Origin of the sequence: Sinosporangium album, assembly GCF_900100605.1 — a bacterium.
In the GTDB taxonomy this organism is placed as follows: Bacteria; Actinomycetota; Actinomycetes; order Streptosporangiales; family Streptosporangiaceae; genus Sinosporangium; species Sinosporangium album.
Genome location: NZ_FNCN01000033.1, coordinates 1 through 57,671, shown reverse-complemented (window position 1 = coordinate 57,671; position 57,671 = coordinate 1). Strand labels below are relative to the sequence as shown.

At 70.5% G+C, this 57,671-nt stretch carries 45 protein-coding genes (1 of these 45 running past the window's edge); 25 read left to right on the top strand and 20 right to left on the bottom strand.

Going from position 1 to position 57,671, the window contains the following annotated elements; genetic code table 11:
- Positions 1–1,572 carry the 5' portion of a phosphoketolase family protein gene (locus tag BLQ73_RS25240; RefSeq protein ID WP_093174073.1) on the bottom strand. Its footprint begins 741 nt before the window's first position, so only the first 1,572 of its 2,313 coding nucleotides appear in the window; it begins with the start codon at positions 1,570–1,572; its stop codon lies off the left edge, out of view.
- 87 nt (positions 1,573–1,659) lie between these two features.
- Here BLQ73_RS25240 and BLQ73_RS25235 point away from each other — a divergent pair, with 87 nt between their 5' ends.
- Positions 1,660–2,301 (top strand): response regulator, encoded by a 642-nt coding sequence (locus tag BLQ73_RS25235; RefSeq protein ID WP_093174071.1) that lies wholly within the window; start codon positions 1,660–1,662, stop codon positions 2,299–2,301.
- A 51-nt stretch (positions 2,302–2,352) separates the two neighbouring features.
- Positions 2,353–2,775: a pyridoxamine 5'-phosphate oxidase family protein gene (locus BLQ73_RS25230; protein WP_093174069.1), complete on the top strand. Its 423-nt coding sequence runs from the start codon at positions 2,353–2,355 to the stop codon at positions 2,773–2,775.
- Here BLQ73_RS25230 and BLQ73_RS25225 read toward each other — a convergent pair.
- The 3 genes from BLQ73_RS25225 to BLQ73_RS25215 all read right to left on the bottom strand — a co-directional run bounded on the left by BLQ73_RS25225 (position 2,762) and on the right by BLQ73_RS25215 (position 6,279).
- Positions 2,762–4,459, bottom strand: coding sequence for a sensor histidine kinase (locus BLQ73_RS25225; RefSeq protein WP_093174067.1), 1,698 nt, complete (start codon positions 4,457–4,459; stop codon positions 2,762–2,764). The genes BLQ73_RS25230 and BLQ73_RS25225 overlap by 14 nt on opposite strands.
- A 124-nt stretch (positions 4,460–4,583) precedes the next feature.
- Positions 4,584–5,141, bottom strand: a complete 558-nt coding sequence (locus BLQ73_RS25220) for a hypothetical protein (protein ID WP_093174065.1) — start codon at positions 5,139–5,141, stop codon at positions 4,584–4,586.
- Between the two features lie 157 nt (positions 5,142–5,298).
- Positions 5,299–6,279 carry an Acg family FMN-binding oxidoreductase gene (locus BLQ73_RS25215; RefSeq protein WP_093174063.1) on the bottom strand — a complete coding sequence of 327 codons (981 nt, stop codon included), beginning with the start codon at positions 6,277–6,279 and terminating at the stop codon, positions 5,299–5,301.
- A 271-nt stretch (positions 6,280–6,550) separates the two neighbouring features.
- Between BLQ73_RS25215 and BLQ73_RS25210 the strand changes: the two genes are divergently transcribed.
- Both BLQ73_RS25210 and BLQ73_RS25200 read left to right on the top strand, forming a co-directional pair.
- On the top strand, positions 6,551–6,886 hold the full coding sequence (locus tag BLQ73_RS25210; RefSeq protein ID WP_093174061.1) for a histone-like nucleoid-structuring protein Lsr2: 336 nt from the start codon (positions 6,551–6,553) through the stop codon (positions 6,884–6,886).
- Between the two features lie 608 nt (positions 6,887–7,494).
- Positions 7,495–7,959 (top strand): hypothetical protein, encoded by a 465-nt coding sequence (locus tag BLQ73_RS25200; protein ID WP_093174057.1) that lies wholly within the window; start codon positions 7,495–7,497, stop codon positions 7,957–7,959.
- Positions 7,960–8,070: 111 nt separating this feature from the next.
- On the opposite strand, the gene BLQ73_RS25195 is transcribed toward BLQ73_RS25200, so the two are convergent.
- Together BLQ73_RS25195 and BLQ73_RS25190 are read right to left on the bottom strand one after the other, a co-directional pair.
- Entirely contained in the window at positions 8,071–8,535 is a 465-nt protein-coding gene (locus BLQ73_RS25195) for an SAM-dependent methyltransferase (RefSeq protein ID WP_093174055.1), read from the bottom strand.
- A 31-nt stretch (positions 8,536–8,566) separates the two neighbouring features.
- A complete protein-coding gene (locus BLQ73_RS25190; RefSeq protein WP_218126011.1) occupies positions 8,567–9,622 on the bottom strand; it encodes an NsdA family TPR-like regulatory protein in 1,056 nt (351 codons plus the stop codon).
- A 320-nt stretch (positions 9,623–9,942) separates the two neighbouring features.
- Here BLQ73_RS25190 and BLQ73_RS31715 point away from each other — a divergent pair, with 320 nt between their 5' ends.
- From BLQ73_RS31715 to BLQ73_RS25180, 3 genes are all read left to right on the top strand, one after another.
- Positions 9,943–10,122, top strand: coding sequence for a hypothetical protein (locus BLQ73_RS31715; RefSeq protein ID WP_143020433.1), 180 nt, complete (start codon positions 9,943–9,945; stop codon positions 10,120–10,122).
- 24 nt (positions 10,123–10,146) lie between these two features.
- Positions 10,147–11,178, top strand: a complete 1,032-nt coding sequence (locus BLQ73_RS25185) for a thiopeptide-type bacteriocin biosynthesis protein (protein ID WP_093174053.1) — start codon at positions 10,147–10,149, stop codon at positions 11,176–11,178.
- Between the two features lie 73 nt (positions 11,179–11,251).
- Entirely contained in the window at positions 11,252–12,085 is an 834-nt protein-coding gene (locus BLQ73_RS25180; RefSeq protein WP_218126010.1) for an aminoglycoside phosphotransferase, read from the top strand.
- Positions 12,086–12,337: 252 nt separating this feature from the next.
- Here BLQ73_RS25180 and BLQ73_RS25175 read toward each other — a convergent pair whose 3' ends face one another.
- The 7 genes from BLQ73_RS25175 to BLQ73_RS25145 all read right to left on the bottom strand — a co-directional run bounded on the left by BLQ73_RS25175 (position 12,338) and on the right by BLQ73_RS25145 (position 19,759).
- On the bottom strand, positions 12,338–12,826 hold the full coding sequence (locus BLQ73_RS25175) for a glutathione peroxidase (RefSeq protein WP_093174051.1): 489 nt from the start codon (positions 12,824–12,826) through the stop codon (positions 12,338–12,340).
- A gap of 268 nt (positions 12,827–13,094) precedes the next feature.
- Positions 13,095–13,793 (bottom strand): response regulator transcription factor, encoded by a 699-nt coding sequence (locus BLQ73_RS25170; RefSeq protein WP_245691384.1) that lies wholly within the window; start codon positions 13,791–13,793, stop codon positions 13,095–13,097.
- Complete coding sequence (locus BLQ73_RS25165; RefSeq protein WP_176955670.1) at positions 13,790–15,181, bottom strand: sensor histidine kinase; 1,392 nt, start codon at positions 15,179–15,181, stop codon at positions 13,790–13,792. The genes BLQ73_RS25170 and BLQ73_RS25165 overlap by 4 nt, the downstream gene beginning before the upstream one ends.
- A 158-nt stretch (positions 15,182–15,339) precedes the next feature.
- A complete protein-coding gene (locus BLQ73_RS25160; RefSeq protein WP_093174046.1) occupies positions 15,340–16,761 on the bottom strand; it encodes an ABC transporter permease in 1,422 nt (473 codons plus the stop codon).
- Positions 16,762–16,763: 2 nt separating this feature from the next.
- Positions 16,764–17,528 (bottom strand): ABC transporter ATP-binding protein, encoded by a 765-nt coding sequence (locus tag BLQ73_RS25155; RefSeq protein ID WP_093174044.1) that lies wholly within the window; start codon positions 17,526–17,528, stop codon positions 16,764–16,766.
- A 245-nt stretch (positions 17,529–17,773) separates the two neighbouring features.
- A complete protein-coding gene (locus BLQ73_RS25150; protein ID WP_143020432.1) occupies positions 17,774–18,646 on the bottom strand; it encodes a hypothetical protein in 873 nt (290 codons plus the stop codon).
- Positions 18,647–18,814: 168 nt separating this feature from the next.
- Positions 18,815–19,759 carry a GbsR/MarR family transcriptional regulator gene (locus BLQ73_RS25145; protein WP_093174041.1) on the bottom strand — a complete coding sequence of 315 codons (945 nt, stop codon included), beginning with the start codon at positions 19,757–19,759 and terminating at the stop codon, positions 18,815–18,817.
- Positions 19,760–19,939: 180 nt separating this feature from the next.
- Between BLQ73_RS25145 and BLQ73_RS25140 the strand changes: the two genes are divergently transcribed.
- The 3 genes from BLQ73_RS25140 (at position 19,940) to BLQ73_RS25130 (ending at position 22,189) form a co-directional block, all read left to right on the top strand.
- A complete protein-coding gene (locus tag BLQ73_RS25140; RefSeq protein WP_093174039.1) occupies positions 19,940–20,197 on the top strand; it encodes a hypothetical protein in 258 nt (85 codons plus the stop codon).
- A complete protein-coding gene (locus BLQ73_RS25135; protein WP_176955669.1) occupies positions 20,194–21,579 on the top strand; it encodes a serine hydrolase in 1,386 nt (461 codons plus the stop codon). The genes BLQ73_RS25140 and BLQ73_RS25135 overlap by 4 nt, the downstream gene beginning before the upstream one ends.
- 91 nt (positions 21,580–21,670) lie before the next feature.
- Positions 21,671–22,189: a hypothetical protein gene (locus BLQ73_RS25130; RefSeq protein ID WP_093174037.1), complete on the top strand. Its 519-nt coding sequence runs from the start codon at positions 21,671–21,673 to the stop codon at positions 22,187–22,189.
- A 7-nt stretch (positions 22,190–22,196) separates the two neighbouring features.
- Here the strand turns inward: BLQ73_RS25130 and BLQ73_RS33575 are convergent, their stop codons facing one another.
- The 5 genes from BLQ73_RS33575 to BLQ73_RS25110 all read right to left on the bottom strand — a co-directional run bounded on the left by BLQ73_RS33575 (position 22,197) and on the right by BLQ73_RS25110 (position 26,766).
- Positions 22,197–22,373, bottom strand: coding sequence for a hypothetical protein (locus BLQ73_RS33575; protein ID WP_218126009.1), 177 nt, complete (start codon positions 22,371–22,373; stop codon positions 22,197–22,199).
- A gap of 63 nt (positions 22,374–22,436) precedes the next feature.
- Positions 22,437–23,090, bottom strand: coding sequence for an isochorismatase family protein (locus tag BLQ73_RS25125; protein ID WP_093174089.1), 654 nt, complete (start codon positions 23,088–23,090; stop codon positions 22,437–22,439).
- A gap of 8 nt (positions 23,091–23,098) precedes the next feature.
- Positions 23,099–24,718, bottom strand: coding sequence for a (2,3-dihydroxybenzoyl)adenylate synthase (locus BLQ73_RS25120; RefSeq protein ID WP_245691382.1), 1,620 nt, complete (start codon positions 24,716–24,718; stop codon positions 23,099–23,101).
- A gap of 24 nt (positions 24,719–24,742) precedes the next feature.
- Positions 24,743–25,903 carry an isochorismate synthase DhbC gene (dhbC, locus tag BLQ73_RS25115; protein WP_093174033.1) on the bottom strand — a complete coding sequence of 387 codons (1,161 nt, stop codon included), beginning with the start codon at positions 25,901–25,903 and terminating at the stop codon, positions 24,743–24,745.
- A gap of 107 nt (positions 25,904–26,010) precedes the next feature.
- Positions 26,011–26,766 carry a 2,3-dihydro-2,3-dihydroxybenzoate dehydrogenase gene (locus BLQ73_RS25110; RefSeq protein WP_093174031.1) on the bottom strand — a complete coding sequence of 252 codons (756 nt, stop codon included), beginning with the start codon at positions 26,764–26,766 and terminating at the stop codon, positions 26,011–26,013.
- A gap of 250 nt (positions 26,767–27,016) precedes the next feature.
- Between BLQ73_RS25110 and BLQ73_RS25105 the strand changes: the two genes are divergently transcribed.
- From BLQ73_RS25105 to BLQ73_RS25060, 10 genes are all read left to right on the top strand, one after another.
- The gene (locus tag BLQ73_RS25105) at positions 27,017–28,372 is read left to right on the top strand and encodes a lysine N(6)-hydroxylase/L-ornithine N(5)-oxygenase family protein (protein ID WP_245691380.1); all 1,356 of its coding nucleotides are present in this window, start codon (positions 27,017–27,019) and stop codon (positions 28,370–28,372) included.
- An 88-nt stretch (positions 28,373–28,460) separates the two neighbouring features.
- Positions 28,461–28,706 (top strand): phosphopantetheine-binding protein, encoded by a 246-nt coding sequence (locus BLQ73_RS25100; RefSeq protein WP_093174028.1) that lies wholly within the window; start codon positions 28,461–28,463, stop codon positions 28,704–28,706.
- 95 nt (positions 28,707–28,801) lie between these two features.
- Positions 28,802–44,461 carry an amino acid adenylation domain-containing protein gene (locus tag BLQ73_RS25095; RefSeq protein ID WP_176955668.1) on the top strand — a complete coding sequence of 5,220 codons (15,660 nt, stop codon included), beginning with the start codon at positions 28,802–28,804 and terminating at the stop codon, positions 44,459–44,461.
- Between the two features lie 2 nt (positions 44,462–44,463).
- Entirely contained in the window at positions 44,464–44,673 is a 210-nt protein-coding gene (locus BLQ73_RS25090; RefSeq protein WP_093174024.1) for an MbtH family protein, read from the top strand.
- Positions 44,670–46,298 carry an ABC transporter ATP-binding protein gene (locus BLQ73_RS25085; RefSeq protein WP_218126008.1) on the top strand — a complete coding sequence of 543 codons (1,629 nt, stop codon included), beginning with the start codon at positions 44,670–44,672 and terminating at the stop codon, positions 46,296–46,298. The genes BLQ73_RS25090 and BLQ73_RS25085 overlap by 4 nt, the downstream gene beginning before the upstream one ends.
- Positions 46,291–47,949, top strand: a complete 1,659-nt coding sequence (locus BLQ73_RS25080; protein ID WP_093174022.1) for an ABC transporter ATP-binding protein — start codon at positions 46,291–46,293, stop codon at positions 47,947–47,949. Before BLQ73_RS25085 ends, BLQ73_RS25080 begins: the two co-directional genes overlap by 8 nt.
- A 26-nt stretch (positions 47,950–47,975) precedes the next feature.
- The gene (locus tag BLQ73_RS25075; RefSeq protein WP_093174020.1) at positions 47,976–48,965 is read left to right on the top strand and encodes an ABC transporter substrate-binding protein; all 990 of its coding nucleotides are present in this window, start codon (positions 47,976–47,978) and stop codon (positions 48,963–48,965) included.
- A gap of 20 nt (positions 48,966–48,985) precedes the next feature.
- Entirely contained in the window at positions 48,986–49,906 is a 921-nt protein-coding gene (locus BLQ73_RS25070) for a siderophore-interacting protein (RefSeq protein ID WP_093174018.1), read from the top strand.
- Positions 49,907–50,956, top strand: a complete 1,050-nt coding sequence (locus BLQ73_RS25065; RefSeq protein WP_093174016.1) for a FecCD family ABC transporter permease — start codon at positions 49,907–49,909, stop codon at positions 50,954–50,956. It abuts the gene before it with no gap.
- Positions 50,957–51,002: 46 nt separating this feature from the next.
- The gene (locus tag BLQ73_RS25060) at positions 51,003–52,073 is read left to right on the top strand and encodes a FecCD family ABC transporter permease (protein WP_245691379.1); all 1,071 of its coding nucleotides are present in this window, start codon (positions 51,003–51,005) and stop codon (positions 52,071–52,073) included.
- On the opposite strand, the gene BLQ73_RS25055 is transcribed toward BLQ73_RS25060, so the two are convergent.
- Positions 52,025–52,576: a GntR family transcriptional regulator gene (locus BLQ73_RS25055; protein ID WP_176955667.1), complete on the bottom strand. Its 552-nt coding sequence runs from the start codon at positions 52,574–52,576 to the stop codon at positions 52,025–52,027. The two genes, BLQ73_RS25060 and BLQ73_RS25055, sit on opposite strands and share 49 nt — an antisense overlap.
- Before the next feature lie 104 nt (positions 52,577–52,680).
- A complete protein-coding gene (locus BLQ73_RS32760) occupies positions 52,681–52,845 on the bottom strand; it encodes a hypothetical protein (protein ID WP_176955666.1) in 165 nt (54 codons plus the stop codon).
- A gap of 539 nt (positions 52,846–53,384) precedes the next feature.
- Here BLQ73_RS32760 and BLQ73_RS25050 point away from each other — a divergent pair.
- The 5 genes from BLQ73_RS25050 to BLQ73_RS25025 all read left to right on the top strand — a co-directional run.
- Entirely contained in the window at positions 53,385–54,413 is a 1,029-nt protein-coding gene (locus BLQ73_RS25050; protein ID WP_093174012.1) for an NsdA family TPR-like regulatory protein, read from the top strand.
- A gap of 72 nt (positions 54,414–54,485) precedes the next feature.
- Positions 54,486–55,361 carry a radical SAM/SPASM domain-containing protein gene (locus tag BLQ73_RS25045; RefSeq protein WP_093174010.1) on the top strand — a complete coding sequence of 292 codons (876 nt, stop codon included), beginning with the start codon at positions 54,486–54,488 and terminating at the stop codon, positions 55,359–55,361.
- Positions 55,247–56,497: a methyltransferase domain-containing protein gene (locus tag BLQ73_RS25040; protein WP_338056651.1), complete on the top strand. Its 1,251-nt coding sequence runs from the start codon at positions 55,247–55,249 to the stop codon at positions 56,495–56,497. The genes BLQ73_RS25045 and BLQ73_RS25040 overlap by 115 nt, the downstream gene beginning before the upstream one ends.
- Positions 56,498–56,593: 96 nt before the next feature.
- The gene (locus tag BLQ73_RS25030) at positions 56,594–57,160 is read left to right on the top strand and encodes an aromatic-ring hydroxylase C-terminal domain-containing protein (RefSeq protein ID WP_176955665.1); all 567 of its coding nucleotides are present in this window, start codon (positions 56,594–56,596) and stop codon (positions 57,158–57,160) included.
- A 104-nt stretch (positions 57,161–57,264) separates the two neighbouring features.
- A partial coding sequence (locus BLQ73_RS25025; protein ID WP_143020431.1) for a hypothetical protein occupies positions 57,265–57,671 on the top strand: 407 nt, incomplete at its 3' end.

Here is a 57,671-nt window from a genome sequence, read left to right as displayed (position 1 = left end):
GAGGAAGCCGGGGTCTTGGTGGCTGAACCCGTTGTGGTCCTGCCGCCACACGTGGGAGGAGAGCAGGTAGTTCAGCGACGCGATGGGCCGCCGCCACGGAATCCTGCGGGCGGATTCCAGCCACTTGGCATGCTGGTTGAACATCGCATCAACGATGTGGATGAACGCCTCGTAGCAGTTGAACAGGCCGTGCCGCCCGGTGAGCAGGTAGCCTTCCAGCCAGCCTTGGCAGAGGTGCTCGCTCAGCACCTCCATGACCCGGCCGCCCGGCGCGAGGTGCTCGTCGGTGGGGAGGATCCGGCTGTTCCAGGCCCGGTCGGTCGTCTCGAAGACCGCCTGCAACCGGTTCGAGGCGGTCTCGTCGGGCCCCATCAGCCGGAAGTTCACCGGATTGGCCTCGATCACGTCGCGCAAGAACCCTCCCAGCACGCGCGTCGGTTCGCTCCACTCGGTGGCGGGCGCCTTCACGTGTACGGCATAAGCCCGGAAATCCGGCAGCACCAGCGGCTGGAGCAGCTCACCGCCGTTGGCGTGGGGGTTGGCGCTCATGCGCCGCGTCCCTCGGGGAGCGGCCGAGGTGACCGGCGGGGTGGGCCTCCCGTCGGAGTCGAACAGCTCCTCGGGGCGGTAGGACCGCATCCAGTCCTCCAGCATGGCCAGGTGCACGGGGTCCTCCCGCACCCGGGACAGCGGCACCTGGTGGGCGCGCCACGTGCCCTCGACGAGGAGGCCGTCGACCTCGTGCGGCCCGGTCCACCCCTTGGGCGTGCGCAGCACGATCATGGGGAGCCGCCCGCCCGAGCCGCTTTTCACCTCGGCGATCTGGTCGAACACCGTGTCCAGGGTGGCCATCATCGCCCGGTGCACGAGGGCCGGGTCGTCGCCGGACACGAGGTGGGGGCGGTAGCCGTACCCTTCCAGGAGCTTGATCAGCTCCTGCTCGGGGATGCGGGCCAGCACGGTCGGATTCGCGATCTTGTAGCCGTTGAGGTGCAGGATGGGCAGCACGATCCCGTCCCGCGCCGGGTCGAGGAACTTGTTGGAGTGCCAGCTCGCCGCCAGCGGTCCGGTCTCGGCCTCGCCGTCGCCGATCACGCAGGCCACGACGAGATCGGGGTTGTCGAAGGCCGCGCCGTAGGCGTGGGCCAGCGAATACCCGAGTTCACCGCCCTCGTGGATCGACCCGGGCGTCTCCGGCGCGACATGGCTCGGCACCCCGCCGGGGAAGGAGAACTGCCTGAACAGCCTGCGCATCCCCTCCGCGTCGCGCGGGACGTCCGGATACAGCTCGCTGTAGGTGCCCTCCAGCCACGCGTGCGCCACGGCCGCCGGCCCGCCGTGTCCGGGGCCCGCGATATAGATCATGTCCTGGTCGCGCTCGACGATGACCCGGTTGAGGTGGGCGAAGCAGAAGTTCAGCCCCGGCGTCGTGCCCCAATGCCCGAGCAGCCGGGGCTTCACATGCTCGGGCCGCAGCGGCTCGGCCAGAAGCGGGTTGTCCAGCAGGTAGATCTGCCCGACCGACAGGTAGTTCGCCGCACGCCAATAGGCGTCGATTTCGTAGACATGCATATCAACGACGCTTCCCCACAGGTTCCTTGTGAACCCAGGGACCTTGGTCACTTACCCCTATGGACGTCTGATGGATAGTGTCAAAGCATGATTCGGGTGTTTCTCGTGGATGATCACGAGGTGGTGCGGCGGGGCGTCGCGGCGCTGCTCTCCTCGGAAGGCGACATCGAGATCGTCGGTGAGGCCGGTACGGCGGAGCAGGCGATCGCACGCATCCCCGCCGTCAAACCGGACGTCGCCGTCCTGGACGTCCGGCTGCCCGACGGCGACGGCGTGTCCGTCTGCCGTGAGGTGCGTTCCCGCGTGCCGGAGACGGCGTGCCTGATGCTGACCTCCTTCACCGACGACGACGCCCTGTTCGACGCCGTCATGGCCGGAGCCTCGGGCTACGTGCTCAAGCAGATCCACGGCTCCGACCTCGTGGGCGCGGTGCGCACGGTGGCACGCGGCCAGTCGCTGCTCGACCCGCAGACCACCGCCGCCATGCTGGCCCGGCTGCGCGAACAGGAGAGCAGAAAAGACCCGCTGGCCGCGCTGACCGACCAGGAACGGCAGATCCTGGAGCTGATCGGCGAAGGCCTGACCAACCGGCAGATCGGCGAACGGCTGTTCCTCGCCGAGAAGACCGTCAAAAACTACGTCTCCAACCTGCTGGCCAAGCTGGACATGCAGCGCCGCACCCAGGTCGCGGCCCTCGCCGCCAGGTTGAAGGCCGAACGACACGACTGAGGGGACTTTCGCCCCTGACGTTGACACCCGAATCAGCGGGACTCTTATGGCATGAATCTGGATTCGGCCGGTTTGCAGGTCCTCGACAGGGCCGAATGCATGGTGCTGCTCTCCTCGGTCCCCGTCGGCCGCATCGTCTTCACCGACCGGGCGCTCCCCGCGGTGCAGCCGGTCAACTTCCTGGTGGTGGAGAACCACATCGTCATCCGTACCGGCCGGGGCTCCAAACTCGCCGCCGCCGCCCGCGACGCGGTGGTCGCCTTCGAAGCCGACGAGTTCGACGCCGAACGCTGGACCGGCTGGTCGGTGACCGCGATCGGGCAGGCCAGAGCCGTCGTCGCCCCGGGGGAGATCGAAAGGCTGTCCCGGCTGCCGCTCACCGCGTGGGCTCCCGGCGACCGGGACCACTACATCGTGATGCGGATCGAGGAGGTCTCCGGGCGGCGCATCCGCGACCGCGTCACCCGGAGGTGAGCGGAACCACCCACTCCAGTACGGTGCCGCCCGCCTCAGGGCTTTCCACACTGAACCGGCCGCCAAGGCGCTCCGCGCGATCCTGCAGGTTGCGCAGCCCGCTCCGGTGGCCGCCGGCGCGCAGCCCCACCCCGTCGTCCTGCACGCGCAGCAGCAGCTCCCCGGCGGCCTCCACCAGCACGTCGACCCGGCCCGCCCGCGCGTGCCTCACCACATTGGACAGCGCCTCGCGCAGCACGGCGAGAAGCTGGTCGGCGATCTCGTCGGGCACGGTCGTGTCGACCGGGCCCTCCATGCGGACACCCGGCATGAACCCCAGATGCCCCCGCGACGACTCGACCAACTCCATGATCTGAGCCCGCACCCCCGGCGCCGCCCCGTCGCGCGGGGTCTGCAGCGCGAAGATCGTGGAGCGGATCTGCCGTATCGTCTCGTCCAACTCGTCCACCGCGTGCTGCAGGCGCGGCGACGCCGTGGCGTCATCGACCAGCCGCACGGTGCTCATCAAGGTCATGGCCACCGCGAACAGCCGCTGGATCACCACGTCGTGCAGATCCTTGGCGATCCGGTCGCGGTCCTCCAGCAGGTGCAGCCGCTCGGCGTCCTTGCGCGCCTCCGCGAGCTCCAGCGCCACCCCCGCCTGCCCCGCCAGCGTCTCCACCATGCGGATGTCGGCCTCCGTGAACGGCGGACGCCCCGCGTGCTTGGCCAGCCCCAGCACGCCCTGCACCCGCTGCCCGGCGGCGAGCGGTACGGCCAGAGCCGACCCGAGCGGCAGATCCGCCACCAGCGGCGTGTCGGCCGCCCGGCCGCTGATGTCGGCGCAGGTCTGCGACCGGCCCGTGCGCAGCGCCTCCCCCGGCAGCGTGCCCTCGATAGGCGCCTCCCGGCCCCGCAGCGCGCTCTCGCCGAGCCCGTCGGCGATCTCCACCCGCAGCGTCCCCCCATGGGGGAAGCCGATCGTGACGGTGTCGGCGTCGGTCATCTCCCGCGTCCGCAACGCCATCAGCGCCAGCACCCGCCGGACGTCGGTGCCCGACAGCAGGCCCGTGGTCAACTCCGAGGAGATCTGCAGCCAGGTCTCGCGGCGCCGACTCTCCTCGTAAAGGCGGGCGTTCTCGATCGCGATGCCCGCCGCGGTGGCCAAGGCCGAGACGATCGCCTCGTCCTCCTCCTCGAACGCCCCGCCCCCGACCTTCTCGGTCAGGTAGAGATTGCCGAAGACCTCATCCCGCACCCGGATCGGGACACCGAGGAACGCGCGCATGGGCGGGTGGCCGGGCGGGAAGCCGTACGACTCGGGATGGTCGGCGATGTCGGAGAGGCGCAGCGGGCGCGGATCCTTGATCAGCAGGCCGAGCAGGCCCTTTCCGTGCGGCCAGTGCGCGATCCCGGCGATCTCCTCCTCCGTGAGGCCCACCGGGATGAACTCCACCAGGGTGCCGCCGTCGCCGATCACGCCCAGCGCGCCGTAGCGGGCGTCCACGAGCTTGGTCGCCGCCTCCACCATCCGGCGCAGGACGGTCGGGAGGTCCAGGTCGCTGCCGACCAGCACCACCGCCTCCAGCAGCGAATGGATGCGGTCGCGGGTCGCGAGGACGGCGTCCAACCGCGTCTGCAGCTCCGCGAGGAGCTCGTCCAACCGCATGTGCGGCAGGAGCGATCGGAACTCGCCATCCGTCATGGGCTGCGTCCTTCTCAGCGGGGGAGTGTCGGTCAATCCTCCCATTCCCCATGATTGCCCGCCGCGCATGCCGTTGCCCGCCCCGGGGGACGGGAGCGGGCAACGGGTGTCCTCGGCGGCGGGATTACTTCAGGATGGGCATCCGCCGTACGAGCGCGGTGCCTCCCCACCAGCGCCCGATCCCGAGGGTGTCGCCCCCTCTCCCGAGGGCGAGTCCGGCGAGCGTGATCGCGTAGAGGATGTGGTAGTCCATGAACGGGTTGCTGGTCAGGGGGAGCTCGGCCAACCACATCAACAGCATCATCAGTCCGCCCGCGACCGCGGCGACGCGCATGCCCACGCCGAGCATCAGCGCGGCGCCGACGCCGGCGAGCCCGATCATGAAGAGCCAGTCCACCCACACCTGGCCGGCCAGGGCTGTGAACAGGCCGCCGAAGGCGCCTTCCCCGGTGCCTTTGAGGAATCCCGCCGTCGGGCTCGCGCCCGCGACCCACGCCCGCTCGGGCGCCGTTGCGAAACCCAGTCCGAACAACTTGTCGATGAAGGCCCAGAGGAAGATCCAGCCGAGAGCGATCCGGGCGACCGCCCAGATGTAGTCGGCGGCCGTGCGAGGTGCGGGCGCGGCGTGGGTCCGCGCCTGTCCGTTGATCCGTTGACGGGGGTAGTCGGTGTGGATGGCCATGGCGCGGCTCCTTGCAGCGGGTGGTGCACCGGCGAACCGGCGTTGTTGCCGATACAAGGACATCGCTTCACGCGCCGCGCGAGCAGTGCCGTACGGCTCGCGCCTCGTCTGTCCGAAGTCCTCTGCACGTGGGACCTTCGTCCTTCGCCCTCCGTCCTCAACGGTCGGTGTCGAGGACGTCGTCGAGCGCCCTGCGCGGCGGCACCGGGCCCTCCTTCGCGACACCCAGACGCATGATCATCTGGGGGTGCTCGTTCGACAGCAGCTCCTCACGCAGGAACTCCCGCAGATGGTGCATCTCCAGCGCCTGCGTGTGGAACGCCGCGCTCACCCCCGACGCGCTGGCCCGCAGCAGCACCCGCTGCAGCGCCTGACCGGCGGCCAGCCAGTCCTTGCGCCGGTCCTCGACCGTCGTGAGCACCGCCACCGTGCCCGCCGTGGCGCCGGGCTCCGCCTCATAGCCCCAGCCCTTGCCGTGGGCGTAGTCCCGCTGGGCGAACGCCGTCTCCGGCTCCGCCGGATAGCCCCCCGCGGGCACCCCCTCGCCCCTCTCGTCGCCCGGCGGACGCGCCCAGCGCAGCAGCTCCAGCGAGAAGTCCAGATCGTGCTCCTGGATCTCCTCGGCCGCCGCCGTCAGCGCGGCGATCACCCGGACGCCGGACGGGGCCAGCACCGGCGTCAGCCGTACCCCCACCGCCGCCGCCTCGCGGACCAGGGCGTCGATCAGGCCGTCCGGCACTGGCACGTCGGTGAAACCGCCCCGATGGGTGCGCCGCCGCTCCACCTCGCCGAACAGCATCCGGCTGTGCTCGTCCGCCTCCACATCCTCACCGAGGCGTACGGTGGCCAGAAGGTTGGGCCGGTCCGGGTCGGGCAGCACGCGCACCTCCGGCGTGTGGCCGCCGGCCAGCAGTGCCATCTGCACGTTGCACAGCGCCGCGCCGCAGCTCACCAGCATCTCCCGGCCCGACACGTCCCCGGCACGCAGTAGCCGGTCGACATCGGCCCGCAGGCTCAGCTCACCGCCCGAAAGGCCGAACGACCACGGTTGCGTGTTGTGCACCGAAGGGGCCCACAGGGCCGCGCCGATCGCTCCGCGCAACACCGCTGTGGTCTCCTCGCCTGTGGGGCCGCGCATAATCCCCTCCTCGCGGTATGTCCCGTCCAGGTTCGACCGGCGGGCCCGAGAGTGCCAGAGCCGTTCGGTCCCCGGGCCGGGACTTTGTTCATCGATCGCGCGGGACTTACGTCCCGGCCCTCTCCCGGGGTTTCCGGGAAGAGGAAATGGAAAAGTTCATGTACGGAGTGTCCTTGGAAACGGAAGTCGCGGACATGGGACTATCATTTTATTGATGGTGGCAAAACAAGGTGTCATCGAGTCAGGGGCCGACTCTCTAAGGAGCCACACTATGGCTAAGCAGATCCGGGAGCTTCTTATAGACGACCTGGACGGCGGGACCGCGAATGAGACGGTATCTTTCGCAATCGATGGAACCTCCTTTGAGATCGACTTGTCGACATCGAATGCGAAGAAGCTCCGCAAGGCTCTCTCGCCGTATGTCTCCGGAGCTCGCAAGATCCGCCCCGAGCGGGGCCGCGGACGTCGAGGAAGGGCCCCCGCCGGCGGCCTGACCCGCGAGAAGTCCGCCGAAATCCGCGAGTGGGCGAAGAAGCGCGGGCTCGACGTCAGCGCCCGAGGCCGTATCGCCCGCGACATCGTCGAGCAGTACAACGCCGCCCACTGACGCCGCGCATTCGCACGTGAACTCGGTCGGCGATCCTCGGCCGGCGCCCCGGTGCCCACCCGTTCCGGCCTGAGCGGGTGGGCGCCCCCGTCTGCCGCTTCGCCTTCCGCCGTGGGCCTCGGCCGATTCCGTAATTCGGCGTGAGCGGGATTCCCGTCCCGCTTCCTGTGAAAGCGGGCCGCCACCCCGTTCCGACCGACCCTCTTTCGCGCCTTTCGGGCCGGCCGCGCGCCGGCGGTGCTCATCGGTTAAGTCAACGTCTCACTAAAGAACACACCAATCAAGGCCAAGAAGTAGAGCTCCGCCTCCACAGGCGGCTCAGCAGCATCGAGCCGGTCGACAAGGCCCTGCGTGACATCGGACGTCCCCACACTCTTCGCGCTCCCAGGCTTGGCGCGGACGGAAGCAGTCGGCCGTACGCCGTTCCCGCGCGAGACATTCGTCGCGGCCAAAGAGGAGAAGGCCACGCCCAACGGCAGGCCGACCGCCGCGGTGGCACCCCGGACCTTGCCCTCCAAAAGGACGCGAATTCCAAGGTCCGCGACAGATAACATGCCAACACTGCCACACGGTCAGCGTGCGCTGACAATCGCGAAGGGCTGGATGCGGTGACGGATCTGTTCGAACTGCGCCTTGGCATCTACGCCGCCGCCTCGGCTGCGCACGAGCTCGCCGACAAGGCCGGATCGCTCCTTGACGAGCGCTCCCGGAGTGCTTCCGTGGTCAGGACATGGGTGATCTCCTTGATTCCTGGCGACCAGCCCGCCGAGCCGGGCAGCGAAGAAGAGCTGTCGGTCGCTGAGCTCTATGAGGAGCTGCCGGAGCAGTGGCGCCAGGAGCACCCTGGCGCCGACCCCGCCGACCGGCGCGTGACCGAACTGCGCATCGGCGTCTACGGAGACGGCGTCCGGGCACTGCTGGACGAACTCTGCAACCTCGCCTGCCCTGACCGAGAGCACCACGGGGCCTGCCCCGTGCCGTGGTCGTCGAACTACACGGTGCCGTTCGACGATCACTATCGGGCCTATCTGGAAACGCACTACGGGCACCTTCGCCGCGTCCACGGCATGTGATCGCCAGGCAGGGCCGATACGGCCGCGTTTCCGGCCCCGGGCCGCGGGCTGCCCGTCCTGGGTAGGACAGGCGGCTACGGAAGTCCGTCCCCGGGCGAGCCCCGGTGGGAGCTATCCCCAGTAGTCCTTGAGCATCTCACCTGGCCATGCGGGCTCGCTGACGGTCCCCCTGGGGCCCATCAGTCTGAAGTAGGGGGCCAGGTCGTAGATCGGGCTGCCGTCGATAGCGTCCAGATCGGCCACGTGGAGGTCGAGACCCTCCACCTTCAGCAGCCGCGGAAAGGACTGCGCGAGCTGATTGGGGCGGCGGTGGTTTCGATGAACGAAAGTCCCGGTAGGGGGCCAGGCAGGATTGTTGCGTGGGCTGCGGGCATGTAGGGCCACATCGTCGGGGGAGGCTCGGTGGAAGTGCCAGACGACCACTAGGTGAGAGAACTCTTCCAGTCCTTGAACGACCTCGACGGGGTAGTCGGGGTTGAGCCGGAGGATGGCAGGACCGCTCCAATGGTCGTCGGTGACTTCGGTGCGTCCGCCGACGACGAGGCCTATGGGCTGGATCTCCAGCAAATGTGGCATGGGCTTCCCTCGCTCAAGGGGTGTGAAGGCCTCAATCTACGTGAGCAAGGTAAGAGGCGCCACGCGCGTCCAGCTCGGCGAGGGGAGGTATCCGGCGGCGCCGGAAGGGGGACAGCAGGTTGCGCATGTCGACGATCGTCTGCCGCGCCCGGCTGGAGTAGATGCCCTCCTCCATCGCGTCCAGAGCCTTTCCCCAAGTGGAGCACGCCTCCTCGACGTGGCCCGCGGCGATCTGTGCGGCCCCCAGGTATCCGAGCGTTACAGCGTGTGTGCGCCGGAAGGCGCTCCCTCTGGTTCGGGCGCTGTGCCGAAATTGGCGGATGGCGCCTTGGCGGTCGCCGCTGTCACGCAAAGCGCAAGCGGTCTCGTGCGCTAGAGATGCTTCGGTGAAAAAGAACACGCGGGATGGCTCTTCGATGGTGTCGCCGGCCGACGCGAGGTCGTCTTCTGCCCTCAACAGTGCCTTCGCTGCGGCATGTCTCTGGCCGGTGGCCGCGAGCCCGCGGGCATGGACGACCCCAAGCAGGGCGCGCTCTCGGGGGGTGGCAGACCTGTAGCGCTGACCGTCGGTAGAGGCAGTGGAGAGTTCCAGGCTCAGCTCGTAGAAGCCCAGGTCAATCGCTTGATGTGCCATGGCGCGCAGGATGTGCCCGGCCAGCGGCGGGGCTGAGGCAGGGGCAGCAAGGCGAAGGGCAAGGTGAAAGTATTTTTGCGCGAGAACTTGCTCGTTGTTATCGAAGGCCATCCAGCCCGACAGGTAGGCCAACTCGCTAGCGGCGGCGAACATGTCACGCTTCACCTGCTCGTTGGAAAACGTGCCGCATAGTAAAGCGGCGACGTCGGAGTTCAGGTACTGCACCAGCGCCTTTCTGCCGTGGCCGCCGCCTCGCAACTGGTCGATCTTGGAGAAGGCGGTGGTGAGTTGCCGGACGGCGAGCACGTCCTCGCGGCCCACGCATCGCTGCCTGCGTGAACGCGGTGTGGTCGGCTCCTCGGCTTTGGTCTGCCACCACGCCGCGTCGGGCAGGGTGAGCGACACGGCTGAGTAGACCGTACTGGCCAGAAGGTCCCTGCGGTTGGCGTCCAAGTCCGTTCTCCCCAGCTCGGTCAGCGCTGTCACTGGGTCACCGTCCCACGTGGCAGGTCCCTGGTCTGCCGAGTCGGGGACAACGAATCCGAGCTCGTCTGGTGTGATCTCACGCCTGAGGTGCCGGGACAGTGCCTGGCACAAGATGAGGGGAGCTATGCCAGAGGGCTTTGTTCCGCCTACCCACATGCTGACATGAGATCGGCCGATGGTGATGCAGTCGGCCTGATATGTCTCTCTGGCCACACGGTTGTAGGCGGCAGTCGCCTGCGCCCGCGACCAGCCGGCTTCGGCGAGCAGCGCCGCGAGGCGTTCGTTTCGTGTGCGCGTCCGGAGTCGCCCCGCCGTACCTGGCCGACCAGCTCGCCGCGCACGGACGACCCGCGCACGAGCGGGGATGCGGGTTCCTCGACGGCGACGCGGGCCTCGACCTCGCCCTGCACACCGCTGCCCGCACCACACTGCCGGTCTCCGGCTGGGATGCCTGCCTGCTCATCTGACCAGCACCTCGCCAAAGGAGGCCCATGGACGCGTATGTGAGGGTGCCCCTGGAACTGGATCACACCGTGGACGCGGTTCTCGCAGTGCTGGGCGGTGCTCCACTCGATCAGGTCGCTGAACGGGCCGGGCTGGCCTACTCTGAGCTCGCCGCCGCCGTCGCGGTGTATCAGGCCGCTGGAAGTGCTGCACTCCGCGCCCACGCCGACACTGCAGACGCCTGGTACCAGGTGCGGATCCGGTTCACTGACTGGGCGGATGCTGAAACCGTCGCGGCCACGCACTTGCACCCTCTTGTGGAGCAGGCACATATTACCGATCTAATCGCGGCCTGGTGGTTCATTCGCAAGGCCCCCTGCTGGCGGCTGCGATTCAGACTGGGCCCCGCGACGACGATCGCCGAGCTTCGGGCGGTCATAGACACCCATCTGGACGGCCTCATCGTGGCTGGGCATCTCACCAGCAGGGAGACAAGCATCTACGAACCGGAGATCTGCGCGTTCGGTGGGCCGCGCGGAATGGCTATCGCCCACAGTCTCTTTCACGCCGACAGCCACGCCATCCTGGACTACCTGCGCCGATGCCGTCGTCTCGGGCAGGCCGAACCTGCTACCGGCCGTAGAGAGTTGTCGACGCTGCTGTGCAGCGCCTTGTTCCGCGCCGCTGGCCAGGAGTGGCACGAACAAGGCGACATCTGGCACCGCGTGACTGGCCTGAGGCCTCTACCCGCTGACGCTCCGACCGAAAAGATCCCCGGCATGGTCGACGGCATACGACGGCTTATGACTACGCGGACGAGCCCGGCAAGCCCTCTGTTCGGCCCTGGCCAAGCGTTGGCGTTCGCGGCGCCGTGGCATGCCGCCTTCTGCCGTCAAGGCCAGCGTCTTGATGACGCCGCTCGCGGGGGATGCATGCATCGCGGCATACGTGATGTCCTAGCCCACCACGTGATCTTCCACTGGAACCGTCTCGGTCTGCCGTACCGAGCGCAAGCCTTTCTCGCTCACGCCGCACACGAGGCCGTGATGGACCTGCCGCCTGCCCATGCGGCCCGCTGATCCGCACACGTTCAGCTCACGCAGGAGAGGACAGATGTTTCCCGCACCGGAAGACCCCGCTGTCGCAGACCGTATGCGAAACGCGCACCGCCACGCTCGCGCCGCCATGGGCGTACTGCTTGAGGCCGACGGTCACGAGGTATGGGGCTGGCGCGGCAGGACGCTGAGCCAACGCGTCTCCACGCCTGAGGGGTCGGCTTGGCTGCGCCTGGCCTGTGTCTCAGCCGATCAGACGAACATGACGTTCTGGAACGGTACTCTGGAGGCCGATAAAATCCTCCCTGCCTCCGTGCCCCGCCCCCGGCTTCGTACAGTCTACGACTGGGCCCCGGCCTCGTGGCGCTACCGCGCTGAGCTGTATGACCACGTCACCGCGCAGATCGCGTCGGCGACCGCCGTACTGCGCTCGGCACCTCACCTGCCCTCCGCGTGGTGGGAGGCGCTGGAGGTTGTGCTGGCGGATATCGCCCCTATCGAGACCAATCGGGTGACCACAGGCCAGGCTTACCTGGACTCCGCTATGCCCCGTTTCTTGGGCACGCCCATCGACTCCACCGTTAGGTCTTGGGCCACCGCCCACGGCGATCTCCACTTCGCCAATCTCTGTGCCCCTGACCTGTGCGTTCTCGACTGGGAGGGGTGGGGCCTTGCCCCAACCGGCTATGACGCCGCGGTCCTGCACTGCTACAGCCTGCTCGTCCCTGCCGTCGCCGCCCGCATTCGCGACTGGTTGGCCCATCTACTGGACACCCCAGACGGTCGATTCGCGGAACTGGCTGTCATCACTGAGCTCCTGCAGTTCAACGCCAGCGGCGGCAATCTCGATCTGGCTGGTCCTCTCCGCGATCGCGCCGCACACCTGCTGGGGCGGGCGATCCCTCACCTTGACGACCAGGTGGCGGGTTGATCGCCGCGCGGATCAGGGAAGGTTGGGCCTGTTCCGGGGCGAGACGACAGGGGGACGGGGGCGGTTCTCAGAGTCCAACGAGTGCGGGTGGTCGATCGGGGGCGGGCCGGGGCGGAGCCGGACGGTCCCCGGATTCGTCGGATTCCCGGGGTGCCGTCCTGGTTCCGCTATGTCTACCTCGTGCCTCCCCACAGGCGGGCGTGGAACGGAGTGCTGTGGGGCCGCAGGGCGTCCCCCCTGGGGGGAGGTGTGTCAGGGAAGTGTCTTCTCGATGGCCTCCACGATCTCGGGGGCTTCGGGCTCGGTGCGGGGGCGGAAACGGGCGGCGACGGTCCCATCGGGGGTGAGGAGGAACTTTTCGAAGTTCCACTGCACGTCCCCGGCTTCGCCTTCGGCGTCGGGCGTGGCGACCAGCTCGGCATAGAGCGGGTGCCGTCCGTCTCCGTTGACGTCGGTCTTGGTCAGCAGGGGGAAATCGACACCGTAGGTGGTGGAGCAGAAGGTCTGGATTTCCTCGGCGCTGCCCGGCTCCTGGCCCATGAACTGGTTGCAGGGGACCCCCACCACGGTGAAGCCCCGGTCGGCGAACTGCGCCTGCAGATTCACCAACCCTGCATATTGCGGGGTGAGGCCGCACTTGGACGCGACGTTCACCACGAGCACGGCCTTGCCGGGGGCGAGCTCGTCGAGAGTCGTGGAAGTGCCGGAGAGGGTCTGGAGAGGGATACTGCGAAGGGTCATACTCGGGAGCGTACTCAACCGGACCCCGCCCAGAACTCCAGGGACGGTGCCTCATATCCGTGTGCGCGGCGCCTGCTTAGAGGCATGTGCCAGCGGAAAGGCCGACGTATCGAGCGATGTTCGAAGAAGCGGCGGTGGACATGAAGCCAGCGAAGCGACGAAACACGGTCACGTCCGCGGTCGTGCCGTACTTGCCACCTCGCGATGACAAGGACGCCGGTTCAGCCGCTTTCGACGACTGCCGGGTTTGTGATGACGATTGCTCGATCTACATGCCGCTCTTGTGCCACTCGACGGCGATCTGCACGCGGTCTCGGAGGCGTAGCTTGGCGAGGATCCGGCTGACGTTGCGGCGGACGGATGCTTGCTGGATCACGAGGCGATCCGCGATCTCTGCGTTGGAGAGGCCGTCTGCGATTAGTCGGGCAATGTCAGTTTCGCGCGGGCTCAGCGTGCGAAAGAGGGTCTGGAGGCATTCGCGGTGGGCCACCGGGAGTGCGCGCGGTATGCCGCGCTCGATGACCTGCCGGGTGACTCTGGGCGTGAGGATCGCGTCGCCCTGGGCGACTGCCTGGATGGCCGCGATGAGTTGCGGAGTGCGGACGTCTTTGAGGAGGAAGCCAGAGGCGCCGGCAGCGAGAGCGCCGAAGGCGTAGTCGTCTTCGTCGTAGGTGGTGAGCACGAGCACCTTGACCGCGGGGTGTGTTCCGCCGATCTGGCGGGTCGCCTCGATGCCGTCCATCTCGGGCATCCGCACGTCCATGAGCACGACGTCGGGGAGGCTATGACGTTCGCGTGCTCGCTGCGCGAGAACGTCGAGTGCTTCCTGCCCGTTCCCGGCTTCGGCGATAACGTCGATATCGGGCGCTTTCCGCAGCATGAGGGCGAATCCAGTGCGCGCCAGGCGCTGGTCATCGACCAACATGACGCCGATCCGGGGAGCACTGGTCTCGATGGGAGTCGTCACGGGTTTCCTTCCCGAGGCGCGGAGCGGTTCGGCGGCGATTCGGGTGTGGGGTGGGCTGCGGCTCGCACGACGGCTCGCACGACCCACTCGTCCTCCGTTGCCCACCCGGAGGACATGGTGCCGCCGGTGTCCTCGACCGCGCGCTGCAAGCGGCGCAGCCCGGTGCCCGGTGGAGACGGAGCCGAATAGTCGGGCGTTCGCTTCGTGGCCTGTGGGGCGCCGATGCTTCGCACGGTCACAGTGGTCGCGCGGTCGTCCCCGTGGTCCCAGGACACGGTGAGCTGCCGCAGCCCATCACCGTGGCGCATCGCGTTGGTGACCGCCTCTCGCGTGATGGCGAAGCACAGGTCGGCGAGGTGCGCGTTCGGTGAACGCCGGCCGGTCTCGGTGAAGACGACGGTCACGCCGAGCGCGCGGACGCGCCCGAGCACAGGGAGGATCTCGGCCCACTCGTGCAGGGATGGCACAGGGCCGTGGGGCGCGTCGTCGGAAGGGGCCCGGTCGGTCTCGACCTTGCCGCCGGTATCCTCTTCGGCCTCGTCGGCGGTGTCGGCGAGCGCCCGGACTGCGTGCCGGGTGTCTTCCAAGCTCTCCCTCGCCACCGTGTTGATCCCGGCCAAAGCTTCATCGACATGCGGGTCGCCTGTCGTGCCGGCCAGCCCCTCGGCGAGGGCAATGATCGTCGTCAGGCCGTGACCGACACTGTCGTGCAGCTCGGCGGCGATACGGGTGCGGGACACAGCTCGATCCCGTTGCCGCGCGAGTGCCTGGGAGCGGCGTTCTTCTTCCAGGGCGTGTTTCCGGGTGCGCTGCCAACTGTGCACGCTGCGGGTCGCGACGGCCACCGCAATGGTGGCGAACGCGGTGAGGAGCTGGCCCATGTATTCCAGGGCGAAGCCCGTGGACGTCCGCGAGGTGAATGCGCTGAACGTCATGACCGCCCACACCGATCCGAGGCCGGCGGCCACCTGCCACGCGGGTGGCCGGGTGACGCAGCTGAATAGAGCGAAAAGGAGCGGGAATAGCAGGTAGTTGCTCATCCCGACGGCCGAGGCCGTGGCATAGAGCACGCATTCGATCAGGAGCACCGCCAGCGGCTGCCGGGATCGCCAGATCAGCAGCACTGCCGCGCCGATGGCGATGAACGCGACGACGAGCGCCCCATACCAGTCGCGGGTGTAGGCGTAGGCGTTTCCGTCCAGCGTGGTTCCGGCGAACAGCAGACGGGCGATGAGAAGCGTCTGGTAGCTGGTGCAGAGCAGGACGGAGACGATCGCGCCGATGGTCGGGCGCGCTGGCACGAGGGTGGATTGCTGCACCCAGTCGCCGAGCGACGGCCAGAGAGCCTGCACGCCGCCACGCGATGCGCGTCCGGTCTGTCCGCTCATGTCCACCTCCTCACGCTCATTTCCAGGCTTCTCCCATGGAACCATCCCTTCCTGCGATAGGGCCGGGATATCAGCCCCAGAGGTGCTTTATCGCTCCCCGATCGGCAGCCAGGCGAGCGCGACCAGAACGGTTCCGACGAGGATGAGGATGGACGTCGCTAAGCCCTCCTGAGACTGAGCGCATTTTCTCGGCGCACCCAGGGAACGATCTGCACCCACTGAACGAGGAACACGGTTCCCCAGCAGGCGAGCACGGCGATGGTCAGCCCGATCCAGGGGATGTCGAGGATCGGATGCCCCACGAGCAGGGCCGAGCGTGACATGAGCAGGCTGCCCGCGATGCCGATGGGAACTAGCGCGAACACGGCCACGCAGAGCGCGAGTAGGAAGCTCTGCCAGCCCGTCAGCGCGAAGACTTGTCGCGGTGTCATGCCTGCGGTGCGCAGGAGCGCCTGTTCCCGGACAGCATCCCGGCCCGAGAGGGTGATGACGGCGATGCTCGTCAGTAAGCAGACGAAGCCGAATAACCCGGTCATGACGACGGTGTCGGAATAGTTGGGAGATGACTGTGGGAACCCTGCTTCGCGCATCGTCACCTGGTAGGACTGCATGACGCTGAAGATCACGCCGACGAGTCCGATCGCGGCTGCGAGGGGTGCGATCACGTTCGCGTTCGTGTCGATGTTCGCCCGAGCAGAGCGGGTGGCCAGCACTCCGACGGCGGCGCCTCGGAACGGGCGCAGGAGTGTTCGGGCGAGCGCGAGCACGGTGGGGGCGAGCTCCGCCCCGAGCACATACACGCCGGCGGCGGCGAACAGGCCAGCCTGGATCGCTGCGTTCACCATGCCGGTGGCTTCGACGCCGACCTCGGGGTGAGCAGGGGCGAGCGCGCCCGCAAACGCCAGCGTGAACGCGACCGCGAGCAGCAGACCGCCGAGCAACCAACGCGCCCACGCTCCACGGCGTCCGCGCGTAACCAGGCCGCGCACCGCTTCGACGGGCTCAACGCCGGCAGCACGCCTTGACGGTAGCAACGCCCCAAGCATGCAGGTGACGACTCCCAGCGAGAACGAGGCTGCCCAGGCCAGGGCCGACGGGTGGAACGCCGGCGGCTCGAAACCGCCGATCCCGCCCGGAAAGCTCGCCGCCGCCATCTGGTTGAACAGTGGAATAGCGGCGACGCTGAGGCCGACGGACAGCAACGACCCCGGCAGCGCGCCCGCGACGCTCGCCAGGCCGACCAGCGACCAGAGGCTCACGCGGATCTGCCGTGGGCTCGCGCCGGCCAACCGCCACTGCGCGAAGGTGCTGCGTGTGCGTTCGACCGTCGCCGAGCCGACCACTGTCAGCGCGAAGAACGACAGGACGGCTACCAGGACGTAGATCGTGACCGACACTACTCCGAACGCCGCCGGGTCGAGCCCAGCATCCGTCGCCGCGGTGACGAACCCGTCGCTGTTCGTCCAGACGAACTGATGCATGCACGCACCGATCAGCGTGGTCACCAGCCCGATCACGACGATGGTCGGCACCCAGCTCCGAAAGTCGCTACGGAAGATCCGATGAACGTGTTTCAGCACGATCAGTTCCCCCTCGATGCAGCACCGGTGACCGGCAGCTGACGCATCCGGGTAAGGATCGCGTCGCTATCGAGACGCCCGGATACACCCGTGATCGACCCGTCACGCATGAACACCACCCGATCCGCCAGCGCTGCCGCGTCGATGTCGTGGGTGACCATCACCACGGTTGTTCCCTGGACGGTCAGATCGCGCAGGATCCGCAGCACCAACTGTGAGTTCGCGCTGTCGAGTGCTCCGGTTGGCTCATCCGCGAAGACGATGGACGGACGCAACAGCATCGCCCGGCAGAGAGCGACCCGCTGCTGCTCGCCACCCGACAACGCACTCGCCGCGGTCTCGCGCTTGTCCTGCAGCCCGAACTGGGTCAGCATCGCCGTCACCTGTTCACGGGGCACCCGGCGACCTGCGAGCTGTTCTGGCAGCAGCACGTTCTCCTCGACGTTGAGGTACGAAATCAGGTTGTACTGCTGGAAGACGAACCCGACGGTGCTGCGCAGATATTTTGCTCGCCGTTCTCGGCCTAGCCCGTAGATGTCCGTCCCGTCGAGCAGCACGCGGCCCTCATGCGGACGATCCAGGCCGCTCAGGCAGTACATCAGCGAGGTCTTCCCGGCGCCGCTCGGTCCCACGATCGCGGTGAGCGCGGCGCGCGGAAGCTGGAGCGAGCAATCCCGGAGAATCCAGTCGCCCGAACTGCCTGAGCCCCCAGCCCGCTGACTGAGCCCACCCGCCCACACGGGATCGACCTGCACCTGATCCGTCATAGGTACGCCCTTCCGATCTCAACTCACCGACCTGTTGGTTCGCGTCGGCTTCTCCATTTGAACCGGTCGCTTCGAGCGGTCGCCACGCAGAGCGCAGCATTGACACCTCCCGATGACAGCCAGCCGCTCGCGATGGTTGTGCGGTTGCCCTACCTCGTGGTCGTGGCGGGTGCTGATCCGCGTGACGACGTCAGGGCAGGGATACCGCGGAGGGGCCCGATCGGCCGTGTCGATGATGCTGCGGTTCAATACGTCTTGCGCCTGAGGGGGGTGGAGCGGCGGCGCAGGGCTCGGATGTGGGCGAGGACGCGGAGCGTTTCCTGTTCGGAGGGGCGCCAGCCGCGTTGGAGCAGGGCGTTGGCGAGCTGGGTGATGTAGTCGGCGGTGTGGGCCGGGATGGCGTCGGCGCGGACGGGGATGATGAGCCAGCCGAGTTCGTTGAGCTCGGCGCGGCGTTGATCGTCGGCTCGCCTGGCGTCGTCTGCGGAGTGGTGTTCGCGCCCGTCGTATTCGGTGCCGAGTTTGTATTGCTCCCAGCCCAGGTCGAGGCGGGTCGTTCGGCCGCTCGGGAGGGGGACGTTGAGCTGGGCGGTGGGCCTCGGCAGGTGGGCGTCGACGATGACCACGCGGATCCAGCTCTCGCGGGGGGAGCCGGCTCGGGGGTCGCTCAAGGTGAGCATTTCGCGCACGCGTCTGCCGCCGGCGGCGCCGTAGATCAGCATGGCTCGTTTTTTGAGCGTGTCGGCCGCGACGCCTTGGCGGAGTGCCTGGTCGAGGATGGCCACGGCCTCAAGGCGGGGGAGCCAGCGGGCGCAGTCGAGGGTGGTGCGCTCCAGGGTGGTCACCGGCAGGCCGCTCCGGACGGTCACGTCACTGGCCGGGCGGATAGGCGGCGACACGGCGCAGCCGCCGATCCGGGGGTCTTCGCCCACGGCCAGCTCCACGGGCCAGGAGGGGGAGGGGCCGCTCGCCAGGTGGCCTGCCATGTCCCAGGCCCGCGCCGCGGTGCGCCGGCACAAGACGGCGCCCGGGACGAGGTTGAGCAGTTTCCTGGCCTGGGAGAGGTGAAATGCGGTCGCGTCTACCGGCTGCGCCGCTCGGCTCGTGGCTGCGTTCATGCGGGAAAGAATGCAGCCGCTCGGCGATGCCCCGTGGCCCCGAACCGCATTCTGTGGATAACCGCGTGAGGGCCGGTCGAGCTGTGGACAACGCAGGCTTTCAACAGGAACGCAGGGTGCCGTGGTGCCCGATATGTGGCGTGGTTTACCGAGGTGATCTCACGACCTTCAGCCGAGGCGACTGAGTGCTGTGCGTTGGGCCGGGCTCAGCCGGTCCGGTCTCGTGGTGACGGTGTACGTCTGGTCGGGGGCGACCCGCAGGACGAGCGGATCGGCGATGGCCGCGTGGCGTCGGATCGCGTCCAGGGCCGCGGTGGCGCGGGCGGGGGGCCAGTCGAGCGCGGTGGCAAGCGTGCCCGCGGTGAGCGGTCGACCGGCGTGCACGAGGGCTGCGAGCACGGTGAGCGCGTCGCGGCCGGTGGGGTCGGCGGCGGTGGGCTCGGCCAAGGTGCTGCCGCTCATCTGCTCACTGAGCCTGGCGAAGAACCGGCCCATCTTGCCGAGTCGGGCACCGGCCGCCGTGTCGGCACCGAAGATCTTGACGCCTCGCTGTGCCGCGGCTGCGACGTCGCCGTGTGCGCCGGTGTCGGTCCGCCACGCCCGGAGCCAGACGTCCTCGTCGATCACGTACCGCTCGCGGCGGGTGCCGGGGTCCGGTCGGCGGACGACCAGATCGATGCCTTCGAGAAAGCCAATGGATTTGGACACCGATGCCGGGCTGACCTGTAGTCGGCGCACCAGGTCGGCGGCTCTCAGGCCGCCGACGTCGGCGGTGAGCAGGCAGGTGAACACCCGTGCGGTCATCTTGGGCATGCCCGTCGCGGCCAGCAGGGTGGCGAACCGGTCGACGAAGGCCCGCGCCACTTCGGCCGGCCGCCCGTCGGTCGCCGCCTCGGCGGGCCGGGCGGACTTGCGTCGGCGGGCGCGGCGGTCGGCGGCCTGCTGCGCACCGGGGGCCTGGTAATCGCCGGATGCGCTGTTGCGGGCGACCTCGCGGCTGATCGTGGACGTCGGCCGACCGAGCCGCCGGCCGATCTCGGCGTATCCGAGCCCGTCGGCCAGCCACGCCGCGATCCGCTGACGATCCTCATGGGTCAGCCTGCCTCCGGGCACCGGTGCACCCCTCCCTTGCGTTCATCAACAGTACATTGCAACGAGCTATCGGGCTCGTTGCGTTCATTTACAATCCTGTTGCAATGATTCCGCTCTGAGCACTGTATTTCATGCCAAGTTCGTTGACACTCCATAAAACGCAACGTAGCTTTTTCGCATTGCGAAACGAGAGGAACCAGCATGTACGTGATGGCCGTGTCGACCGTCTCGGATCAGGACAAGTTCTGGAGTGCCCTGAAGAAGGCATACGTCCAGCTCCCTCAGGGCGCCACGTGGAAGGTGGCGGTCGCGAGCAAGGATGGGGCCAAGTCGGTGAACATCATCACCCACGACTCCATCGACGGTGTTCGGGACTTCTTCGAGACGCACGCCGGCGCCTACGCCACGACGGAGTATTTCGAAGCGGACGCCCTGAACGCGGTGGGTCTCCCGCAGTGAGCATCGACGCGCCGCGGATCCGCGACCGGGTCGCCGAACTCCTGACGGAGTACGGGATCCCGAGCGCCGCGATCGGTGTGCTCCACGACGGAGAATTCACCGAGCTCGCGGTCGGCATCAAGAACGTGCAAACACGGGAACCCGCGAGGACGGACACCGTTTACCAGTGCGGCTCGATGACCAAGACCTGGACCGCGCTCGCCTTCATGCAGCTCGTCGATGAGGGGAAAGTCGATCTGGACGCGCCGGTCCGGACCTACCTGCCCGGTTTCACAGTGGCCGATCCCGAGGCGAGCGCCACGGTCACTCCTCGTCACCTGCTCTACCACACCAGCGGTATCGAGGAAGCCTACGGCGATCCCGGCGAAGACGACGACGTCTACGAGCGTATGGTCGAGAACATCGCCGACGCACCTCAGGTCTTCCCGATCGGTCATACTCACGGTTACAGCGCGGCGCTGGGTTACGCGATTCTCGCGCGAATCCTGGAAGTGCAGGACGGCAAATCCTGGGACGACGTCATGCGGGATCGACTCTTCGATCCCATGGGCCTGACCAGCACGAACAGCCGGCGCGAGCAGGTGGATGAAACCCGGGCCGCCACCGGGCATCTGATCCTTTCCCCGGAAGAGGGCCCCAGCGTCACGCCAGTGGACTACCTGCCGCGTGCCTTCGGCCCCGGCGGGGGCATCACCTCGACGACCCGCGATGTACTCGCACTGGCGCACGTTCTCCTCAACGCGGGCAGAGCGCCGAACGGAAAGCAAATCCTCTTAGCCGGAAGCATCCGAGAGATGATGCGCTCGCGGGTGACCGTACCGGATCCGTACACATTCGGGCCGGAATGGGCGCTCGGTCTTATCGTGTGTGACTGGTACGGCGAAGCCGTCTACGCGAGCGACGGCAGCACAATCGGGCAGAACGCCCGACTCAGGCTTGTGCCGGGCTCGAACACCGCTATTGCGATGCTGACCAACGGCGGGCCGAGAGAAAGTTTCTACCGCGCGGTCTTCAACGAGATCCTGACCGACCTCGGTACGGTCACCATCCCAGACCTGCCCACACCGGACGCGACGCCGAACCTCGACCTGTCCAGGTACGAGGGCGTCTACGGGGGCCCCGGCGCACGGTACGAAGTGTCAGCCGAAGGCGGCAAGCTGTACCTGACCTTGGTCGTCGACCCCATGCAGGCGCAGCTTCTCCAGATGCCCGACCGCATCAGATATGAATTGCTCCCGGTGAGCGAGACGCATTTCTTAATGCCGCCGATGAATTCCTTGGAAGACGCCCAGACGGTCGCGATCTACGACTTCACCGACGGGACTGCCCGGTACCTGCACACAAACGCTCGAGTGAACCCGCGAATTGGACCACTGCGGTAGGCGGTAACGGGGCTGCGATGACCGGTGGCAGGGGGCCTTGATAGGCGGCGTGTCCCGCGGTCAAAACTTCCTTGCCTCGGCGTGAACCATCGTGCTCGCACTGCCCGAGAAGAAGCACAAGGCATACCGGGCCGCGAACGAGAAGTGCTTCGCTCAGGCGGTCAAGTCCGCGGTGGGCAAGCGCGTCACCTCCCAGGACGACTACTACCGGCAGTTCAACGCGGCGCTGAAGAAGCTCACCACCCGTGAGCTGGACTCCGACCGCGGCCTGGCCAAGGTCGGCGAGTCCTTCGGCACCTGCCTCAAGGAGAAAGACTACGAGGTCCCTTCGGCCAAGCCGAGCGCCCTCGCCGAGCGCGGCCGGGAGGCGTTCATGCAGGCCCGCACCGATGTCGCCAAGGAGCGCGGCGTCAAGGTGCCCGCGAAGGCCAAGGGGAGGAAGGTGCACCTCATCCCGAGCATCAAGCCCGAGGAGGCGAAGCCGTACCTCGACAAGGAGATCACCGCGGCTCTCGACGACCTGGCCTGCGGTAAGGAGTTCTCCGCGGCCTACTCCCCGCGTGCCTGGAAGCTCCACCAGCAGGTGGCCGCGGACTTCGGCCGCGCCTGACCGCGTCTCACGGCAGGACCTCCGGGCGCACCTTGACACCGTCGTGGAGCGACGGCGCGGCAGTGAGTACACGCCGGCCGCCGCGGGCCCACGACAGGGGTACGGCATGAGCCCCCGCGAGGACGGCCGGCAACTCGGCGTCGACGGCACCGGGGCCTCTACGGAGGTGGGCGAGCATAGGCACGGGTGAGCGGTGAATAGTCCGTCCGCCTCGTGATGGGAGCGAGGCGGCCGGGCCGTCTGGGTGTTACGCGGGGACGCCGGTGGCGGTGAGCTGGGAGACCAGGGAGCGGGTGGGGGTGACGACGGCGCAGCGTTCGGCGGCGTAGGTGAGGGCTTTGCGGTGGTGGTCGGCGGAGAAGTCGGCTGTGGCGTCGGCGATGAGGAAGGCCTGGGTGTCGTTCATGAAGGCGTCGCAGGCGGTCATGAGGCACCCGATGTGGGTGTAGACGCCGGAGATGAGAAGTTGGTCGCGGCCGGTTCTGTCCATGAGTTCGCCGAGTTCGGTGCGGTGGAAGGCGCTGTAACGCCATTTGGTGACCAGCGTGTCGCCGGGGCCGGGGGCGACGTCGGGGTGGATGGCGGCGTCGAGGGGGTCGGGGCCGATGCCGTCGCCCCAGAAGTCGAGGAGCAGCCCGCGCTGCTCGCGGGTCTGAGCGCCCGGCTGGGCCGAGTAGACGACGGGCACGCCGAGGTCGCGGGCGGTACGGCGCAGCAGGTTGATGTTGGCCGTGAGCTCGGGGAGGGGCGCCTCGCCGGGGGTGTAGGCGGAGAGGAAGTAGTTCTGCATGTCGTGCACGAGCAGGACGGCCCGGTCGGCGTCGGGCCGCCACGTGACCCGGTTGGAGGGCAGGTCGTCCTGGCGCGGCATGGCGTAGGGAGCGATGGTGGGAATGGCCATGTCGCAGATCACGTCCTTTCGGGGAGCGAGCGCAGGCCCGCCTTGCTGATTTTCCCGACGGCGGTGGTCGGGAGGGCTTCCACGAACTCGAAGAGGTCGGGGATCTTGTACGCGGCGAGTCCGCGTTCCCGCAGGAAATGCCGGAGGTCCTTGGCGCCGAGTGGAGTGCCGGGGGTGCGCGGGACGATGTAGGCGCGGGTGCGTTCGCCGAGGTAGGTGTCGGGGACGGCGACGACGGAGGCGTCGTGGACGGCGGGGTGGGCCAGGAGGTGGTTCTCGACCTCCTCGGCGGCGATCTTCTCGCCGCCGCGGTTGATCTGGTCCTTGGCCCGGCCTTCGACGATGAGGTGGCCGGTGGGCGTCTGCCGTACGAGGTCGCCGGTGCGGTAGTGGCCGTCGGCGGTGAAGGCGACGCGGTTGTGTTCGGCGGCGCGGTAGTAGCCGCGGATGGTGTACGGCCCGCGGGTCAGGAGGTGGCCGGTCTGCCCGGGGCGTACGGGCCGGTCGTGGTCGTCCACGATGAGGATCTCGTCGTCGGGGGAGATGGGCCGACCCTGCGTGGTGACGACGGTGTCCTCGGGGTCGTCGAACCGGGTGTAGTTGACGAGTCCTTCGGCCATGCCGAAGACCTGCTGGAGGTCGCAGCCGAGCGCGGGGCCGATCCGGCGGGCGGCCTCCTCGGAGAGTTTGGCGCCGCCGACCTGCAGGAGGCGCAGGCTCGACAGGTCGTGGGCGGTGCGTGCGGCGGCGTCGGCCCACAGCAGGGCGAGCGGCGGCACGAGCGCGGTGATGGTGACCTTCTCCGCGGCGATGGCGGGGAAGGCGGTGTCGGGTCCGCCGTGGGGGATGAGTACGGCGCGGCCCCCGGCGTACAGCGTGCCGAAGACGCCGGGGGAGCTCATGGGAAAGTTGTGAGCGGCGGGCAGTGCGCACAGGTAGACGGTGTCCTCGGACAGTGCGCAGATCTCCGCGCTGGCCCGGAAACTGTAGATGTAGTCGTCGTGGGTGCGGGGGATGAGTTTCGGCACCCCGGTGCTGCCGCCGGACAGTTGGAGGAAGGCGATGTCGTCGGGTGCGGGCGCGGGGAGCGGCACGGGGGCGTCGCCGCGCAGGGAGTCGAGGGAGGTGTACGGCCCGGCGTCGCCGTCCACGATCACATGCGGTACCTTCACCTCGGCGGCGAGGGCGCGGTAGTCGAAGTCGGCGAACCGGTCGGGGATGACGTAGGCGACGGCCTCGGTGAACTCGCAGAAGTAGCCGATCTCCGCGGAGCGGTGGGCGGGCAGGGCGAAGACGGGCAGGGCGCCCAGACGGAACAGCGCGAAGCACACCTCGTAGAAGGCCGGGGTGGTGGGGAGTTGGACGACGACCCGGTCGCCGGCGCGCACGCCGAGGCGGCGCAGCCCGGCGGCGAGCCGGTCGGCCCGCCGGTCGAGGTCGCGGTAGGTCCAGCGTTCGCCGCCGCTGACGAGGGCGATGCGGTCGCCGTGGGCGGCGGCCCGGTCGCGGAGCATCTGCCCGAAGGTCTCATCGCGCCAATAGCCCGCCGCGCGGTAGCGCCGGGCGAACTCCTCGGGATATGGCACGTAGTCGTCGGTGTGCATCGTCAGCCTTCCCAGCCGTCTCATCGGGGGTCGGGGGTGGAGGGGCGCTCAGTTCTCGGTGGGTGTGGTGGTGTCGAGGCCGAGCGCGTTGAGCAGGGTGCGGAACTTCGCAGTGGTCTCGGCGAGTTCGTCTTCGGGGCGGGATTCGGCGACGATGCCGCCTCCGGCGAAGAGCCGCAGCCCGTCCGGCCCGATTTCGGCGCAGCGGATGGTCACGGCCCATTCGCCGTCTCCCCGGGCGTCGGTCCAGCCCACCAGCCCGGTGTAGTAGCCCCGGTCGAACGGTTCGAGGTCGGCGATGGCGGCGCGGGCCTTGTCGGTGGGGGTGCCGCAGATGGCGGGTGTGGGGTGCAGCGCGCAGGCGAGGTCGAGCGCGGTGGTGGCCGGGTCGGCGAGCCGCCCGGTGATCCGCGTGGACAGGTGCCACATCGTCTGGGTGCAGATGAGCGACGGTTGCGACGGCACGTTGAGGCCCCGGCAGTACGGCTGGAGCGCCTCGGCCACGGCCTTGACCACGACGGCGTGCTCGTGCTGGTCCTTGGCGGAGCAGAGCAGCGCGGCGGCGCGGCGGCGGTCCTCGTCGGGGTCGGCGCTGCGGGCCGCCGAGCCGGCCATCGGGTTGGCGACGACGGCGGGGCCGGACCGTGAGACGAGGAGTTCGGGGCTGGCGCCGACGAGGGTGCGGGCCTGCGGCAGCGGCACGGCGAAGGTGTAGCCGTGGGGGTCGCGGCCCGCGAGCGCGGCGACCATGGCGCGGATGTCGGCGGGTTCGGCGGAGCGCAGTTCCAGCGACCGGGCGAGCACGACCTTGTCGAGCGCATGGGAGGCGAGCAGGTCGAGCGCGCGCCGTACGGCTCGCACGTGGTCGGCGGGGCTGGGGACGGGGGTGATCCGCCAGGTGGCGGGGGAGGGGGCGCGGGGGTGTTCGGCGGGCACGAAGGGGTCGGCCCAGCGGGTCGAGGCGGGGACGAGGAGGTGGGCGGAGGCCGGGTCGTCGAAGGGGATCGCCCCGACGATCGGCCCGCCGGTGTCGGCGAGGGTCGCGGCGACGGCGCCGCGCAGGTCCGCGAGGGTGGTCGAGGACGGCACTTTCGCCGCGGTGCCGAGTCCGAGCAGGGTGTGCTGGGGTGAGGCGAACAGGGACGTCGAGCCGGGGCGGTAGTCATGCAGGAGCTCGGCGGCGGTGACCGCTTCGTATGCAATCGTCAAGACTGGCCTCTTGTTTCACGTAAGTGGTGGTGCTGGCGCCGGGGGTCGGACGCGGCCCGCGTCGAGACGGCGCGGGCGGCGCTTCACGGCCCGGCGGAGGGGAGGGCTCAGGCTCGCAGGGCCGCGCCGCCGTCCACATACAGGTCTTGCATCGTGATGTGTCGGGCGCGGTCGGAGACGAGGAAGAGCACGACGTCGGCGATGTCGGCGGGGTCGGCTATCCGGCGCAGCGGGATGCCGTTGCGATACGACGCCAGGTCTCCGTCCAGGACGCTGTGCGGATCCAGGGTCGCCTGCATGGCGGTGCGGGTGGATCCGGGGGAGACGACGTTGCACCGGATGCCGTGTTCGGCCAGTTCCAGTCCGAGGCATCGGGTGAACATCACCGCCGCCGCCTTGGAGGCGGCGTATGCCGCCATGCCCATTCGGGGCACGCCTCCGGCGTTGGAGGCGACCGTCACGATAGCGCCGGAGCGCCGGGCGATCATTCCTTTGGCCACGGCGCGGCAGGTGTGGAACACACCTGCGGTGTTGACGGCGAAGACCGACGCCCAGTCCTCGTCGGTCAGGTCGGTGACCGGCCCGGTTCTGAACACGCCGGCCACGTTGACGAGGATGTCGATGGGGCCGAGTTCGCGCTCGACGCCGTCCACCACCCTCTCGACCTCGGCGGGGTCGGACACGTCGGCCCGGTGGCAGACGGCGGGCGAGCCGGGGCCGTGGGCCTCGGGTGAGAGGTCGAGTCCGGCTACCGCCGCTCCTGCCTGGCTGAGCGTGCGGGCGACGGCGGCGCCGATTCCTCGGCCCGCCCCGGTGACCAGCGCGACCTTGCCGGCCACGCCGTGGCCGTCCGGTGGCAGCACGACGTCCCCTCCTTGATCAAATTAGGTTAGGCTCACCTAACTGTTCTCCTATGGGTGCGGTCTGTCAAGACCAATGTGCGTGGGGTGCATTGTGATCCTTTGCCTATGAATCCGGTCTTGACATGACGTGGGTCGGAATGGATTTTAGGTAAGGCTTGCCTAAGAGGGATACTTCCTGTCGGGTAAGTCCGACCTCACCATGCCCTCCGCTTCGGAGGGCTGCTCTGCCGTGCCCGTTGAGAGGAGCGGTGTGTCACGACCCCGTATGGATCCCCGCAGCGACCGGTGGCCCGAGAACGCCACCCGGCCGCCCGCCGGATCCGGACCCCGCGACCACGGGAAAGACCCGCTCGACGTGATCGGGATCGGATTCGGACCTTCGAACCTGGCCCTCGCCATCGCTCTGCGCGAGCACGGCGGCGGCGTGCCGGGACGGGAGCCGACCTCGGCCTTCGCCGAGCAGCAGCAGACGTTCGGCTGGCACCGGGGCATGCTCCTCGACGGTGCGACGATGCAGGTCTCCTTCCTGAAGGACCTCGCCACCCTGCGCAACCCGACCAGCGCGTTCAGCTTCCTGAACTACCTGCACGCGCGGGGCCGGCTGGTGGACTTCATCAACCACAAGACCCTGTTCCCCACCCGCGTCGAATTCCACGACTACCTCACCTGGGCGGCGGAGCGGTTCACGGCACAGGTCGCGTACGGCACCCGCGTCACCGACCTGCGCCCGGTCAAGGGCGACGGCGGCGACGTGGTCGCGGTCGAGGTCATCGCCGACGGCGAACTGCTCGGCCGGGCCCGCAACATCGTGCTGGGCCTCGGGCTCCGGCCGTACCTCCCCGAGGGCGTGCACGCCTCCGAGCGGGTCTGGCACAACGGCGACCTGCTCACCCGCCTGCGGACGCTCCCCGTGCTCACCCACCGTCGGTTCGCCGTCGTCGGCGCCGGGCAGAGCGCGGCCGAGGTCGTCGACCACCTGCACCGCGCATACCCCGACGCCGAGGTGTGCGCGGTCTTCAGCAGGTACGGCTACAGCCCCGCCGACGACAGCGCCTTCGCCAACCGCATCTTCGACCCCTCCGCGGTGGACGACTTCTACACCGCCCCGGACGAGGTCAAGGCGTCCCTGCTCTCCTACCACGGCAACACGAACTACTCGGTGGTCGACATCGACCTCATCGACGAGCTCTACCGCCGCTCCTACCAGGAGAACGTGGCCGGTGCCCAGCGGCTTCGCATCCTCAACACCTCGCGCGTCGAGGGGTTCGACCGGGTGCCCGACGGCGTACGGGTACGGGTCGACCGGCTGACGACCGGAGAGCGCGTGGCGCTCGAATGCGACGCGCTCATCTTCGCCACCGGATACCGGCCGCCCGACCCTCTCGACGTGCTGGGGGAGCTGACGGCCTTCTGCCACATCGACGAGCGGGGGCTGCCGAAGGTCGGCCGGGACTACCGCATCGTCACCGACCCCGCCCTCAAATGCGGGATCTACCTGCAGGGCGGCACCGAGCACACCCACGGGCTGTCGTCGTCGCTGCTGTCCAACGCGGCGGTGCGCGCCGGCGAGATCGTGCGCTCGATCCTCGCCCACCGCGCCGGATGACCTCCGCCCCGACCTCCGCCCCGACCTCCGCCCCGACCTCCGCCCCGACCTCCGCCCCGACCCCTCAGACCACGGAAAGGCCCCCGACATGCCGCAGCTGACCTTCGACACCGTCCGCGGCGACGTCGCCGACGTGCTGGGCGAGGACGCCTCGGCCATCGCCGACGACGAGAACCTGCTGGAGCTCGGCCTCGACTCGATCCGCGTCATGACGCTGGTCGAACGCTGGCGTACGGCCGGCGCCGAGACGAACTTCCTGGAACTGGCCGAGCGGCCCACGCTCGCCGAATGGTGGGAGCTGCTGAACGGCCGCCAGAGCCGCGACACCCCGTAGGCCCCGGCGGCGTCCCCACGCCGCCGCCAGAGACGCAGTAGTGACCGCCGCCGCCCCGCGGGCGGGGCGGAATGTTCAAGGAGCTGGAAAAACCCGTGTCCACGGAGCTGCTCGCCCTCACCGGAGCGCAGGCCGGCGTCTGGTACGCCCAGCGCATCGACCCCGCCGACACCCGCTACAACGTCGGACAGTATGTGGAGCTGGCCGGGCCGCTCGACCTCGGGCTGTTCGCCAAGGCCCGCGCACTCGGCGTCGCCGAGGCGCAGGCCCTCCACGTGCGCGTCGAGGAGGGGCCGGACGGCCCCTGGCAGGTCCTCGCCGGCACGGTGGCGTGGATGCCCACCACCGTGCACACCACCCGCGAGGACGCCCTGCGCCGGATGCGCGCCGACCTCGCCGAGCCCGTGGACATGGCCGAGGGGCCGCTGTTCACCGAGACGCTGTTCGCCCTCGGCGACGACCGCTACCTGTGGTATCTGCGGGCCCACCACATCGTGCTCGACGGGTACGGCTTCACCCTCGTGGCCCGGCGCGTCGCCGACATCTACACGGCGCTCGCCGCGGCCGGATTCGGGGGAGACAGCCCGTTCCGGCCGCTGCGCGACGTGCTCGACCAGGAGGCCGCCTACGCCGCCTCGCCCCGCCGCGAGCAGGACCGCGCCTACTGGCTCGGCAAGCTCGCCGACGCCCCCGACACCCCCGACGTTCCCGAACCGGCGGAAGGCCGGTCGCGGCGGGGGTTCCTGCGCCACCGTGTGGAGTTCCCCGGCGCGTCGCTGCTCGCCGCCGCCAAGGCGGCGGGCGCGACGTGGGCGGAGGCCGTCACCGCCGTCACCGCCGCCTACATGCGGCGCATCACCGGCCCCGGCGACGTGATGCTCGGCATGCCGTTCGCCGGCCGCTTCGGCACCCCCGCGGCCCGGGTGCCCGCCATGGTGGTCAACATCCTGCCCGTGCGCCTCGCCGATCCCGCTGGCGCCACCCTCACCACGCTGACCCGCCAGGCGAAGGCCGAGATCGCCGGAGCCAAGGCCCACCAGCGCTACCGCGGCGAGGAACTCCAGCGCGACCTCGACCTGGTCGGCAGCGGGCGCCGCCTGTACGGGCCGTCCGTCAACATCAAAGCCTTCGACTACGCCCTCGACTTCGCCGGTGTCCCCGGCACGACCGTCAACCTCGCCTCCGGGCCGGTCGACGACCTGGAGTTCGGCTTCTACAAGACGGCCGACGACACGCTTGTCCTCGAACTCGACGCCAACGCCGACCTGTACGGCACCGCCGAACTCGACGCCCACGCCACCCGGTTCGCCGCCTTCGCCCAGGCCCTGGCCGCGTCCCCCGACACCCCCGTCGCCGCCGTGCCTCTCGCCGGGGACGACGAGCGGAGGCGGCTTCTGGCCTGGGGCGACGGCGGCCCGGCGGCGCCCTCCCCGGCTCTGGCCGTACGGCTGGCCGAGCAGGTGGCGCGCACCCCGGAGGCGACCGCGCTGGTCACCCGCGCCGAGGGCGGGGTGCCCGACGAGCGGCTGACCTTCGCCGAGCTGGACGACCGGTCCGACAGGCTGGCGGAGCTGCTGGTGGAGCGGGGAGCCGGGCCCGAGCGGGTCGTCGCGATCGACTTGCCGCGCGGCTCCGACCTCGTCGTGGCGCTGGTGGCCGTGCTGAAATCCGGGGCGGCCCACCTCATGCTGCCGGAGGACCTGCCCGCGAGCCGCCGCGCGTTCATGACGGCCGACGCCGACCCGGTGTGCACGGTCACCCCGGCGCTCGTCGTCGAGAGCGCCGCCCGGGCCGGCCGTCCCGCCCGGGCGGGACGGTTCGCGCCGGTGCCGGTGTCGCCCGGCAACCTCGCCTACATCGTCTACACCTCCGGCTCGACCGGGAGGCCGAAGGCGGTCGCCGTCACCCACGGCGGCCTCGCCAACCTGTACGACCGGCACCGCCGCGAGCTGCACGCCGGGCCGCGGCGCCGCGTCGCCCACACCTACGCCGCCACGTTCGACTCCGCGTGGGACCCGCTGCTCTGGATGGTGTCGGGGCACGAACTCCACCTGTTCGACGACGACGCCCGGCGCGACCCCGGCGCGCTCACCGACGTCGACGTGCTCGACGTGACCCCGTCGTACTGCCTGCGCCTCGTCGAGGCCGGCCTGTTCGACGGCCCCGACCGGCCCTCGCTCGTGGTGCTCGGCGGCGAGGCGCTGCCGGACGGGCTGTGGACGACCCTGCGCGGCGTGCCGGGGCTCGACGCGGTCAACCTCTACGGCCCGAGCGAGTTCACCGTGGACGCGCTCGCCGCCGACCTCGCCGGCGGCGACCGGCCCACCGTCGGCCGGCCCATCGCCGGCACCCGCGCCTACGTGCTCGACGAGCGGCTGAACCCCGTGCCGCCCGGCGTGCCCGGAGAGCTGTACCTCGCCGGGGCCGGGCTCGCCCGCGGCTACCTCGGCAGGGCGGGCCTGACCGCCGAGCGGTTCGTCGCCGACCCCTTCCACGCGGGCGAGCGCATGTATCGCACCGGGGACCGCGCCCAGTGGCGGGAAGACGGCACGCTGGCGTTCCTCGGCCGCGCCGACGACCAGGTGAAGATCCGGGGATACCGCATCGAACCAGGTGAGGTCGAGGCCGCGCTCACCGGGCTTCCCAGCGTCGGGCAGGCGGCCGTCGTGGTGCGCGACACCCGGCTCATCGCCTACGTCACCGGCACGGACGGCACGGTGTCGCCCGCCGACGCCCGCGCCGCCCTCTCCGCCACGCTGCCGGACTACATGGTGCCGGCGGCCGTCGTCGTGCTGCCCGAGCTGCCGCTCACCGCCCACGGCAAACTCGACCGCCGCGCACTGCCCGCGCCCGAGTTCACCACGACCGGCCGCGCCCCGCGCACCCCCGTCGAGGCGGCCCTGGCCGAGATCTTCGCCGAGGTGCTCGGGCTGCCCGCCGTCGGCATCGACGACAACTTCTTCGAGCTCGGCGGCGACAGCATCACCTCCATCCAGGCCGGCAGCCGCGCCCGCAAAGCCGGCATCGTGATCACGCCCCGGCAGGTGTTCCAGCGCAAGACCGTCGCCGCCGTGGCGGCCGTCGCCGAGGTCGCCCGCGAGGAGGTGCGGCACGCCGGCGACGGCGTCGGCCCGGTGCCGCTCACCCCGATGGCCGCCTGGCTGCGCGGGCTCGGCGCGGCGGGACTCGGCTACGCGCACACCGCCCGGGTGGAGCTGCCCGAGGGCGCGGGGCGCGACGAGGTGGCCGCCGCCGTACAGGCCGTGCTCGACCAGCATGACGCGCTGCGGCTGCGGATGACCCCCGCCGGGGAGCTGGAGGTGCGTCCCCGGGGTGCCGTGACCGCGTCCGAGGCGCTGGTGTGGGACGAGGACGCGCCGGTGCCGTCGGTGGACCCGTCCGCCGGCAGGACGGCGGTGTTCGCCCGCGCCGGGCGTACGCTGCGCGTCACGCTGCACCACCTCGCCGTGGACGGCGTGTCGTGGCGCGTCCTGCTGCCCGACCTGCGGGCGGCCCTCGCCGGGCGGCCCCTTGAACCGGTCGGCACGTCCCTGCGCACGTGGTCGGCCTCGCTGCACGAGGCCGACCTGACGGGCGAACTGCCGTACTGGTCGCGGGTGCTGGAGCGCCCCGAACGGCCCCTCGGCGCGCGGCTCCCCGGGGAGGGCGACACCGAGGGCGGCAGCCGTACGGTCGTCACCACGCTTCCGGCGGCGCGGACCTCGGCGCTGCTGGCCGCCGCCACCCGCTGCCGCGCCGGGATGAACGAGTTGCTGCTGGCCGCGCTCGCCCTCGCCGTCGGGCGCGACGAACTCCTCGTCGAGCTGGAGGGCCACGGCCGCGGTACCGAGCACCTCGACTCCGCGTTCGACCTGTCCCGCACCCTCGGGTGGTTCACCGCCGAATACCCCGTACGGCTTTCGCCCGGCGCCGGCGCCGCCCCCGCCGACGTGCTGAAGCACGTGAAGCGGGTGCTGCGGGCCGTCCCGTCGGACGGCGCCGGGTTCGGCGTGCTGACCCGCCTGCACGGCCACCTCGCCGCAGCGCCCACACCGCAGGTGCTGTTCAACTACCTGGGCCGGTTCGCCGGAGGCGACGACTTCACCGTCTCCAAGGACCCCGCGATGCCGGTCGAGCACGCCCTCGCCGTCAACGTGTTCGTGAACGACCTGCCGGAGGGCCCCGAGCTGCGCGCCCACTGGAGCGCCCCGCGCGGTGTGCTCGACGACGCGTGGATCGCGGCGCTGACGGCCCGCTGGGAGGAGGCGCTCGCGGACCTCGCCGGGGTCGGCGGCGCGCTGACGCCCGACGACGTGCCGTCGGCCGGCATCACGCAGGAGGAGGCCGACCTGCTGGAGCGGCGGTTCCCCGGGCTGCGGGACGTGCTGCCGCTGTCGCCGCTGCAGGAAGGGCTGCTGTTCCACGCCGACTTCGGCGGGCCGGGCGAGCTCGACGTGTACACGTCGGTGACCTACCTCGACCTGGAAGGCCCCGTCGACGGGCTGCGCGACGCCGTCGAGGCGTCGCTTTCCCGCCACCCCAACCTGCGGGCCGCGTTCGTGCGCGACGGCCTGTCCGTCCCCGTCCAGGTGGTGCCGGCGTCCGTCGAACTGCCCTGGCGCGAGGTGGACCTCACTGGCCGGGAACACGACCTCGCCGCCGTGGAGCGGGAGGAACTGGCCCACCGGTTCGACCTCGGCCGGCCGCCGCTGATGCGGTGCGTCCTGGTGAGGCTGGGCGGCGGGCGGCACCGGCTGCTCGTCACGAGCCACCACATCGTCATCGACGGCTGGTCCACCCCGATCTGGCTGCGCGAACTGGCCGCGGGAGCAGCCGGGGGGACGGCCGGGGGAGCGGCCGGGCCGGCCGCGCCGTACGCGGACTACTTGGAGTGGCTCGCGCGCCGCGGCGACGGCGGCGACGGCGGTGGCGGCGACGGCGGCGGCGACACAGCGGCCTGGCGCGACGCGCTCGCCGGGGTGCAGGAGCCGACGCTGCTCACCGGGGCCGAACCGCCACGCGCCGCCGTCACCCCCGACGAGGTGCCGTTCACGCTGCCCGCCGAGCTCGGCGCGGCCTTCGCCGTGCTCGCGCGGCGCCTCGGGCTGACGCTCAACACCGCCGTCCAGGGCGTATGGGGGGCGCTGCTCGGCCGCCTCACCGGACGCGACGACGTCGTGTTCGGCGCGACCGTCTCCGGGCGGCCCGCCGAACTGCCCGGCGTCGAGTCGATGGTCGGCCTGTTCAGCAACACCGTGCCGGTGCGGGTGCGGTTCGACCCCGCCGAGCCGTTCCGGGACGGCCTGGCCCGGCTGCAGGACGAGCAGGCGGCGCTGCTCGCCCACCAGTACCTCGGGCTGGCCGACATCCAGGCGCTCACCGGGCTCGGCACGCTGTTCGACACCCTGATCGTCTTCGAGAACTACCCGGTGGGGCCCGGCGGCATCGCCGAGGGCGCCCGCGGCGTCACCGTCACCGGCGCGGGCAACAAGGGCTACACGCACTATCCGCTGGCCCTGCTCGTGCTTCCCGGCACGGCTGGAAGCGGGCCCGAGTTCGTGCTGGAATACCGGCCCGACCTGCTCACCCGCGACCAGGTACGGCGTATCGCCGACCGCTTCACCTCGTTCGTCGAGCAGCTCGTGGCCGACCCGGCGGCGCCGGTCGGCGCCCTCGACCCGCTGCTCGCCGACGAGGATGTGCTCGGGGCGTGGATCGACACGTCCGCGCCCGTGCCGTCGGCCACCGTCGTGGACGTCTTCGAGGAACAGGCCCGGCGGCGGCCCGGCGACGTCGCCGTGGCCGCCGACGAGACGCTCACGTTCGCCCAGCTGAACACCCGCGCCAACCGGCTCGCCCACGCGCTCATCGACCTCGGCGCCGGCCCCGAGAAGCTCATCGCGCTCGCCCTGCCCCGCGGCGCCGACCTCGTCGTCGCGCTGCTCGCGGTGCTGAAGGCGGGTGCCGCCTACCTGCCGATCGACCTGGACTATCCCGAGGAGCGGCGCGCCCTCATGCTGGAGGACGCCAGGCCGATGCTCGTCCTCACCAAGCTGCCCGACTCCGCCGGGCAGCCCGACACCGACCCCGCCGTCGCGCGCGACCCGCGCTACCTCGCCTTCGTGATCTACACGTCCGGCTCGACCGGGCGGCCCAAGGGCGTGCAGATCGCCCACCACGGGCTCACCAGCCTCTACCGCGACCACCGCGACACCGTCTTCGCCGCCGCCGTCGAGGCTGCCGGAGGACGGCGGCTGCGCGCCGGCCACACCGCGTCGTTCTCGTTCGACTCCTCGTGGGAGCAGCTCCTGTGGCTGCTCTGCGGACACGAACTGCACATCCTCGACGAGGACACCCGCCGCGACCCCGAGGCCGTCGTCCGCGAGGTCGTGGCCCGCCGCATCGACACGCTCGACGTCACCCCCACGTTCGCCGAGCAGCTCGTCGAGTACGGCCTGCTCGACGGCGCGACGGCCGACGCCAAGGGCGCGACCACCGGCGACAAGGGCGCGGACGCCCCAGACGGCGGGCGGCCCGCCCCGGACGGTGGACGGCACGTGCCGCTGCTCGTGCTGCTCGGCGGCGAGGCCGTGCCGGCCGCGCTGTGGCGCAGGCTCCGCGACACGCCCGGCGTGCTGAGCCACAACTACTACGGCCCGACCGAGGACACCGTCGACACCCTCGGCGCGGCGCTGTCGGAAAGCCCCGACCCGGTCGTCGGCCGGCCGATCGCGAACACCCGCGTCTACGTGCTCGACGCACGGCTGCGCCCGGTGCCGCCCGGCGTGACCGGCGAGCTGTACATCGCCGGGGCGGGCCTCGCCCGCGGCTACCTCAACCGCCCCGCCCTCACCGCCGAACGCTTCCTCGCCGACCCCTTCCAGACCGGCGAGCGGATGTACCGCACCGGCGACCTCGCCCGGTGGCGCCCCGGCGGCGTCCTCGAATTCCACGGGCGCGGCGACGACCAGGTGAAGGTGCGCGGCTACCGCATCGAACTCGGCGAGATCGAGGCGGCGCTGGCCGCCCTGCCCGGCGTCGCCCAGGTCGCCGTGGTCGTCCGCGAGGACCGCCTGGTGGCCTACGTCGTGGCAGCCCCGGCCGACGGGGCCGACGCAGCCGACAACGCCGCCGGCGCGGCCGGCGGCCCGGTGGACACCGCCGGGCTCGGCCTGCCCGACTACATGGTGCCCGCCGTCGTCACGCTGCCCGCGCTCCCCGTCACCGTCAACGGCAAGCTCGACAGGGCCGCCCTGCCCGCCCCCGAGGCGTACGGCACGGGCCCGGCCGGCCAGGGCCCCCGCGACGAACGCGAAAGCCTCGTCTGCGGCGTGCTCGCCGACCTGCTCGGCGTGCCCGCCGTCGGCCCTGGCGACGACTTCTTCGCCCTCGGCGGCCACTCCCTGCTCGCCGCCCGCGCCGTCAACCGCATCAAGGGCCTGCTCGGCGCATCCCTGAAGATCAGGGACCTGTTCGAGGCCAGGACCGTGGAGAAGCTCATCCCGCGCCTGTCGGCCGCGCCGCGGCCCGCGCCCCGGCGCGGGGCCAGGCCCGCCGAGCCGCCGCTGTCCCCGGCGCAGCGCCGCCTGTGGTTCCTCCACCACCTGGAGGGGCCGAGCCCCGTCTACAACATCCCGACGCTGCTGCGCGTCGACCGCCCCCTCGACGGCCGCCCCCTCGACATCGGGGCGTTCCGCCGCGCCTGGGACGACGTGGCCGACCGGCACGAGATCCTCCGTACCGTCTATCCCGACCGGGACGGCACCCCCTTCCAGCGGGTCCTCCCCACCCCGCCGCCCCTCACCACCGCCCCGTGGTCCGAGCGGGCGCAGCGCGACGCCGAAGAGCACCCCTTCGACCTGACCGTAGAACACCCCCTGCGCGGCACCCTGTTCACGCTCCCCGACGGCACCCACCTGCTGGCCGCCGTGTTCCACCACATCGCGAGCGACGAATGGTCCGAGCGGGTCTTCCTGCGCGACCTCGCCACCGCCTACGCGGCCAGGCTCACCGGCAGGGCACCCGGGTGGGCCGACCTCCCGGTGCAGTACGCCGACTACACGCTGTGGCAGCTCGACACCGGCCAGGGCGAGGCCGAGTCCTTCTGGCGGGCCGCGCTCGACGGGATCCCCGACGAGCTGGCGCTGCCGTACGACAGGGCGCGCCCCGCCCGGCCCACCTACCGGGGCGGGATGCTGCGCGTGGCCCTCCCGCAGGACGTGCACCGCGGGGTCGCCGCCCTCGCCAGGCGGACCGGGACCACTCCGTTCATGGTGCTGCAGGCAGCCCTCGCGCTGCTGCTCGGGCGGCTCGGCGGCGGCACCGACATCCCCCTCGGCGTGCCCGTCGCGGGACGCAACGACGAGACCCTCGACGACGTCATCGGCTTCTTCGTGAACACCCTCGTCGTCCGGGTGGACCTGTCGGGCGACCCCGCGTTCGCCGAGCTGCTCACCCGCGTCCGGGAGGCCGAACTGTCGGCCCTCGCCCACCAGGACATGCCGTTCGAACGGCTCGTGGACATCGTCAGACCTACCAGGTCTCCCGCCCGCCACCCGCTGTTCCAGGTGATGACGCAATACCACCGGCGGGGCGGCGAGCCGGAGCTCGGCACGGTCGAACCGGACACCTCGGTCCACGCCAGGTTCGACCTCGCCGTGAACGCCGTCGAGACCGACGGCGGCACCGAACTCACCGTGATCCACGCCCTGGACGTCTTCGACACCGCGACCGCCCACCTCGTCGCCGAGCGGCTCGTCCACCTGCTGGCGCGGGTCACCGAGGACCCCTCCGTCCGGGCCGGTGCGGCCGACGTGCTCGCCCCCGGCGAGCGCGCCGCGATCACCGGCGCCTGGAACGACACCGCGGTCCCCGTCGCGGACACCACGCTCGCCGCCCTCATCGAGGAGCAGACCGCCCGCACCCCCGACGCCGTCGCCGTCATCTCCGAGGACGAACAGCTCACCTACGCCGAACTCGACCGCCGCGCCTCCGCCGTCGCCCGCGACCTCGCCGCGCGCGGCGCCGGGCCCGAGCGCGTCGTCGCGGTCTCGGTGCCGAGGTCCGCCGAGCTCATGACGGCCCTGCTCGCGGTCCTCAAGACCGGCGCCGCCTACCTGCCGGTCGACCCCGACTACCCGGCCGAACGCCGCGACCTCATGCTGGCCGACGCCGCCCCGGTGTGCGTCCTCACCCGCGACGACGTACGGCGGAGCCAGGCCGAACCCGGCCCCTCGTTCCCCTCGGCGGCGCGACCCGGCCACCCCGCGTACGTCATCTACACCTCGGGCTCCACGGGACGCCCCAAGGGCGTCGCCGTCGAACACCGCGCCATCGTCAACCGCATCGCCTGGATGCAGGGCGAGTACGGCCTGGCCGCCGACGACCGCGTGCTGCAGAAGACGCCCGCCGGGTTCGACGTGTCGGTCTGGGAGTTCTTCTGGCCGCTCTGCCAGGGCGCCGCCGTGGTGTTCGCCCGGCCCGACGGCCACCGCGACCCCGCCTACCTCACCGGGCTCATCCGCGAGAGCGGCGTCACCACGCTGCATTTCGTGCCGTCCATGCTGCGGGCCTTCCTCACCGACCCCGCCGTGCCGGACTGCACGAGCCTGCGCCGCGTCTTCTGCAGCGGCGAGGCGCTCCCCGCCGACCTCGCCGCCCGCTTCCGCGAGCTGCACCCGGCGCCCCTGCACAACCTGTACGGCCCGACCGAGGCCGCCGTGGACGTGTCGTACTTCACCTGCGCCGGCGACCCCGGCTCGGCCTCCGTGCCCATCGGTCGGCCGGTCTGGAACACCCGCCTGCACATCCTCGACGCCGCGCTGCGCCCGGTGCCGGTCGGCGTGCCGGGCGAACTCTACCTGTCCGGGGCGCAGCTCGCCCGCGGCTACCTGAACCGGCCCGGCCTCACCGCCGAGCGGTTCGTCGCCGACCCGTTCGGCGACGGCGAGCGCATGTACCGCACCGGCGACCTCGCCCGGTGGCGGCCGGACGGCGCCGTCGAGTTCCTCGGCCGCACCGACGACCAGGTCAAGATCCGGGGCTTCCGCATCGAACTCGGCGAGGTCGAGGCCGCCCTGCGGGCCGCCCCCGGCGTACGGCAGGCCGCCGCGGCGGCCGTGGACGGGCGGCTCGTCGGCTACGTGACGGGCGAGGCCGGCGCGGGCGACATCGATGTGGCGGCGGTGCGGGCCCACCTGCTGGCGCGGGTGCCGGCCCAGGTGGTGCCGTCGGTCATCGTGCCGCTGCCCGCGCTCCCGCTGTCGGTCAACGGCAAGCTCGACCGCAAGGCCCTCCCCGCTCCGCCCCAGGCCGCCCGCCCGGACGCGCCGGCCGGACCGGCGGGCGGGTCGGCGGACGGCGGCGACCAGGTGCTGGCGCAGATCTTCGCCGAGGTGCTGGGGCTTCCCGCGGTCGGGCCGCACGACGACTTCTTCGCCCTCGGCGGCGACAGCATCATGTCCATCACGCTGGTCGCCAAGGCCAGGGCCGCCGGCCTCACCGTGACCGCCCGCGACGTCTTCGAGCGCCCCACGGCCGCGGGCCTCGCCTCGGTGGCGGGGGAGCGGCAGGCCGACGACACCCGCGAGGCGCGGCCCGCCGAACGCGACGAGCCGGTCGGCCCGCTGGCCCCGCTCCCGGTCATGCACTGGCTGCGCGAACAAGGGCGCCCGATCGAACGCGTCCACCAGGCCAGACTGCTGGTGGTGCCGCCCGGTCTCGACCCGGAACGGCTGGCGCGGGCCTGGCGGGCCGTGCTCGACCGGCACGACGGCCTGCGCCTGCGCCTGTCCCGGCCGCACCCCGCCATCTGGACAACCGAGGTGCTTCCCGCGGACGCGGTTCCCGCCTCCGACATCCGGCACGTCCGGGGCCTGGACCGGCTTGACGAGGAGTACGGCGCCGCCGTCGGCCGCCTCGACCCCGACGTCGGCGTCAACGCCCAGCTCGTCTGGTTCGACCTCGGACCCGGCACCTCCGGCCGCCTGCTGATCGTGTTGCACCATCTCGTCGTGGACGGCGTTTCGTGGCGCTTCCTCGTGCCCGACCTGGCGGCGGCCCTCGAAGGCCGTGCCCTGGAGCCGGTCGCCACCTCGCTGCGGCGCTGGTCGCGCGAGCTGGCCGAGCAGGCCCATGCGCCGGAGCGCCTCGCCGAGCTCACCCACTGGATCGACACCCTCGCCCCGGCCGCCGACCCCTTGGGGGCCGCGTCGGGTCCGGCCGGCGGCGGTGTCGCGGCGGTCACCACGACGCTGCCCGCCGACCGCACCAGGGCCCTGCTCGAATCCCGGCACCGGATGAACGACCTGCTGCTGTCCGCGCTGGCGGTCGCCGTACGCGACCGGGGCGCGGGGGAGGTGCTGGTCGAGCTGGAGGGCCACGGGCGGGAGCACGACGGCCTGGACCTGAGCCGGACCGCCGGGTGGCTGACGTCGGTGTTCCCGGTACGGCTGGCGCCGGGCGACGGCGACGCCGCCGCGGTGTTCAAGCGGGTCAAGGAGCAGCTCCGGGCGGTGCCGGGGCAGGGCCTCGGGTTCGGGCTGCTGCGCCACCTCAACCCGCAGACGGCGGCCGTGCTGGCGGGGCTGGGCAGGCCGAGGGTGCTGTTCAACTATCTCGGGCGTTTCGCCGTGGCCACCGGGGAGGACTGGACGATCGCGCCGGAGGCGCTGCCCGGCGGCGCGGAGGCATCAGAGGCATCGGAGGCATCGGAGGCTTCGCCGTACGCGCTGGAGGTGGACGCGGTCACGCACGACGGCCCGGGCGGGCCGGAGCTGGTGGTGACGTGGACATCAAGCGTCCTGCCTAAGGGTGATTTGTCGGCACTCAGCGAGGTTTGGACTGCCGCGTTGACCGCGCTCGCCGGCGTGGACGCGCTCACCCCGTCCGACCTCCCCCTCGTACGGCTCACGCAGGAGCAGATCGACTCCCTCCCGCCGGGCGTGGAGGACGTGCTGCCGCTGGCTCCCCTCCAGGAGGGCCTGCTGTTCCACGCGAGCGTCGACGAGAAGGCCCTCGACGTCTACACCGTGCAGAACCACCTCGAACTCCGCCGCCCCCTGGACGTGGACCGGCTCCGCGAGACCTCCCGCGAACTGATGCGTCGGCACCCCAACCTGCGCGCCGGGTTCCGCTACGACGGCGTCGATCGGCCGGTGCAGTTCATCCCGAAGGCGGCGGAGGTGCCGCTGACCGTCATCGACCTCAGCGGCCTCCCCGACCCCCGCGACCGGGTGCGGGAGATCATGGAGGAGGACCGGGCCACCCGGTTCGACCTGGAAAAGCCGCCACTGCTGAGGTTCACCCTCATCAAGCTGGGCGAAGACCACCACATCCTCGTCATGATCCACCACCACATCCTGTGGGACGGCTGGTCGGAGGGCCTGTTCCTGCGGGAACTCTTCGAGATCTACGAAGGGCGCGCGCTGCCCAGGCCCACGCCGTACCGCGACTACCTCGCCTGGCTGGCCGGCCGCGACGGCGACGCCGCGTTCGCGGCCTGGCGCGAGGCGCTGGCCGGGCCGGTCGAGCCCACGCTGCTGGCCCCCGCCGAACGCGGCCTCACCGCCGCCGTGCCCGACGCCGTCCTCGCCGAGCTCCCCGGCGAACTCGGCGACCGGCTCGCCGCCCAGGCCCGCGGACGCGGACTCACCCTGAACACCCTGCTCAACGCTGCCTGGGGCCTGGTCCTCGCCGGCGTGACCGGGCGGCGCGACGTGGTCTTCGGCGCGACCGTGTCGGGACGCCCGCCCGAGGTGCCGGGCGTCGAGGACACCATCGGCCTGTTCCTCAACACCGTGCCGGTCCGCGTCGCCGTCGACCCCGACGAGCCGCTGCTCGCCATGCTCACCAGGCTCCAGCGGGAACGCGCCCGCGTCGTCGAGCACGACCACCTCGGCCTCGCCGAGATCCAGCGCGCCGCCGGAGTCGGACAGCTCTTCGACACCCTCTACGTGCTGCGCAACTTCGGCAGCGACGAGCAGGAACGCGCCGACATCACCCAGCGGTACGGCATCGCCGACATGGACAGCGTCGACGGCACCCACTACCCGCTGACGCTCGTCGTCACCCCCGACACCACCCTGCTGGTGTCCCTCGCCTACCGGCCCGACGTGTTCGACCGCACCCTCGCCGAGGCGATCCTCGCCAGGTTCGTCCGCATGCTGGAGCACGTCGCCGGAGACCTCGCCGTCCCCGTCGGCCGCCTCGACCCGCTCACCCCCGACGAGCGGCACAAGGTGCTGGTCGAATGGAACGACACGGCACACCCGATCCCCGACAAGACCATCGCCCGCCTGTTCGAGGAGCAGGCGGCCCGCACCCCCGACCAGACCGCCCTGGTGTTCGGGGACGTCCGCCACACCTACGCCGAGCTGAACGCCCGCGCCAACCGCATCGCCCACATGCTGGCGCGGCGCGGCGCGGGCCCGGAGCGGATCGTGGGGCTGGCCCTGCCCCGCAGCGCCGACATGGTCGCCGCGCTGTTCGCCGTGCTGAAGACCGGAGCGGCCTACCTGCCGCTCGACCTGGACTACCCGGCCGACCGCATCGAGCACATGGTGGCCGACGCCAAACCGCTGTGCGTGCTGACGCCCGACGACCTCGCCGACCTCTCCGCACAGCCCGACGGCGACCTCGGGCGCGAGTTCTCCCCGGCCCACCCGGCCTATGTGATCTACACCTCGGGCTCGACGGGACGCCCCAAGGGCGTGGTCGTGCCGTACGCGGGACTCACCAACATGCAGTTCAACCACCGCGCAGAGATCTTCGACCCGGTCGTCGCGGAGGCCGGCAGGCGGCTGCGCATCGCCCACACCGTGTCGTTCTCCTTCGACATGTCGTGGGAGGAGCTGCTCTGGCTCGTCGAAGGCCACGAGGTCCACGTGCTGGACGAGGAGATGCGGCGCGACGCGCAGGCCCTCACCGACTACTGCGCCGAACACCGCATCGACGTGCTCAACGTGACCCCGTCGTACGGCACGCAACTCGTCGAGCACGGTCTGCTGGACGCGGGGCGGCACATCCCGCCGCTGGTGCTGCTCGGCGGCGAGGCCGTCTCGCACGCCCTGTGGGAGACGCTCCGCACGACCGACGGGACCCGCGGCTACAACCTGTACGGACCCACCGAATACACCATCAACACCCTGGGCGGCGGCACCGAGGACGCGGTCACCCCCATCGTGGGCAAGCCCATCTGGAACACCCGCGTCTACGTGCTCGACGAGAGGCTCCGCCCGGTGCCGGTCGGCTCCGCCGGCGAACTCTACGTCTCCGGCGTCGGCCTGGCCCGCGGCTACCTCGACCGGCCCGCGCTCACCGCCGAACGGTTCGTCGCCGACCCGTTCCAGCCGGGGCAGCGGATGTACCGCACCGGCGACGTCGTCCGCGCCCGCGCCGACGGCAACCTGGACTTCCTCGGCCGCGCCGACGACCAGGTCAAAATCCGGGGCTTCCGCGTCGAACTGGGCGAGATCGAGGCCGCCCTGGCGGACCTGCCCGGCGTCGGCCAGGCCGCCGTGGTCGCGATCCCCGGCACGGTCACCCGCCTGGCCGCCTACGTCGTGCCGGACGCCGCGGACCCCGGCGACCCGGGTGCGCTGGACGGCGGCAAACTGGCGGCGGCACTGCGCGAACGGCTCCCGGCGTACATGGTGCCGTCGTCGATCACCCCGCTGCCCGAGCTGCCGCTGACCATCAACGGCAAACTCGACCGGCGCGCCCTGCCCGCGCCCGACTTCGCCGCCGCCGCCACCTCACGGGGGCCGCGCGACGCGCGGGAGGAGACCCTCTGCCGGATCTTCGCCGACGTGCTGGAACTGCCCCGGGTCGGCGTCGACGACAACTTCTTCGAACTCGGCGGCCACTCGCTGCTCGCCATGCGGCTCGCCGCGCGCATCCGCGCCGAGCTGGACGTGCCGCTGCGGCTCGCGTCCGTCATGGCCGCGCCCAGCGTCGCCGGCCTCGCCGCCCACCTGTACGGCGACGCCGACCTGCCCTACGCCCGCGGGTTCGAACCCATGCTGGCGCTGCGGGCCGGCGGCGAGCTGCCGCCGCTCTTCTGCGCCCACCCGCCCGCGGGATTCAGCTGGTTGTACGGCGGGCTCCTGCCGTACCTCGACCCGGCGAGGCCGCTCTACGGCATCCAGGCGCCGCGGCTGTCCGGCGAACCGGTGGACGCCGCCAGCCTGGCCGACCTCGGCCGCCTCTACGCCGCACGGGTCCGCGAGGTCCAGCCGCAGGGCCCCTACCACCTGCTGGGATGGTCGTTCGGCGGGCAGGTGGCGTACTCGATCGCCACCGCCCTCCAGGAAGACGGCCACGAGGTGGCGTTCCTCGGCCTGCTCGACACCTTCCCCATGGACGCCGAAGGCGAAGGGGTGACCCGCACCCCCGAGGAACTCGACGAGCTGAGCCGCGAGGAGACCGCCGAGTTCCTCCAAGGCATGCGCGAGTCGGGCGCGGTGGGCGACTTCGACGCCGCCACCGTGGCCGCGATCGGGGCGGTCCACCGGGCCTGCATGGGGCTGCTGCTCACCGCCGGATACGCGCCCTACCGGGGCGACGTCACCTTCGTCACCGCGACCAAGGACCGCGACGAACGCGAAGAGCACCTCCTGTGGCGCTGCCACGTCACCGGCGAGATCCGCAACCACGACGTCGACGTCACCCACGCCGAGATGCTCACGCCCCACGCGCTGAAGACCATCGGCCCGATCGTCGACCGGGCACTCACAAGCACCACACCCAAGGAGTAACCGTGACCAACCCCTTCGAGGACCCGGAAGGCCGCTACCTCGTGCTGGTGAACGGCGAAGGCCAGCATTCGCTGTGGCCGGTGTTCGCCGAGGTGCCGCAGGGCTGGGACGTCGCACACGGCGAGGACACCCGCGAGGCGTGCCTCGCCTACGTCGAGGCCACCTGGACGGACCTGCGGCCGAAAAGCCTGATCGCCGAGATGGGTCAGTGAGCTTGCGTTCGACCTCGCTTCTGCGGTGGGCGCTCCGGTCGCAGGCCGGGGCGCTCGCCGCCTCCTCCGGCGCGTCCGTCGTGCGCCAGGTCATGCTGCTGGCGGTGCCGTACTTCGTGCAGCGGGCCATCGACGACGGCATCCGCACCGGAGACCTCGGCACCGCCGGGCTGTGGGCGCTCGCCGTCGCCGTGGCCGCCGCCGTGCACTGCGCGGGCCTGGTCGGATGGGCGTGGTGGGCGAACCTCGCCGACGCCCGCGTCGGCGTCGCGCTGCGCGGCAGGCTCGCCGTCCACGTGGCCGCCCTCGACGACGGTGACCTCAACGACGGCGATCTCGGCAGGGGCGACCTCGCCATGCGGGTCACCCGCGACGTCGACCAGGTCAGAGTGTGGGTGCACGGGCTGCCGACGTGGGCCGTCATCGGCACCACGTTCGCCGTGACGCTCCCCGCCATCACCGCGCTCGACCCGGTGCTGCTGTACGCGACGCTCGCCATGATCCCGCCGCTGGTGCTGGTCAACGTGTACTACCCGCCGAGGTTCGGGCGGGCGCTCGACACGCTGTCGGACGCCCACGCCGACCGGGCCGACGCGGTGGCGGACCTGCTGTCGGCGAGCGCCGCCGTCCGCGGCCTCGGCGGCGAGGGCAGGCTCGTCGAACGGCACCACGAGCGCAGCGCCGCCGTCTTCGGCGCGACCGTCGCCGCCGCCCGGATCTCGGCCACGTGGGCGGCGCTCGGGCCGATGGTGCCGAGGCTGGCGGTGGCGGCGGGCATCGGCTTCGGCGGCTTCGCCGTACTCGACGGCACGATGACCGTCGGCGGGCTCGTCGCGTTCACCTCGTGGATGATCACGATCACGCTGGCCGTCCGTGTGTCGGTGGACAGGCTCATCGACCGCAAACAGGCCGTGGTCGCCGCCGGGCGCCTCACCGAGGTCCTCGCCCTGCGCCCGCGGATGCCCGACCCCGACCACCCCGCCCCGCTGCCGGCCTCCGGCGAACTCACGGCGAGCGGCCTTGTCGCGGTCAAAGGCGGACGCGTCATCGGGCCGCTCGACCTCACCGTACGGCCCGGCGAACTCGTCGTGCTCACCGGGCCCGTCGGGTCGGGCAAATCCACCATGCTGCGGCTGCTCGGCCGGCGCGAGGCCCCGCAGACGGGCTCGGTCGCCTACGGCGGCGTCGACCTCACCGCCGCCTCCTCGGCCGACACGGCGGCCACGCTGGTGCTGGTGCCGCAGCGGCCCGTGCTCGTGTCCGGCACCATCGCCGACAACCTGAAGCTCGGCCGCGACCTCGACCAGCAGGAACTGCTCGCCGCCTGCCGGGCCGCCGCGCTCGACCTGCCCCTCGACACCGAGGCGGGGGAGCGGGGCGGAGCCCTGTCCGGCGGCCAAGTGCAGCGCCTGGCCGTGGCCCGCGCCCTGCTCGGCCGCCCGCCCGTGCTGCTGCTCGACGACATCACCTCGGCCCTCGACACCGACACCGAGGCCCGGCTCCTCGCCGGGCTGCGCACCTGGGCCCCGCACACGGCGATCGTGATCGCCAGCCACCGGCCCGCCGTCGTCGAGGCGGCCGACCGCGTGATCGACCTGGCACTCGCGGAGGTGGCCCATGGCTGAAGTCCAACTGCTGTCCGACGAGCCGGCGCAGCGGGGAGTGCTCCGCGCCGCCTGGCCCCACCTGCGTCCGCACCGGCGCCGAGTAGCGTCGGCCCTGGTGTTCAGCCTTGCCGAGAGCGCCGCCCTCGTCGCCATCGCGCCCGTGATCGCCACCGCCGTCCAAGCGCTCGTCGACGGCGACCGCGACCGCTTCCTCGCCGCGGTGGCCGCCCTCATGGGCGTCGTCGTCGCCCAGGCCGTCCTGGCCCGCGTCGGCGCGGTGCTCCTCGCCCGCGCGGGCGAACACGTCGTGCGCGACCTGCGGGAACAGGTCGTGGAACGCCTCGCGGGGGCGCCGCTGCGCTTCCTGGAGGCCCACCGGGGCGGCTCGCTCCTCCAACGCGCCACCGGAGAGGTGGCCGAACTGGCGCAGTTCGTGCGGGACTCGCTCCCGGCGCTCATCGGCGTGCTGTCCACCCTCGGGTTCACCGCCGTGGTCATGGCGGGGTACTCCGTGCCCCTCACACTCGTCGTGGTGGCGGTCTTCCTGCCGCCCGCCGTACTCATCACCCGGTCGTTCGCCAAGCACGCCGGGCCCGCGTTCGCCGCCCAGGCCGGCGCCGAGGCCACCATGGCGGGCACGTTCGCCGAGACACTCGACATCAAGGACGCCCTGCGGTCCACGGGCGGGCTCCCGGCGTGGATGACCAGGTTCGAACGGGACAACGTCGCCGCCCTGGACGCGCAGCGCCGTGCCGTACACGCCGAGAACCGCATCGTCGGGATCACCTTCGTCGAAGGCTTCACCATGGCGGTGCTGCTCGTCCTCGGGGCGTGGCTCGTCGCCGACGGGCGGCTCGACGTGGGCGGCATCGTCGTGTTCGTGCTGGCGGGGCGCAACCTGTTCGAAGGATTCGGCGAACTGTCGCAGCTCGCCGGCGACGCCCAGACCGCGCGCACCGGCCTGGCCCGCCTGCTCGACCTGCTCGACCGCACATCGGCCGACGGCGGCACCGGCACCCTCCCCGAACGGGGCGAACTCACCGCGACCGGCGTCACCTACGCCTACGAGAACGGCGCCGACGTGCTGCACCGCGTCACCGTCACCTTCGCACCCGGCGACCACGCCGGGCTCGTCGGCGAAAGCGGCTCCGGCAAGACCACCCTGTCCAAACTGCTCAGCGGCCTCTACACGCCCGACGCCGGCACCGTCACCTACGGCGGCGTCGACCTGCGCGACATCCCCACCGCCGAACTGCGCCGACGCGTCGTGCTCGTCCCGCAGGACGTCCACGTCGTCGCCGGCTCCGTCCTGGACAACCTCGCGCTCGCCCCCGGCTCACCCGGCGGAACGGAGATCGAGGCGGCCGTCGCCGCCCTCGGCATCGGCGACTTCGTCGCCGCGCTGCCCGGCGGCCTCTCCACCCCCGCCGGCGACCTGTCGGCCGGCGAACGGCAGATCCTCGGCCTGATCCGCGCCGTCCTCGTGGATCCGGCCGTCCTCATCCTCGACGAGGCCACCGCCGACGTCGACCCCGACACCGGCCGCCGCCTGGAGACCGCCGTCGCCGCGCTGCGCCGCGGCCGGACCCTCATCGTCATCGCCCACCGGCGCACCACCATCGAGCTGCTTCCCCGCCTGGTCACCCTGCGCGCGGGCCGGCTCGCGTAACTCAGCAAGCGAAAAAGGAGACGACAATGCGGCACACCACGCGGCGAACGGCCTGGGGGGTGATGGCCGCCGGACTGGTCCTGCTCGTCTCGGCCTGCGGCGGTTCATCGGGCTCTTCCGGTACGGCGAAGCCCGACGCCGCCCCCGCCTCGGTGGCGGCCTCGCCCGCCACCCGCACCGTGCAGAGCGACAAGGGGCCCGTCGAGGTGCCCGCCCAGCCCAAGCGGGTCGTGTCCCTGCTCAACTCGACCGCCGTGCTGCTGGAACTCGGCGTCGTGCCCGTCGGCGTACTGCAGGAGTTCGAAGCCGACTACGCCCCCGAAGACTGGACGGTCCTCAGCAAGATCCCGGTCGTGGGGCAGAACGAGAGCTCCATCAACTACGAGCAGCTCATCGGACTCCAACCCGACCTGATCGTCAGCACGCAGCGCCGCGAAGAGGACTTCGGCTACGCGCGCCTGTCGCAGATCGCCCCCACCGTCTTCATCACCACCGACAACCCCGCCGAAGTGCGGGAGGCGCTGCCGAAGTTCGCCGACGCCGTCGGCAAGGCCGACGTCATCGCCGGCAAGATCTCGGAATACCAGGCCAAACTCAGCTCCGTCAAGGGCAAATACGCCGACACCCTCGCCTCCGCCACCTTCGACTACGTCGAAGGCGGACCCGACGGCTTCATCGCCAACTCGCCGGTCTCCTGGCCAGGCCTGTTCATGGAGGCCGCCGGCCTGAAATTCTCCAAGGTCGCCGACGGCGAACGCGCCAACCGCGGCGTGCGCCTGTCCTACGAGCAGATCTCCCAGCTCAAAGACACCACCGTCATCCTGTACGGCGTCAGCCCCGACGACAAGACCGACGACGCCACGCGGAAACTCTTCGACCAGGGCTCCTGGAAGCTGCTGCCCGCCGTCAAGAAGGGCCACGTCCACCCGGTGAAGTACGGCTACGCCTACAGCTACAAGGGCGTGCTCTCCATCCTCGACCAGCTCGACGCCGTCCTCGCCAAAGCCGCGGCCTGACGAAGGGACAGCCCACCACCATGCCCGACACCCACCGCGGCATCGACCGCGAGATCGACCGCGAGATCGACCGCGAGATCGACCGCGAGATCGACATCGTCAACTACGACATCAAACCCCGCGTGCTCGACGTGCTCCGCACCGAATGGATCACCCCCACCACCGTGCGCATCACCTTCGGCGGGCCCGACCTCATCGGCTTCCGCGAGCAGTCCCCCCAAGACCACGTCAAACTCTTCTTCCCGCAGGGCGGCGCCGACCTGCCCGTCATGCCCACCATCGGACCCGACGGGTGGGAACCCCCGCCCCCCGGATCACCGAGACCGATCTACCGCGACTACACCGTCCGCCACTTCCGCCCCGGCGCCGGAACCCCCGACGACGCCGGCGAACTCGACATCGACTTCGTCGTCCACGGCCAAGGCCACGGCCCCGCCTCATCATGGGCCGCCCGGGTCGCCCCCGGCCAGAAACTCGGAGTGCTCGGCCCCAGCGGCTCCATCATGGTGCCCTACACCTTCGACTGGTACCTCCTCGGCGCCGACGAAACCGCCCTCCCCGCCCTCGGCCGCTGGCTGGAACAACTTCCCGCAGGCGCCAAAGTCATCGCCTTCGCCGAAGTCGCCGACGCCCGCGAAGAACAGCACCTGCCCACCGACGCCGACGTCACCCTCACCTGGCTGCACCGCGACGGCGCCGCCCCCGGCGCCTCCGACGTGCTGGAGCAAGCCGTACGCGCCGTCGAACCGCCCCCCGGCGACGGATTCGTCTGGATCGCCGGCGAAGCCGGCGTGCTCAAACCGATCCGCCGCCACCTGCGCGGACTCGGGCTGAAGAGGGAATGGCTCGACGTCGACGGCTACTGGAAACGCGGCACCGTCAACCTCGACCACCACGACGCCGACGAAGACGACGAAGACGACGAAGACGACGAGAGCTGAGTGGCCCACACCGTCGCACCCCCGAAGGCCGCCGCGCCGGGACAGCCCCGGCGCGGCGGTCCCGCGCGCGGCCTAGGACTGCTCCTCGCCGCCGCCCTGCTCGCACTCGCCGTCACCGCGAGCATCTCCATCGGCTCCAAAGGCATCCCCCTCGGCGACATCCTCAGCCTCCTCGCCGACCCCGACGGCTCCGACGCCGCCATGATCGTGTGGGAGCACCGGGTGCCGCGCACCCTCCTCGGCGTCGGCGTCGGCGCCTCCCTCGCCCTCGCCGGCGCCCTCATGCAATCCCTCACCAGGAACCCGCTCGCCGACCCCGGCCTCCTCGGCGTCGAAGCCGGCGCCGTCATCGCCATCGCCTCCGCCATCGGACTGCTCGGCCTCGCCGGGCTCCCGCAGTACATCTGGTTCTCCTTCGCCGGATCCGCCGCAGCCGCCGTCATCGTCTACCTCCTCGGCGCCAGCGGCAAAAGCGCCGCCACCCCCGTACGGCTCGCCCTCGCCGGCACCGCCGTCAGCGCCGCCCTCGCCTCCGCCACCCAGGCGCTCGTCCTCATCGACCGCGACGCCTTCGAAAAATTCCGCCACTGGGGCACCGGCGCCCTCGCCGGCCACGACATGTCCGTACTCACCAGAGTCGCCCCGTTCATGCTCGCCGGGCTCGCCCTCGCCCTCGCCCTCGGCCCCTCCCTCAACGCCATCGCCCTCGGCGACGACGCCGGCCGCGCCCTCGGCGTGTCCCCCGGCCGCATCCGCCTCACCGGAGCCCTCGCCGTCACCCTCCTCTGCGGCGCCGCCACCGCCGCCGTCGGCCCCATCGGCTTCGTCGGCCTCATCGTCGCCCACGCCGCCCGCCTCATCTGCGGCCCCGACGAACGGTGGATCCTCGCCTACTCGGCCATCCTCGGCCCCGTACTGCTCCTCACCGCCGACATCGCCGGACGCCTCCTCCTGTGGCCCGGCGAACTCGAAGCCGGCATCGTCACCGCCTTCCTCGGCATGCCCGTGTTCATCGCGCTGGTGCGCAGAAAGAAGATCGCCGCGCTGTGAACACCCACCGAGCGCCGCGCCCCGCCGAGCCGGGAAAGGCCGCACCGTGAACACCGCCCTCGCGCCCCGCCCCACCGGCCCGGCCCACCCCGCACGCCGTACGGCACGAGCCCGCCTGGCCGCGCGCCGCCGCCTCCGCGTCCTCGCCGTAGGCGCGGCACTCACCGCCGCCCTCACCGCCGCCACGATCTACGCCATAGGCACCGGCGAATTCGACATCGCCCCCGCCGACGTCATCGCCACCCTGCTCGCCGACGGGAGCAAAGCCCACGAATTCATCATCGAAACCCTCCGCCTGCCCCGCGTCTTCACCGCCCTCCTGGTCGGCGCCGCCCTCGGCATGGCCGGAGCCGTCTTCCAAAGCCTCACCCGCAACCCCCTCGGCAGCCCCGACATCGTCGGCTTCACCACCGGAGCCGGCACCGGCGCCCTCATCCAAATCCTCGTCATCGGCGGCGGCATGGCCGCCGTCGCCACCGGCGCCCTCCTCGGCGGCCTACTCACCTCCCTCGCCGTCTACCTCCTCGCCTACCGGGGCGGGGTACAGGGCTACCGCCTCGTCCTCGTCGGCATCGGCGTCAACGGCGGCCTCGTCGCCACCAACGCCTACCTCGTCGCCAGAGCCGAATTCGCCGAATCCCAAGTCGCCGTCACCTGGCTCGCCGGCAACCTCAACGGCCGCACCTGGGAACACGTCAACCTGCTCGCCCTCACCCTCGCCGCCCTCATCCCCCTCACCCTCGCCCTCGGCCGCCGCCTCACCCTCCTCGAACTCGGCGACCACGTCGCCACCGGCCTCGGCATCCGCGTCGAACGCGCCCGCCTCACCCTCATCCTCACCGGCGTAGCCCTCGCCGCCATGGCCACCGTCGCCGCCGGGCCCGTCCCCTTCGTCGCCCTCGCCGCCCCCCAACTCGCCCGCCGCCTCACCCGCGCCCCCGGCCCCGGCCTCGTCCCCGCCGCCCTCATGGGCGCCCTACTCCTCCTCCTCGGCGACCTCCTCGCCCAACGCCTCCTCGCCCCCACCCTCCTCCCCGTCGGCGTCATGACCGGCACCCTCGGCGGCCTCTACCTCGCCTGGCTCCTCGTCCACGAATGGCGCACCACCCGCCGCTGACCACCCCCCTGCGGAGCGGGCACGTTTCGCGCCTGACGCGATGTCGGTGTGACGAATGTGCCCGTGCCGGACCGGGTGTAGACCCGTCCGCCTTCGCGGAGGAGGGCGATGGCCGCCCGTATAGTGTCGCGGGCCACGCCATAGCGGGCTGTCAGGCGGAACTCACTCGGAAGTCGGTCACCCGGCTTGAGGCGGCCCGTCGAGATCTGTCCGATGATGTCTGCCGCTATCTGCTCACATTTGTACGCTGGACGGACCTTCGGGGCGGCTTTCGGGCAGACGTAGGAGCCTTCCGCCCGGACGGTGTAGATGAGCCCTTCGTCGCGAAGTATGGCGACCGCCCAACGCACGGATGTCCGGGATACGCAATAGCGTTCCACCAGTTCGGATTCCGAGGGGATGAGCTGCCCGGCGACGAGGGTCCCAGTGGCGATGTCGTCTTTGATCTGCTCTGCGATCTGCCGGTAGACGGGCTTGGAATCGCGCCGCTCGTGCTGCGGCAAGGTCCTCCACGTCGTCGAAGCCGGACGCTTGAGATTCTGTGAAGTCGACCCCTGACCGCGTGCGCCGCCCTGCGGTCCTTCCTCATGGGCAAGTGCGGTCATTTCTAAAGCTCCAAGAAGATCATGTCCCGCACGCTGCGGTAATCACCGGGCTTTGTGAAACGGACGCCGGTGCCGGGCGGCGAGAAAGACACGACGAAGATACGGCTGCGCTGACCTATGACGACGGTGGCCACTTTTCTGGCGCCTGCGCTGACGTGCAGCTCCATCGGTCTCCTCGTTCCTTCGGGGCATGCTGGAGGCTGGATCCGCACCGCCGTAAGCCCGGCGGCTCGTAGGAGCCGCTGTACGGGTTTCAGCTCGTGTCCCTCTATGCCTGACAGTTCTGATATGTCGGGCATTCGGGGTTGTGGCACAGATATGCGGCGCATGCGCCGTGCTCCCTTCGATCGGGAACCCGCCTGGGACATCCCCGTGATTGCGGGCTCCTCCTTCCGTATCGGCTCCATGTGAGCGGTGATCCGCCCCGCATGGGGAGAGGAGACTTGCGGAGAGGTACGGATCACTTCCCCATGACCGGGACGATTTTCTGTGACCATGGTGAGCTGTGAAGAGAGTCCCGGCTTGGGCCGCCTGGCTTCAGGGGGAGCGGCGACAGAGAAACCTGTCTGTCAGGGGCATGGCTCGGCGACTTTCTGAAGTCGCCGACAAGCCGCCCCGCGTCGAGATACTGGCTACGCGTGAATCCCTGGCCCGAATGATCCGGAGCTGGGAGGTGGGTGAGCATCGCCCGAGAGATCCTTATCCCATGCTTTATTCCCGTGCCTTCGGCGTGGCTGAGGATGAGATTTTCGGAGACGGTAGAGAAGGCAACCCCTTGGCCCTGTTCAGCGAATTTCAGATCCTGACAAGAAACATGGGGCCGGCGGATACCGATTATGTTTCGGCTGTGCGGGAGTCCATGCGAAGCATTGTTTCCCTCGATAACGCATTCGGTGGAAACGAATTAGTTTCCATTGCCGGCCGTGTCTTCGGCGCAGCGCATACGCGCCTTGCCTCGGGGCGATACGAAGAGGCCGTCCGGCGAGACCTTGAGGCGGTGGTGGGTGAGGCGGGAGAGGTGGCCGCGTGGGTCGCCTACGATGCCGACCGGCAGGATATTTCACGACGCTACATTCATGAGGCCATGTTCGTGAGCAGGCTCGCGGGTGACAGGACGATGGAGCTTTTTCAGCTCTCCCACATCGCCATGCAGAGCATCTACCTCCATCGTGCACAGGAAGCCTTGAGAGTCGCCGAAGAGGTCATCGATGCCGGGCGCTTGTCCGGTCGCACCGCAGCGCTATTCCAGATCCGAAAAGCACGCTCACTCGCTCAACTCGGCGATGGATCGCGGGCCTTGAGCAGTCTGGATACGGCGGTATCGACCCTCGTCAACGGAATCGCCTCGAACGACCTTCCCTGGACGTGGTGGGTCGACGATCACGAACTTGCATTGCATAGAGGCATGTGCATGGGAGATCTTGGCCTGTGGGGAAAATCGGTGGATGCAATCGCCGTCGCGGTCGAAAACTGTCGTCATTCGGGCCAGGGGAGATGCGGATTCAACGACCACGCGCTGCTGCTTGACGCTCTTGTGCGCGTGGGGTCGTGGAGGGACGCGGAGCCGATCCTTGAAACTCTGCTACCGAAGGTGGTGGAGATCGGCTCGATACGTACTATCCGACTCTTGGACAAGGTTGCGACCCGCGCTCTCTCGAATCCGGGTGCCACGTCCACGGTGAAGGACTCCGCTTCAGAGCTTCGCCGCATCGCGGCCGCCATCACTCAGTCTTGATCGGGGATGAGGGCTGGGAAGGGATCGGCGGGGAGGGCATAGCGGTCCATTAATCCGAGAAGGGAATTCACAATGACCACGCTGTACGCGAGTCCACGTGCGATAGAAGCACGGGACCTTCCTCTCACCGGCTGGCGTCTCGCGTTGGAGCTCACCGGGCAGTGCCAGCTCACCTGCACGCATTGCTACGCCATGTCCGGGCCGGCGGGTTCTCACGGCACCATGACCGGCGACGATTGGTGTCGACTCATCTCACATGCTGCCGCTCTGGGCGCCGATCGGGTCCAGTTCATCGGAGGCGAGCCGACCATGCATCCGGCGTTCGAGAAGGTTCTCGCGCATGTGACCACCACCGGCATGGCGCTTGAGGTCTTCACGAACCTCTATCGGGTCGCTACCCCCTGGTGGGAGCTGTTCACCCGCTCCGGTGTGTCACTAGCCTTCTCGTATTACTCTGACGATCCCGCTGAACATGCCCGGATCACACGCCGCCCAGACAGCTACCGCCGCACGAAGGCAAACGTTGTTCGAGCTGTGGAGTTGGGAATCCCTGTGCGAGCAGCGATCGTTGAGGTGGTCGAGGGACAGAGGATCGAGCAAGCCCACGACGAGCTTCACATCTTGGGCGTGACCCATATCCGCGTCGACTACCTGCGCGGCATCGGGCGAGGCACCACCGGTGCGACGGAGGCCTCTCAGTTGTGCGGGCGCTGCGGAGACCGCCGACTCGCGGTCTCTCCTTTTGGGGACGTCACCCCCTGCGTCATGTCGCGATGGATGATCACGGGCAACGTCCACCAGTGCAGTCTCTCGGGCATCCTGGCCGGGCAGGCATGGAGGGAGGTACTCACCCGGATCCCCGCTCAAGGTCGGGTGTGCGCCCCCGAATGCAATCCGTCCCAGGACGGGAACGACTGTGCGCCTGCAGAGCAGATCGACGGAGAATAACCGGCATGGACTGGATTCCCTTTGCCGAGCGTCTCGCCGCCAAGGTCACCCACCCTCGTTCCCGGTGGCGTGACTCTGTCGCCAGCACGCCTCGTCATTTGCTTGTACCCCGATGGTGGGCACCAGGTCCAGGAGGCAGGACGGCGCAGGACGGCCCAGCCGACCCGCGGACATGGGCGCGGGCGGCCTATGCTGACCGGACTCTGGTGACTCGGGTAGGCGATCTGCACGCTGATCACGCGAAGCCAGGAGACCGTCCACAGGGCTATCCGACGTCATCAGCGACGCTGCCCGGTCTGGTGCTTCAGATGTTCGGCCACGCTCGTCTTCACCCCGGCCTTCACGTGCTCGACGTCGGGACCGGATCCGGGTACGGCGCCGCACTCTTGAGCAGATTTGTCGGGGATGCTCGCGTGACGAGCGTGGACGTCGACCCCTATCTGACGAGCGTGGCAACGGAACGACTAGAAGAGATCGGGCTGTACCCGGAGATCGTGACGGTGGATGCCACCGGGCCTCTTTCCAGTGCCTACGACCGGATCGTCGCAACCGTCTCGGTGCGGCCTGTCCCACCATCCTGGCTCGCCGCCCTCAAGCCCGAGGGACGCTTGGTCACAACCATTACCGGCACGTCTCTCGTCATAGTCGCCGATGCCACACCGGATGGGGGAGCCGTTGGCGGGGTCGCCCGCGACTGGGCGATGTTCATGGCCACCAGAAGCGGAGTCGATTACCCGTCCGGTCTGGACGAGCTGATGAACATTGCGCGCACGGCGGAAGGGGACCAGGTTACAACCGGCCGATACCCGGTCCTGGAACTGCTGGAGGCGTGGGATGTCCGGTCGATGCTGGAGATCAACACCCCTGGCATCGAACACGAGTACGTCGAGGACGGCGACACACGTACCGCGCTCATGGCCCATTCAGACGGATCATGGGCGCGCACAGAGCAGACGGGGCAGAACCCACCGACCGTACACCAGAGCGGCCCCCGACGATTGTGGGATGAACTGGATCGCGTCCGCGACTACTGGCTCCAGCACGGGTCCCTCCCTCTGTACGGCGCTCGCGTGCGCATCACGCCCGACGGGGCGATACGTCTGAAGCGCGGCCGGTGGGAGGCCACCGTCTCCTGACCGGATGTGGCCACCTTCCTGGTTCCTGCGCTGACCAGACCATCCCCGCGTGCGCGGGGAGCACCCACTCCGATCCACGCTGGAATAAAGACTAAGGTGGACCGCCCTCGCGCCCCGCCCGCCCGCCCGGCCCACCCCGCCCGCCGTACGGCACGAGCCCGCCTGGCCGCGCGCCTCCGCCTCCGCCTCCTCGCCGTGGGCGCGGCACTCGCCGCCACCATCCTCCCCGTCGGCGTCATGACCGGCACCCTCGGCGGCGTCTACCTCGCCTGGCTCCTCGTCCACGAACTGCTCCTGGGGTTCCAGTACCGCTCCACCGCCGTGTGCAGCGAGGACGACGATCCCTCGATCACCGAGAACCCTCTCCGCCCGAGCGGCCGCCCCGGCTTCCGCGCCCCCGACGGAGACGGCCTGTCCCTGACGAACCTGCTGGGAGCCCGCTGGGTACTGCTCGCCCGCACCGAGGAGTGGCGCGCCGCGGCACAGGCGTGTGACGTCGCCTTCCACCTGCTGCCCGATCTCGGTGCCTACTACCATCAGGCAACGCTCGTACGCCCCGACGGAATCGTCGCCTGGAGCACCAGCGACCCGACGGGCGACACCGCTCAGCTGCGGTCCGTTCTCGACCGGACACTGAGCCGGACCCAGAGCGGGGCCTCCTAGCGGACCACGACCACGAGGTCGTCTGCCTGGTGAGCCGACGCGCTCCGTAGAGATCGGGATCACGACCGGTCGGCCGGCCACAGCGGGAGCCGCGCTTCTTACGGTTGCCCGCCTGGTTGGTAAAAGACGCCGGCGCCATCAAGCCCAGGTCCACGCCGGGCAATCTTGTTCTGTCCGATGGCCGGGACAAGACCCTGCTCAAGAGCCGGACCGCCGGCGCCACAGCGAAGATCACCACGCCCTCGGAACTGCCCAAGCCCAAGCTGAAAGGGAACACCGCGACCTACCCGGATGCCTACGGCGAGGGCCGCGACCTGGTGGTGATCGCCGACCCGGCCGGATACCGCCAGCAGATCACCATCGCCCAGCGGCCCAGCGGTCCAGTCTCGTTCCGCGTGCCGCTGGAGTTGCCCTCGGGCCTGTCGCTCAAGAGCAACGCCGCAGGCACGCCCGCCATCGTGGGCAAGGACGGCAAGACGCTGACCGAGGTGCGCCCAACCCTTGTGCAGGA

Coding starts and splice junctions, on each gene's coding strand:
- BLQ73_RS25235 (WP_093174071.1), top strand. CDS start 1,660: ATGATTCGGGTGTTTCTCGTGGATGATCACGAGGTGGTGCGGCGGGGC.
- BLQ73_RS25230 (WP_093174069.1), top strand. CDS start 2,353: ATGAATCTGGATTCGGCCGGTTTGCAGGTCCTCGACAGGGCCGAATGC.
- BLQ73_RS25225 (WP_093174067.1), bottom strand. CDS start 4,459: ATGACGGATGGCGAGTTCCGATCGCTCCTGCCGCACATGCGGTTGGAC.
- BLQ73_RS25220 (WP_093174065.1), bottom strand. CDS start 5,141: ATGGCCATCCACACCGACTACCCCCGTCAACGGATCAACGGACAGGCG.
- BLQ73_RS25215 (WP_093174063.1), bottom strand. CDS start 6,279: ATGCGCGGCCCCACAGGCGAGGAGACCACAGCGGTGTTGCGCGGAGCG.
- BLQ73_RS25210 (WP_093174061.1), top strand. CDS start 6,551: ATGGCTAAGCAGATCCGGGAGCTTCTTATAGACGACCTGGACGGCGGG.
- BLQ73_RS25195 (WP_093174055.1), bottom strand. CDS start 8,535: ATGCCACATTTGCTGGAGATCCAGCCCATAGGCCTCGTCGTCGGCGGA.
- BLQ73_RS25185 (WP_093174053.1), top strand. CDS start 10,147: ATGGACGCGTATGTGAGGGTGCCCCTGGAACTGGATCACACCGTGGAC.
- BLQ73_RS25180 (WP_218126010.1), top strand. CDS start 11,252: ATGCGAAACGCGCACCGCCACGCTCGCGCCGCCATGGGCGTACTGCTT.
- BLQ73_RS25175 (WP_093174051.1), bottom strand. CDS start 12,826: ATGACCCTTCGCAGTATCCCTCTCCAGACCCTCTCCGGCACTTCCACG.
- BLQ73_RS25165 (WP_176955670.1), bottom strand. CDS start 15,181: ATGAGCGGACAGACCGGACGCGCATCGCGTGGCGGCGTGCAGGCTCTC.
- BLQ73_RS25155 (WP_093174044.1), bottom strand. CDS start 17,528: ATGACGGATCAGGTGCAGGTCGATCCCGTGTGGGCGGGTGGGCTCAGT.
- BLQ73_RS25150 (WP_143020432.1), bottom strand. CDS start 18,646: ATGAACGCAGCCACGAGCCGAGCGGCGCAGCCGGTAGACGCGACCGCA.
- BLQ73_RS25140 (WP_093174039.1), top strand. CDS start 19,940: ATGTACGTGATGGCCGTGTCGACCGTCTCGGATCAGGACAAGTTCTGG.
- BLQ73_RS25125 (WP_093174089.1), bottom strand. CDS start 23,090: ATGGCCATTCCCACCATCGCTCCCTACGCCATGCCGCGCCAGGACGAC.
- BLQ73_RS25120 (WP_245691382.1), bottom strand. CDS start 24,718: ATGAGACGGCTGGGAAGGCTGACGATGCACACCGACGACTACGTGCCA.
- BLQ73_RS25100 (WP_093174028.1), top strand. CDS start 28,461: ATGCCGCAGCTGACCTTCGACACCGTCCGCGGCGACGTCGCCGACGTG.
- BLQ73_RS25080 (WP_093174022.1), top strand. CDS start 46,291: ATGGCTGAAGTCCAACTGCTGTCCGACGAGCCGGCGCAGCGGGGAGTG.
- BLQ73_RS25075 (WP_093174020.1), top strand. CDS start 47,976: ATGCGGCACACCACGCGGCGAACGGCCTGGGGGGTGATGGCCGCCGGA.
- BLQ73_RS25070 (WP_093174018.1), top strand. CDS start 48,986: ATGCCCGACACCCACCGCGGCATCGACCGCGAGATCGACCGCGAGATC.
- BLQ73_RS32760 (WP_176955666.1), bottom strand. CDS start 52,845: ATGGAGCTGCACGTCAGCGCAGGCGCCAGAAAAGTGGCCACCGTCGTC.
- BLQ73_RS25050 (WP_093174012.1), top strand. CDS start 53,385: ATGCTTTATTCCCGTGCCTTCGGCGTGGCTGAGGATGAGATTTTCGGA.
- BLQ73_RS25045 (WP_093174010.1), top strand. CDS start 54,486: ATGACCACGCTGTACGCGAGTCCACGTGCGATAGAAGCACGGGACCTT.
- BLQ73_RS25040 (WP_338056651.1), top strand. CDS start 55,247: ATGGAGGGAGGTACTCACCCGGATCCCCGCTCAAGGTCGGGTGTGCGC.